Source organism: Sporomusaceae bacterium, from assembly GCA_031460455.1.
In the GTDB taxonomy this organism is placed as follows: Bacteria; Bacillota; Negativicutes; order Sporomusales; family UBA7701; genus Anaeroselena.
In genome coordinates, this window is sequence record JAVKTQ010000001.1 from 115,344 (window position 1) to 170,290 (window position 54,947).

The following is a 54,947-nucleotide window of genomic DNA, read 5'->3' on the forward strand; positions in this document are numbered from 1 at the left end:
GAGGATGTCCACGACATCGAGACGGTTGAGGTGGATTGCCCCAACTGTCATGAGACGGTGGCGTTCGAATCCGACCTTTTGAACGAGGATGATATGGTCGAGGTTACCTGCCCCAACTGCGGCGAGGTGGTTTACGACAACACGCTCGACTTTGCCGACTCCGGAGAAGAGGAGATCGTTTTCCGGCGCAGCATCCACCCTGGCGTGTAATAAGCGATGCCTGACAAAAAATCCCGGCTGGCCGGGATTTTTGCTTTTCTGGCATAAAGTCGTTTTACCGCCAATATCTATGTAAAGAGAAAGGCGGGACAAAGATATGTCCTACAGCGCGGTGCTAGGCAAAACGCTTTATCCGCTGCTGGCCGCGCCGCTGGCCGCCGCGCTCCGCGCCGCGCCGCCGGCTCTGCTGGCGCAGGCGGGCGAGGTCCGCGTCAGGGCCGGCCAACCGCTACTCATCGTTGCCGGCGATGGCGACGTATTCCTGGACGCCGCCGGTCGGCCGGCCGACCCGGCGAAAGCATACATCGTCAGCGGCGAGGATGTGGCCAAAACCCTGCAGATCGTCAGCCGCAATTCGCTCTATGCCTGCGAGGAGGAACTTCGTCAGGGGTTCCTGACGGTAGCCGGCGGCCACCGTATCGGTATCGCCGGGCAGGCGGTGCTGGCGGGCGGGGAGCTGAAAACCCTCAAACACATCAGCGCCCTCAACATCCGTCTGGCCAGGGAAATCCGCGGCGCCGCGGATGCGGTGATGCCATACGCGGTAGCCGGTCCCCGCCGCGTGCTGAGCTGCCTCGTGATCTCGCCGCCTCGCTGCGGGAAAACCACCGTGCTCAGGGATATGGCGCGGCAGCTGAGCGGCGGCGTCGCCAGCCTCGGATTCGCCGGCGTGCAGGTCGGCATAGTCGACGAACGCTCCGAACTGGCCGCCTGCCGTGACGGCGTGCCGACGGCCGACCTCGGGCCAAGGGTCGACGTGCTCGACGGCTGCCCTAAAGCGGTGGGGATGCTGATGCTCGTCCGGTCGATGGCGCCTCAGGCCATAATCACCGACGAACTTGGTCGCGAGGCCGACGCGGCCGCCGTCCGCGAGGCCAGCCATGCCGGCGTCGCCGTCGTGGCCAGCGCCCACGGGCGCGATGCCGCCGATATCGCCGCCCGCCCTTTCATCGGGGAACTGATCGCCGACCGGGTGTTCGAACGCTACATAATTCTCGGCGACAAACCGACAGCCGGCACTGTGCGCGAAATCGCCGCCGCCGACGGCTCGGTTATCTATCGCCGGCCCGGAGGGATAAAAGCATGTGGTTAAAAATGCTCGGCAGCGCCATGGTCATCGCCGCCGGCGCCGGCCTCGGTTTCGGCCTGGCGCAGCGTTACAGCGAGCGGCCGCGGCAGCTTGGCCAACTGATCGGCGGTCTGACAGCGCTCGGCTCCTACGTAAATTACGCCGCCCTGCCGCTTGCCGAAGCATTGTCCCGTGCCGCCGGCGGCCTGAACAGTCCGGTGGGGGATTTCCTGCGGAGAGCGGCAGCCAACCTCGCCGACCGCGGCTGGCTTTCGCCGCGCGAGGCGCTGGAGGAAGCGCTGGCCGCCGGCGGGCGGCAGCTCGCCTGGGAGCGGCCGGAACGGGAAACGCTGCTGCTGTTTGGCGCCAACCTAGGGGCGACCGGCCGCGAGGAGCAGCAGAAATACCTGGCGATGGTGCTGGAGGAGCTGCGGAGAATAGAACACGAAGCCCTGAGGCTGAGGGATCAGAACGTAAAAATGTATCGGTATCTGGGCGTATGCGGCGGACTCGCGACGGCGATACTGCTCGTCTGAGAAAGGAGCTTTGGCGATGAATCTCGACCTATTGTTCAAGATAGCGGGGGTGGGCATCCTGATCTCGGTCTTCCACACCGCCCTTAAGCAGGCGGGCAAGGAAGACATGGCCCATCTCTGCACCCTGGCCGGCTTCACCATCGTACTCTTCTGGGTGGTCCAGCTCCTCGGACAGCTGTTCACCACCGTGCAGACCGTCTTCAAGCTCTACTGAGGGCGGCCGGCATGGAAATTATCCAGATCGTCGGCCTGGGCTTCATCGTCACCCTCCTCATCCTGATAATCCGCAGCCAGCGGCCGGAAATAGCCGTCCAGATCAGCATCACCATGGCGACGGTGATCTTCCTCCTGGTGCTGGCAAAAATCGAGGTTGTCCTCAACCTGTTCCGCGACCTGGCGGACAAGGCCAGCGTCAGCCAGATGTACCTTAACACAATCCTGAAAATCATCGGCATCGCCTATATCACCGAATTCGGGGCCCAGGTCTGCCGCGACGCCGGCGAAGGGGCGATCGCCGGCAAGATAGAGTTCGCCGGCAAAGTGCTCGTTATGGTCCTGGCCATCCCGATCATTGCCCTGGTACTGGAAACGATCGTCCGACTCATTCCCTGAAGGTGGCCGCAATGAGAATCGTGCTGACAGTGGCGCTCCTATGCCTTTTCCTCCTGGCCCCGGTCCAAGCCGCCCCCGGCGAAGCAGCCGGGGAGCTGGCGGACGCGATATCCCTCGACGAAGTCAACAGCTTCATCGGAAAAATAAACCGCGAACTTAATGAGGATATCCCGCTTTTAAGCGGCGAGACAATCCGCGGCATCGCCGCCCGCGGCTTCTCCCTCGACTGGGAGAGCGTCAAACAGAATACGGTTGCCCGGCTGTTCAAGGAACTGGCCGCCAACGCTCACCTCATGGGCAAGCTGCTCTTCCTCGCCGTGCTCTGCGCTCTGCTGCAGAACCTGCAGAATTCGTTCGAGCATTCGGCCATTTCCTTGCTGGCCTACAGCATCTGCTATATCTTCCTGGCCGTCATCGCCCTGACCGCTTTCTACAACGCCATGGCCCTCGCCCGTGACACGGTCGGCAACATGGTCGGTTTCATGGAAGCGCTCCTGCCGCTGCTCATATCGCTGCTGGCCGGGGTCGGCGCCGTTACCACCGCAGCTCTGTTCACACCCCTGATGCTGTTCGTCGTCAGCACGGTCAGCATCGTCGTCAAGGACGTGGTCCTGCCGCTTTTTTTCCTGGCCGCTGTGCTGCAATGCGTCAATTTTCTGTCCGACAGATACCAGGTCAGCAACCTGTGCGGCCTCTTCCGCCAGGGCGGTATGGTGGTGCTGGGGCTGACCATGGTGGTTTTCGTCGGCGTCATCACCGTCCAGGGAGTAGCCGGCGGCGTCGCCGACGGGGTGGCGCTGCGCACCGCCAAATATGCGACCGCCACCTTCATCCCCGTCGTCGGCAAGATGTTCGCCGACACGGTGGAAATGGTGATGGGGGCGTCGCTGCTGCTCAAAAACGCCATCGGCCTGTTCGGCATCGCCACTGTACTTACCCTCTGCGCCCTGCCGCTCATAAAATTAGCGTCGCTCATATTTGTGATCAAGCTCGCCGGGGCGCTGGTCCAGCCGATGGGCGACGAGAAGATGGCCAAATGCCTCGACGGCATGGGCGATAACCTGCTGCTCGTTTTCGGTGGCGTGCTGGCGGTGGCGGTCATGTTTTTCCTGACAATCACGATGATCATCGGTGTCGGCAGCATGACGATGATGCTTAGATAGGGGAGGGGGAGAGCCTTGCTGGCGGCCGTAACCGACTGGGTGAGAAATATCGTCATGGTCGTCCTGTTCGCCTCCTTCCTCGAACTGCTTCTGCCGTCGAGCGGTATGCAGCGGTTCGTGCGGGTGATAATGGGGCTGCTGATCCTGCTCGCCATCCTCGGCCCTGTCGTCGATATCCTTCAAAGCCGCGACGTTCCGGAAGTGCCGGCGCTCGCCGGTCAGAGCGGACCGGCCGCGGACAGGGTGCGGAGCGGCGCGGAAGCCGTCGTCCGCGAACGCGACCGGCTGGCGGTGGAGCATTATCGCAAAGACCTCGCCCGGCAGATACGGGCGGTGGCGGTCTCCGTCGACGGCGTCGCCGACGCGCGGGTCGCGGTCGAACTGGCGAATGATGCCGGCGGACGGACCGGCGTCCTCGGTAAAGTCACTGTCTATGTCCTGCCGGGGCTGACCGCCAACGACAGGAAAGTAGCGAGAATTTCCCTAGGCAAGGGCGGCGAGGCGCGGACGGCCGAACTGCGGCCGGCGCTCCGCGACAAGATTGTCCGCACCGTGTGCGAGCTTTACCAACTGTCGGCGGCCCAGGTAGAAGTGGCGAAAATGAATTGAGGAGGGGGGAATGGCGATGAGCGTTTTGGGAGAACTGATGACAACGACGAAAAAGGTGTGGCCGCCGAGGCTTATGAAAGAGGGGGTCTTAAGTCCGCGGCTCCTGTTCCTCGGCCTTGTCGGCGTTATGCTCCTCGTTTTCGGCAGCATGTACGAAACCCAGCCGGCTAGGCCGCAGCAACTCGCGCCGGCCGAGCCGTCCAGGAGCGTGACGGCGCCCCGCAGCTACGAGGAAGCGCTGGAAGTCAAGCTCGCCAACCTGCTCTCCCAGGTAAAAGGCGCCGGCTCGGTCGCTGTCAGCATAACCCTCGAAAGCGGCCTCACCCAGGAATACGCCCGGAACACCGTCCGCGAAAGCCGAACCATCCAGGAGCGCGATACCTCGGGCGGCGTGCGGACGACCACCGAAAACAAGGAAAGCGATCAGGTGTTGCTTGGCCGCGAAAACGGCATCGATCGCCCGGTTATGGTGCGGGAAACAAAGCCGGCGGTTAAAGGCGTGCTGGTGATCGCCGAAGGAGCCGCCGACTCCGCGGTGAAAGCCAGCCTTACCAGAGCGGTCGAAGCCGGCCTCGGCCTCCCGCCCTATAAGATTACCGTACTACCGCAGCGAAAGTGAGGTGAGACCGCGATGAGAGTGCTGCTGCTGAGGAAAGCGGGGCGCCTGTTGACAACCGTCGTCGGCATCGTCGCCGTGCTGACCGTTGTGTTTGCCGTGTATGCCTACGGGCGCGAATACCGCAGCGCCAGGGTCGACCGTTCCAACGCCCTGCAGGTTATCAGGCCGGTCGCCGAACAGGCCGCACCCGCCGTCAGCGACTTCTACACCGAATACCGCCTGGAGCGCGACAGGGTGCGGAGCGAACGCTCCGACCTGCTGCGCGAGGCTCTGAAAACCGCCAAGACCGACGACTCGCGGCAAAAAGCCCAGGACGCCGTGCTCAAACTGGTAATGGAGAAGCAACGGGAATCGGAAATGGAGAACCTCATCAAGGCACGGGGCTTTGCCGACGCGCTGGTGTTCGTACGCGATAACAACGTCAGCGCCGTGGTCAAGACGCAGACCTTAAGCCGGGAAGAGGTCATGCAGGTTGCCGACGTCATCGGCCGGGTGAGCGGAGCTAAGCCCGAGGACATAACGATCAGCGCGAAGCCTTAATAGAAAAGCTGTCCGCATCGGACAGCTTTTTCAGTTGACGATAAAGTCTTACACACCGCCAGACCTTTCCGCGCACTTATATTTGCTAAGAAGCGGAAAAGTCTGGTATAATAATTCAGAGTTATAATGTGTCGCAAAAGCCAATATATTTGTTCTAACCAGGACGAAAGGGAGAGCGGCGATGGATAAGAAACTCGAGAGGACTGAACATAACGATGTCGGCTCGATTCGGATCGCCGACGAGGTCGTGGGTATAATCGCCGGCATGGCGGCCACGGAAGTTCCAGGGGTGGCCGGTATGAGCGGCGGCCTGGTGGGCGGCATCGCCGAAATGCTCGGCAAACGCAACCTGTCGAAAGGCGTGAAGGTGGAAGTCGGCGAACGCGAAGCCGCCGTCGATCTGTTCATCATCGCCGAGTATGGGGTGCGTATCCCCGATGTGGCTCTCCAGGTCCAGGAGAACGTGAAGCGGGCTATAGAATCGATGACCGGCCTCGATGTCGTAGAGGTCAACATCCACGTCCAGGGGGTCGGATTCGCCCCCGAAGCCAAGGACGAAGACGTTCGCGTCCGCTAGAAAGGAGCAATTATGGGGATCTTCGACCGGATCATCCTTTCAATCTACACCTTCCTGCTCGCCTTCCTGTCGCTGGGCGTAATCCTCATCTCGCTCCGCCTCGTTTCTTTGGAGCAGGTGCGGACAAGCATCTCGCTTATTTACGGGCAATGGGAGGCCGGCATGGTTGCCGCCGTCTTCCTGCTGGTCAGTATCAGGCTGCTGCTGGCAGGGCTGCGTTCGCGGGGCAGCGGCAATACCATTATCCACCACAACGAGATGGGCGACATCCACATCTCGCTCAAAGCGGTGGAAAACCTCGTCGAAAAGGCCGCCCGTCACGTGCGCGGCGTCAGAGGCGTCAAGGTAGTGGCAAGCCATACCTCGGCCGGTCTGGGTCTTCGGATCAAGGCCGTCATCAGTCCCGAAGGCAACATCCCGACCGTCACCGCCGAAATCCAGCAGCGGGTGAGCGACTATGTAAAGAGCACCGTGGGCGTTGACCTGGCTGATATGCATATCTTCGTCGAAAACATTTCCAATGACTTCAAATCCAAGCATCGGGTGGAATAGGAGGGTGGCTTCGTGGACCGCAAGCTGATTGAGGAAATCTGGCAGCATCACAGCGGCAAGATCGTCGGCGTGACGATCGGCTTCACCCTCGGGGTACTTATCATCATTTTCGGCTTTTTCCAGACCATCTTCGTCCTGCTGTGCGTGATCACCGGCTACATAGTCGGCAAACGCATCGACGAAAAAGAAGATATCATGGACATTTTGGACAAGCTATTACCGCCGGGATACCACAGGTAAAAGAAGCGGAGGACGAAGCATGAGCCGCAGGAAGGCCAGGGAAATGGCCCTGCAGACGCTATATCAACTTGATTTCAACGCCACCGAACCCGAACAGGCGCTCACAGCCGCCGTCGAAGAGGCCGGCGAACCGGACGTCAAAACCAAGGCTTACGCCTGGGAACTGGTCAGCGGGGCGACGGCCAACCGCGCCGCCATCGACGAGATAATTGTCGGCGCGTCGGCCGAATGGAAGCTCGACCGCATGGCCAGCGTCGACCGCAATATCGCCCGCATCGCCATCTACGAGATGCGGTTCGGCAGCGAGCCGCTTACCCCCAACGTAATCATCAACGAGGCGGTGGAACTCGCCAAGACTTTCGGCACGGAGGAATCCAGCCGGTTCGTCAACGGCATCCTCGGCTCGCTGGTCAAGAACAAGGGTGCGACATGAAACTCGTGCTCGGCATAGACACCAGCTGCTACACCACCTCGGTGGCCCTGATGGGCGTAGACGGCAGTCTGGTGGCCGACGAACGCCGCCCGCTGGCCGTCAAACCTGGGGGCAGGGGACTGGCGCAGTCGGAAATGGTTTATCAGCATACTCGGCACCTGCCGGAGCTTTTCGCCGCCGCCGCTGCCAACGCCGGCGGTCCGCTCGCTTTCGCGGCCGTCGCCGCATCCACCCAGCCCCGGTCGCTTCCGGAATCTTATATGCCGGCTTTCCTCGTAGGGGCAGGCTATGCCCGGGTCATCGCCGTGGCACAGGCCGTGCCTTTTGTTTCTCTGAGCCATCAGGAAGGACACATCCTCGCCGGCGCATGGTCGGCCGGCGGTCCCGCCGCTGCGCGGTTCCTCGCCGTCCACGCCTCGGGCGGCACCACCGAAATCGCTCTCGTTACGCGCGAAGCAGCCGGACTTAAGGTGGAAGCCCTCGGCGGCACGAGCGACATCGCCGCCGGGCAGCTTATCGACCGTATCGGCGTGGCTCTCGGCCTGCCATTTCCCGCCGGCCCCAGTCTGGAGGAACTCGCCCTCGCCGCCCAGGACATACCGGCCACCCTGCCGGTAGCAGTCAGAGGTCTGAAGCTTAGCTTCGCCGGTCCCGAGACCCAGGCGTTGCGCCTTCTTGCCAAAGGGGATACTCCCGCAGCCGTCGCAGCCGGGGTGCAAAACTGTGTCGCCGACTCGCTGCTCGGGCTTTGCGAGGCGGCGATTGCAGCCACCGGCGCCGGCGCCATCCTGTTTGTCGGCGGCGTACTGGCCAACACCTACATACGTGCCCGCATCACCGCGACCCTTGGCGCCTCAGGCGTCAGCCTTCACTTTCCCGCAGCCCGCTACAGCGGCGACAACGCCGTCGGCGCGGCCTGCCGCGCTCTTGTCCGCTAGCACCACTTTTCCCGCCCCCGCATATGATAAACTAACATACGCGGAGGTGGCGGCGATGCTGGTATACATTCTCGGTGGCGCGGTAATCGGGGCGGTCATCGGTCACTTGGTCCCGCCGGGCTCCATATTCTGGTTCGCGGTCGGCGCCGTCAGCGGCGCGCTGGTGCAGCGGTTCTGGGGCCGCAGATTCTGACCGGCCCGCCCCAGGCTGTTTTTTTTGCGCGGCTATTGTATTATTACAGTATATAACACGGCATGACGACTGGCAGGGTGAGATTATTGAACATACTCAGCGTAGGGGCGGTCACCCGCTACATAAAGGCGCTCTTCGAACAGGACGGGGCCCTCGCGGACGTTATGGTGCGCGGCGAGATTTCCAACTTCAAGCGCCACTACTCCGGTCATTGTTACTTCACCCTCAAGGACAGCGACGCGACGCTGCGGGCGGTGATGTTCCGCGGCCGGGCCCAACTGCTCAGATTCGAGCCCAAGGACGGCCTCAAGGTTATCGCCGGCGGCCAGATTTCCATTTTCGAGCGGGATGGCCAATACCAGCTCTACGTCGATCAGCTTATCCCCGAGGGCGTCGGCGAGCTCAGCCTCGCTTTTGCCCAGCTAAAGGACAAGCTCACCGCCGAAGGGCTGTTCGACGACAGCCGCAAGCGGCCGCTGCCGATCCTGCCGCAGGCCGTCGGCATCATCACTTCGCCTACCGGGGCGGCGGTGCGGGACGTCATCACCGTGGCCAAGCGCCGTCATCCCGGCATCAGCCTTGTTCTCGTGCCGGTGCAGGTCCAGGGACCGGAGGCCCCTGCCCAGATCGTCCGGGCGCTAGAGATACTCAATCGCCTGCGCCAGACCGAGGTCATCATCGTCGGCCGCGGCGGCGGTAGTATCGAAGAACTTTGGGCCTTCAACGACGAGAGCGTGGTACGGGCGATCGCCGCCTCCAAACTGCCTGTTGTGTCGGCGGTTGGCCACCAGACCGATTACACCCTCGCCGATTTCGCCGCCGACCGGCGGGCGGCCACGCCTTCTCAGGCGGCCGAACTTGTCGTGCCCGATGTCCGCGAGTTGGACAAGTATGTGAGGACGCTGCGGGCCATGCTCGAGACTCACACCCGCGCCCTCCTTACCGGACGGCGCCGTCGCCTCGACATGTGCCTGGCCAGTAGGCTGTTCGAACGGCCGGAGCGTCTTTTCGCCGACCGGCGGCAGACGGTTGACCTCTTGCTCCAGCGTCTCCAGCAGGCGCTTAAGACGATAGTAACCGCCAAGCAGCACGGCCTCAAGGTGGCGGCGGAGAAGCTAGCGATGCTCGACCCGCTGGCAGTGTTGGCCCGCGGCTACAGCATCACCCGCACCCCCGAAGGACAGGTGGTGCGCCGGGCGGCTTCTGTCTCGCCCGGGCAGTTCCTGGAAGTGGTGCTCGGCCAAGGCCGGCTTGATGTACAAGTAATCTGGGCTGAGGAGGAATACGACAGTGCGCAAAAAGGCCCGCGAACAGGACGTATGTTTTGAGGATGCGTTAGACAAATTAGAATCAATCGTGAAAGAATTGGAAAAAGGCGAACTACCGCTGGAGGACGCCCTGGGCAGGTTCGCCGAGGGGGTCGGCCTGTCGCAGATCTGCCTGGCCAAGCTCGGCGCCGCCGAACAGGCTGTCGACAAGATCATCCGCGAGGAAAAAGGGCAGCTCAACGAATACCCGCTCAAGATACAGGAGAACGAAAAATGCTGAAAGAGTACTGCCGCAGTCAGGTCGCGCTGATCGACCGGGCCCTGGACGAAATGCTCCCGCCGGCTTATCCGCCGGTAATATACGAGGCCATGCGCTACAGCCTGTTCGCCGGCGGCAAGCGGCTGCGCCCTATCCTGCTGATGGCGGCGGCCGACGCGGCCGGGGGCGACGGCCGGCAATACCTCCACGTGGCCGGCGGGCTTGAGATGATTCATACCTACTCGCTCATCCACGACGATCTGCCGGCGATGGACGACGACGACTACCGGCGGGGCAAACTCACCAACCATAAGGTGTTCGGCGACGGCATGGCCATCCTTGCCGGCGACGGCCTCCTGACGGCCGCCTTCGAAGTTATGCTCGCCCAGCCTGGCGTCACCCCGGCCACCCTTGTAGCCGTAGTGCGCGAAGTGGCTGCCGCCGCAGGTGCCGCCGGCATGGTCGGCGGGCAGGCGGTCGACCTGCAGTCGGCCGGCAAGGCAATCGACTTCGACACCCTCAGGTACATGCACCGGGCCAAGACCGGGGCGCTTTTCAAGGCCGCCATCCGCTCCGGCGCCATCCTGGCCGGCGCGTCCGCCGAAAAGCTGGCCGCGCTGACCGAATACGCCGAACAATTCGGTCTCGCTTTCCAGATAACCGACGACATCCTCGACGTCACCGGCGACGAGGCCAAGATCGGCAAACCGGTCGGCAGCGACGAAAAAAACTGCAAATCCACCTACGTCTCGCTCCATTCGCTGGCCGGCGCACGGGAGATGGCCGCAGCCGCCGTGTCATCGGCGCTCGCCGCCCTCGACGGCTTCGGCGACGAGGCCGCGGTGCTGCGGGAATTCGTCAACTATCTTCTCACCAGGGACAGTTAAGGTGGTGCTATGGCTGAACTGATCGCCGCGCTGGGGAAAAACATCGTTCTGATGTCGGCCCTTACCGCCTGGTTTTTAGCCCAGGTGCTCAAAACACTGACCTCCTACTGGAAGCACCGCGAATTCAGAGCCGAGCGGTTGGTCGGCGCCGGCGGAATGCCGAGCTCCCATACCTCCCTCGTCGTCGGGCTTGCATCGGCGGTGGCGCTGCACGACGGCCTCTCGTCGCCATTGTTCGCCGTCAGTGCCGTGTTGGCCGGCATCGTGATGTACGATGCCGCCGGGGTGCGCCGGGCAGCCGGCAAGCAGGCCAAGGTAATCAACAAGCTCGTCCGCGAGATGCGTGTCGAGCACACCATCAAAGACACCCGCCTGAAGGAACTATTGGGCCACACGCCGCTCGAAGTGATGGCCGGCGCGCTGCTCGGCTTTCTGGTAGCCTTCCTGTTCCACAGATTTTTCTGATGCCAACCTGCCATTTTATGTTATAATAATAAAGTGGCATGATTAATTATGCGCTTTTATTCGGAAAGTGAGGTACTGCGGTTGGACGGGATACTTGACATGATTAGCGGGCCCGCAGATCTTAAAAGGCTTACGCTGCCGCAAATGGAAAAGCTCGCTGGAGAAATCCGCGGGCTTCTTATACATACAGTCGCTCAGACCGGCGGACATTTGGCGCCCAACCTCGGCGTCGTCGAACTCACCCTCGCCATCCATCAGGTCTTCGACAGTCCGCGGGACAGGATCATCTGGGATGTCGGCCATCAGGCCTATGTCCACAAAATCCTCACCGGCCGGCGGCAGCGCTTCGACACCCTTCGCCAGATGGGCGGCATCAGCGGCTTCCCCAAAAGAGACGAGAGCGAACACGACGTCTTCGGCACCGGCCATTCGTCCACCTCGATTTCCGCCGCTCTCGGCGTGGCGCTCGCCAGGGACATCAACAAGGAAAACTACCAGGTGGTTGCGGTCATCGGCGACGGCTCGCTCACCGGCGGCCAGGCTTACGAGGCTCTCAACTACGCCGGCCATCTGGAACGGGATCTCACCGTAATCCTCAACGACAACGAAATGTCCATCGCCCGCAACGTCGGCGCGATGTCCGGCTATCTGTCCAAACTGCGCACCGACCCGACCTATTATCGCATGAAGCACGACGCCGAATATCTTCTCAAGCGCATCCCCGCCATCGGCGAACGGGTCGCCAAAACAGTGGAGAGGCTTAAAGACGGCCTCAAATACCTGGTCGTGCCCGGAATGCTCTTCGAGGAACTCGGTTTCACCTACATCGAACCCATCGACGGTCACGACCTCGCCTCCCTGACCGACGTGCTGCAGAAGAGCAAGCCCATGAAGGGTCCGGTGCTTATCCATGTCATAACCTGCAAGGGCAAAGGCTACGCCCCCGCCGAGTGCAACGCCGACAAGTTCCACGGCGTCGGCCCCTTCTGCGTCGAATCGGGGGAAATCATCAAGAACGGCTGTAACCCCTCTTACACCGCCGTCTTCGGCGACGCCCTGGCGTCGATCGCCGAAGACGACCCGGCCGTCGTCGCCATCACCGCCGCCATGCCCGAAGGCACAGGCTTGAAAAAATTCGCCGCCCGCTTCCCCGGCCGCTTCTTCGATGTCGGCATCGCCGAGCCTCACGCCGTCACCATGGCCGCCGGCCTGGCCGCCGAAGGCAAAAAGCCGGTCGTGGCCATCTACTCCACCTTTGTGCAGCGCGCTTACGACCAGATGATCCATGACGTCTGTCTGCAGAAACTGCCGGTCGTGCTGGCTATCGACCGCGCCGGCATCGTCGGCGAAGACGGCCCGACCCATCAGGGCGTTTTCGACTACTCCTACCTTCGCCACATCCCCAACCTCACCGTCATGGCCCCCAAGGATGAAAACGAACTGCGCCACATGCTCTACACCGCCATTGAGATGTCCGGACCGGTCGCTATCCGCTACCCGCGCGGCAGCGGCCTCGGCGTCGAAACCACCGAACCGTTCCGCAAACTCGAACTCGGCCGGGCCGAAGAACTCCGCCCCGGCAAAGACGTCGCCCTGCTTGCGGCCGGCGTTATGGCCGCGCCGTGCCTGGCGGCCAGCGACCTGCTTGCCCGCCACGGCATCAGGGCCGGCGTCGTCAACGCCCGCTTCGTCAAGCCCCTCGACGAGCAGCTTATCCGCCGCCTCGCGCGCGATGTCGGCGTCATCGTGACCGTCGAAGACAACCTTCTCGCCGGCGGCTTCGGCTCCGCCGTCCTCGAATACATCAACGCGGAAAACCTCAACTGGGTCAAAGTCTTCCGCATCGGTCTGCCGGACAAATTCATCGAGCACGGCTCGCGCCCCCAGCTCCTCGCCAAATACGGCCTTACCGGCGAAGGCATCGCCGCGGTCGTCGCCCAGTACATGCAGCGGTTCGGGGTGCGGTGATGGCCAAGGAACGCCTCGACACCCTTGTCGTGCAGAAAGGGTTGGCGGCCAGCCGGGAACGGGCCAAGGCCATGATAATGGCCGGGCAGGTCTATGTCGACGGCCAGAAAAGCGACAAAGCGGGCACGCTCGTGCCGGAAACGGCGGCCGTGACCGTCAGCGGCCGCGACCTCGGCTACGTAAGCCGCGGCGGGCTGAAGCTGGCCAAAGCGCTCGAGGTATTCGGCATCGACCTCGCCGGCAAAATCGTGGCCGACATCGGGGCCTCCACCGGCGGCTTCACCGACTGCTCCCTCCAGAACGGGGCGGTCAAAGTATACGCCATCGACGTCGGCTACGGCCAGCTCGCCTGGTCGCTCAGGACCGACCCGCGGGTCGTCAACATGGAACGCACCAACATCCGCGATGTGACACCCGCCGATATCGGCGAGCCAATATCGTTCGCCACCGTCGACGTCGCCTTCATCTCGCTCGACAAAGTGCTGCCGGTCGTCAGGACGCTGCTCGCGCCGGGGGGCGAGGCGGTAACGCTCGTCAAGCCGCAGTTCGAGGCCGGGCGGGAAAAGGTCGGCAAACGCGGCGTCGTAAAGGATGCCGCCGTCCATCGCGAAGTGCTCCTGCGCATCGTCGCCGTCGCCCGCGAACTTGGCTTTATCCCCGTCGGGATTGCCTACTCCCCGGTTAAGGGCCCGGAAGGCAACATCGAATACCTCTTGTACTTGAAAACTGCCGCCGAAAGCGCGGGGATAAGCGATGACGCCGTCGACACGACGGTGGCTGAGGCCCACGCCGCCTTACGCGGATGAATAGGGGAGGGGAGGCCGTGCTAACTGTCGGCATATTCCCGAACACCAACAAAGAAAGCGTCAGCACCGTTCTCGGCTGGCTTATCCAGCACTTCAAGGAGAGCAACATCCGCATCCTTCTGCCCACAGACGCGGCCCAGGAAATGAACTACCCCGACCTTGGCTGCCGGCGGGAGGAGCTTAAGGAACAGATCAACCTCGCCATCGCCCTGGGAGGCGACGGCACGCTCATCAGCGCCGCCCGCGAGGTTGCCCCTGCCGGCGTCCCGGTCTGCGGCGTCAACATGGGCCAGTTGGGTTTCCTCACCGAAGTCGAACTGCCGGACCTCGGCCCGGCAATCGACCGCCTCATCCGCGGCGACTACTTCGTCGAAGAGCGCCTGATGCTCGATGCCATCGTTCGGCGCGGCGGCCAGGATCTCTTCATCTCGTCGGCCATCAACGACATCGTCGTCACCAAAGGGGGCTTCTCGCGCCTCATCAGGCTGAAGCTCTACATCGACGGCGCCCTCATCGCCCGTTACCCGGCCGACGGCCTTATCGTAGCCACCTCCACAGGGTCGACCGGCTATTCCCTGTCGGCCGGCGGGCCGGTGGTCAACCCCAACCTCAAAGTCATCCTCCTTACGCCTATTTGCCCTCATTCTCTGCATGCCCGCTCCCTGGTGGTATCGGAAAAGGAAGAAATCAAGATAACAATGCAGGCGACTCACGACGACATCGTCATGACCGCCGACGGCCAGACAGTCTTCGGTCTCAGGCCCGACGACATCGTCATCGTCAGGCGCGCCCCCTACCGGGCCAAATTCATCCGCCTCAGCGGCCAGAGCTACTCGCAGACGCTGCGCACCAAACTCTGGCGGGATGACGACAATGACAATTGCTAATGCGCTCACCATGGCCAGGCATCTGCTGCAAGACAGGCTGGCCACCGCCAGGACGGTGGTGGACGCCACCGCCGGCAACGGGCATGACACCCTTTTCCTGGCCGCCAATAGTCCTGCCGATGCGCTCGTCTGGGCCTTCGACCTCCAGCCGGAAGCGCTGGAAGCCACCGGCCGGCGCCTGGCCGAGCACGGCCTGGCCGGCAAATGCCGCCTGCTATGCGCTTGCCACAGCCGCGTCGCCGAACATGTGGACGGGCCGATAGACGTTGCCATGTTCAACCTCGGCTATCGCCCTGGCGGCGACCACTGCTTCACCACCGGCGTCGAAACCACCGTCGCCGCCCTCGGGGCGATAACGCGCCTCCTGGCCCCTGGCGGCATCGTCACCATCGTCGCTTATCCCGGCCACGACGCCGGCGAAAAAGAAAATACCGCCGTCGCCGAATTCCTCGCCACGCTTCCCCAGGCAGACTTCACGGCCGCCGCCTGGAGGATGCTCAACCAGAGGAACAGGCCGCCCATCCTATATATAATCGGGAAGACAGGAAGTGAAACGGCATGAAGGCTTCGCGTCACGCGCGCATAAAAGAGATCATCGAGAACCAGACGGTGGAAACACAGGAAGACCTGGCGGAAGCGCTGCGGAAGAAGGGCATCGAAGTGACCCAGGCCACCGTATCCCGCGACATCAAGGAACTGATGCTCATCAAGATTCCCACCGGCGACGGCCGCTACAGCTACGCCTTCCCTCCCGAGCAAAACCTTATCTTCTCCCAATCCCGGCTCGAGCGCGCCTTTCAGGACTCGGTCGTCGGCATGGACCACAGCCTGAACATCATCGTCATCAAAACGGTGCCAGGCCTCGCCCAGGCAGTCGCCTACGCGGTCGACAGCACCCGCTGGCCGGAAATCATCGGCACGGTAGGCGGCGACGACACCGTATTCCTCGTCGTGAAGCCCCCGGAAGCGACCGCCGGCGTTCTGGCAAGGTTCCGGGCCCTGCTCTAAAGACGCATGGGGGAGGAGACTCTCGATGCTGAAAACCTTAACCGTTACCAACTTTGCCCTTATCGAACAGGCCAGCGTCGAATTCGCGGGCGGGCTCAATATCCTCACCGGCGAAACCGGGGCCGGCAAATCCATCCTTGTCGACGCGCTCAGCACCCTGCTCGGCAGCAGGGCCGAACGCGACGCCATCCGCAGCGGCTGCGATTCCTTCCGGGTTGAGGCCGTTTTCGACGTGGCCGCCAACGCCAACGTCCGCGCCATCCTCGACGACCAGGGAATACCTGTCGATGACGGCGTCACCCTGATAATAAGCCGCTACCTGTCGCGGCAGGGCAAGACCGCCATCCTCGCCAACGGCTGCCATGTCACCGTCGGCATGCTGCGTCAGCTCGGCGGCGAACTCGTCGACCTGCACGGCCAGCATGAGCACCAGGCGCTTCTCCGCCCCGAGGCCCACCTGGCGATGGTCGACTCCTTCCTGCCGGGCGGCCGGGAAAAACTCGACCGCTACCGCGGCCTCTATGCCGCCTGGAGCGAACTCGGCGCCGCCCTCGCCCGTTCCGAGACCGATTCGCGCGAGCGTGCCCAGCGCCTAGACATGCTGACCTGGCAGACAAAAGAAATCGCCGCCGCCGCTCTCAAAGCCGGCGAGGAAGAAGACCTTGACCGGGAGATCAGACTGCTGGGCAACGCCGAGAAGATAATCGGCGCCGTCGGCCGCGCTTACGGGCTGCTTTCCGAAGGCGGCAAGGGCTCGGGAGGCGCACTGTCCGACCTTGCCGAGAGCCGCAAGGAACTCGAATACGCCGCCCGCTTCGACGCCGCCCTCGCCGCGAAGCTGGATACCATCAGCGACGCGCTCTACCAGCTAGAGGATGTCGCCGCGGAACTGCGCGACTACCGGGAAAACGTCGACTTCGACCCTGGGCGGCTGGCCAAACAGCAGGAACGGATGGATACCATCCATACCCTCAAACGTAAATACGGCGCCACTATCGCCGACATCTTGGAATACTACCGCAAGGCAACGGACGAACTGGCCGACATCACCAACTACGAGGAACGCCTTGCCACGCTCGGCGCTCAACTGGCCGCCGCCGAAAAAGAACTGGCCCTGGCGGCCGACGAACTAGACCGGCTGCGGCGCGCCGCTGCCACTGAGCTCGCCGGCAAGGTCCGCGGGCATCTCGTCGATCTCGGTATGCCACAGGCCGCTCTCGTCATCGACGTCAGGACGGTGCAACGCTATACGCCCACCGGCGCCAACGAAGTCGCCGTGCTGTTTTCCGCCAATCCCGGCGAAGAGGCCAAACCTCTGGCAAAAGTCGCCTCGGGCGGCGAACTCTCCCGTATCGCCCTGGCCTTCAAAACGGTAGCCGCCAGCGCGGGCGGCGTCGGCACGATGATTTTCGACGAAGTCGACACAGGCATCGGCGGCCAAACCGCCCGGATGGTCGCCGAGAAGATCGCGCTCGTCGCCGGCGACAAGCAAGTGCTGTGCGTAACCCATCTCCCGCAGGTCGCCGCGATGGCCGACCGCCACCTGGCGGTCGAAAAAAAGGTCAACGGCGACCGCACGATCACCGTCGTCAAAATACTCGACGACGATGCCCATCTTCAGGAGGTAACCCGGATGATCTCCGGCGATAACTTGACCAGGGCAGCCCTGGATAATGCCGCGGAAATGATAACATCAGCGCAGTCACGCAAAGAAATATGGAAAAATAAAGCGCAAGCATGAGCTTGCGCTATTTATTTACGATAATAGAGTAATTTCGAGCCGTCAAGTCAATATATGCTACATATTCCGGAATAATCCCCGAAGAAATCGGGAAACTTTACTGTGCGGGTAAAGTTGCTCCCGAAAAAAAACAGTATTCGGGGTGATGACGGAAGATGTCAGGCATTAGTCGCCGTTCTGCGTTCGGCCTGCTGCTCGCCGTATTGATCGTCGCCTTCTGCTTTTCGCCGCAGTTCCGCGATATCTACCAGCTTCCCCCGCATATGCGCATCATCGCAGGCGAGACCGCCAGTCTCAACGTCGCCTTCCCCTGGACAATGACGGTCAATCAGGACCAGGCCGTGAAGATCAATTCCCCGCGCGGCTTTTCCCGTCCGGTATCGCTGGAACCGGTCAGCCTGGGCAAGGCTACTCTCGAATTCAGGCTGCTGGGCCTGATACCGGTCCGCACAGTGCAGGTAGACGTCCTGCCGCCGCTCAAACTCGTGCCTGGCGGCCACTCAATCGGCGTCGTTCTGCATTCCCAAGGGGTTATCATCGTCGGACATTCCCCCGTAACCGGGGCGGACGGCCAAAGCCGCTCCCCCGCGAAAGATGCGGGAATAGCGATTGGCGACGTCATCCTAAGTATCAACGGCGTACCCGTGCAAAGCGACAGCCAGGTGGCGGAGGTAATCGACGCCAGCGGCCGCGAGAACAGGCCGGTCGTCCTTTTCGTCAAGCGTGGCGCGGCTAATCTCGAGCTGTCGCTCCGGCCGATGTTCTGCCAGGATACCAAACGTTACCGCATCGGGCTGTTTGTCCGCGACAGCGCGGCCGGCGTCGGCACCCTCACTTTCTATGAACCGGAAACCAATACCTACGGCGCCCTCGGCCACATCATCACCGACAGCGACACCAACCAACCCATAGACTGCCATCAGGGGAGAATCGTTTTGGCGACAGTTTCCGGCATCCAGCACGGCCGGCGGGGCCAGCCGGGAGAAAAAATCGGCGTCTTCATTGAAGAGGATCAGGTGCTCGGCAACATCGAAAAAAACACTCCTTTCGGCATCTATGGACAGTTATCGGCTTACCCGCCGCAGCAAATCTTCGGAGACGGCATTCCGGTGGCATCGATGAGCCAGGTTCAGCTCGGTGCGGCGGAACTGCTCACCGTCGTGGACGGCCAGAAAATCGAGAAATTCGCCATCGAAGTTCAGAAGATCAACCTCCAGGAAACCCCCGAAGGCAAAGGTCTCGTAATAAAAGTTACCGATCCACGCCTGCTAGAGCGGACAGGAGGCATCGTCCAGGGGATGAGCGGCAGCCCGATTATCCAGAACGGAAAAATCATCGGCGCCGTAACCCACGTCTTCGTCCACGATCCGACCCGCGGTTACGGCTGCTTCGTAGACTGGATGTTGATGGAGAGCGGCCTCGTTCCGCGTCGGGAAAAGCAGACGGCCAGAAAGCTATTCACGCTTTCTGGCCGTTTTTCGCAATCCTGTCTGTCATTAATAAAATTTCTTCCGATATCCGCATAAAAAATCTCAAAAAATTGGATTTTTTTTCCAGACGAGGAAGGATATGTTGCGGATATGTCGAATTGTATTTTCCAGAAAACTGGGCAGGGAGGATTATGTTTATGATACGAGAGGCAATAAAGGTGGCCATCGCTGATGACAATCGCGATTTCGCCGATATCATGCAGGAATGCCTGAATCAGCAGCAGGACATCAACCTTGTTGGGGTCGCGTACAACGGGGAGGAAGTCCTGGCCCTCATCGACGAAAAGAAACCTGATGTCGTTATTTTGGATATCATCATGCCACACCTCGACGGTATCGGCGTGCTGGAGCGCATCAGCACAATGAGCGGCAAACGTCCCAAGGTGATCATGCTGACGGCTCTCGGCCAGGAAAACATCACCCAGCGGGTCGTCGAGCTGGGGGCCGATTATTACATACTGAAGCCGTTCAATATGGACGTGCTGATAAACCGTGTCCGCCAACTGGCAAACGCCATCACATCCCAGCGCCCCGCGGCCACCCAGTCGATCAAGGCGCGGCCCCTCGACGTCGAGGTGACCAACATAATCCGCGAAATCGGCATCCCCGCCCACATCAAAGGCTATCAATACCTCCGCGACGCAATAATGATGATAATCAACGAAATAGAACTTCTCGGCGCGGTCACCAAAGTCCTCTACCCGATGATCGCCGAGAAATACGCCACCACCCCCAGCAGGGTGGAACGGGCCATCCGCCACGCCATCGAGGTAGCCTGGAGCCGTGGCAACATGGACATGATCAACCGCCTGTTCGGATATACCGTCAAACTCGAAAAAGGCAAACCGACCAACTCTGAATTCATGGCGATGATCGCCGACAAACTCAGGATGGAAATGCGCGCCTGACGCGCATAATGTGAGCCCCGTGCTTCCGAAAGCGAAGCGCGGGGTTCTGTCGTTTACAGGCAGGATTTTTGTTTTGCGAACGGAATAAACTATTTGAACAACCGCCCGTTGACATTTCCGCGGGCAGAACGGAGCTAAAAATGCAGACAAACACCGACCTTTTAGCGCAAGGACCAAGGATCAAAGTATTCGTCGGCGAATTCGGCAGCGGCAAAACCGAACTCGCTGTCAATTACGCCCTCCAGCTCAGGCAGCTGGGGCACCAGACGGCCGTCGTCGATATCGATCTGGTCAAGCCCTACTTCCGCACCCGCGAAAACCGCGCCCTCCTGGAGGAGCGCGGCGTGGTTGTCGTCGCTCCCAACCGCAAATTTGCCCACGCCGACCTGCCGATAATGCCCGAGGACCTGACGAGGGTCCTCTATCAGCATGAATACCAGGTCGTGATGGATGTCGGCGGCGGCGAATCGGCTATCGTCCTCGGACAGCTCAACAGCAAATTCAACGAGAATCCCTATCAAGCCTGGCTGGTCGTCAATACCCGCCGGCCGTTCACAAATACCGCGGCCGCCGTCGTTCAGGTCTGTCGCCGTATCGAGCAGGTCTCGCGGCTGACCGTGTCGGGCATCGTCAGCAACACCAATCTGGCCGGCGAAACCACCCTCGCCCATATCGCCGACGGGCTGGCCGTCGCCGAAGAAGCCGCCGGCCTCCTTGACGTGCCGATAAAATGGGTGGTCGCCCCCGAGTGGCTCGCGGACGAAGTCGATGTGAAGTATCCGCTATTCGTCTTAAAACCCTATACTCACTATCCCTGGATGGAATAACCCTTACTGCAGACTCTTGCGGATATATTCCGCCAGAGGGCGGCGCGATGCGCCGAGCCGCGCCAGGAAGCGGCGGAAATCTCCGGCCTTGCCGGAGAAATATAAACCGTTCGCGGTGATAATGATATGCATGGACATCCCTCCCCTGGGCTTAATATATTCCTGGGGAGGGAAAATAATGCTTGGAGGAACGCTCATGTCCAAACTCACGGAACACCGGCTCGCGTCCGAAACCGTCTATACCGGCAAAATCATAACCGTCCGCCACGACACTGTCCGGCTGCCCGACGGCCGCGAGGCCACCCGCGATGTTGTCGAACACCCAGGTGCGGTGGCCGTCATACCCGTTACCGCCGCCGGCGAGGTCGTGCTCGTCCGCCAGTACCGCTATCCCGTCGCCAGGCCGCTGCTCGAAGTGCCGGCCGGCAAGCTCGACAAAGGAGAAAAGCCCGAGGATTGCGCCCACCGCGAACTGGAGGAGGAAACCGGCTACCGCGCCGGCAGCCTTGAGCACCTGGCCACGTTCTACACCGCGCCCGGCTTCACCGACGAGATCATGCACCTCTACCTGGCGCGCGACCTTAAGCAAACCGCGCAGAATACCGACGGCGACGAATTCATCGACATCGAATATTACACTGGCTCCCAGGTGAAAAAGCTGCTGGCTGACAAAGAGATCATCGACGCCAAAACCATTATCGGCTTGCTCATGGCCGGGTATTGACAATGAAAAATTTCTTCGCCGATTTCCATGTCCATGTCGGTCTCAGCGAACGCGGCCAATGGGTCAAAATCCCCACATCTAATCGCCTGACCCTCCGCAACATCCTCGCTGAAGCGGCCGACCGGAAGGGGTTGCAGATTGTTGGCGTTGTCGACGCCCTCTCGCCGTTCGTCCGCGAGGATTTCGCCCTGCTCGCCGCCGAGGGACTGCTCACCCTCGACAGCCAGGGCGGCTACCGCTACGACGACCGGCTTACCCTCCTGCTCGGGGCGGAAATCGAGACAAGCGAGCCTGACGGCGGCTCCGCCCACACCCTTATTTTCCTGCCGGATATAGGACTGATGGCGGCCTTCTCCGCTACGATGAGCCGGCATATCCGCAACATCCACATGAGCTCTCAGAACGCCCACATGCCCCTGGCCGAGCTTGTGCGCATCGCCGCTCCTTTCGGCGCGCTTATCGTCGTCGCCCACGCCTTCACCCCCCACAAAGGCCTGTACGGCAGCTGCACCACCCGCATGGCCAATATCCTCGGCGAACGGGAAATGGCGGCGATCGCCGCGGTCGAGCTCGGCCTCAGCGCCGACAGTTCCCTCGCCGACCGCATCGGCGAACTTGAGTCCTTCACCTTCATTACCAATTCCGACGCCCACTCGCTTGACAAGATCGCCCGCGAATACAACCTCCTCGCGCTCGAAGCCGCCGCCTTCCAGGAGTGCGCCTGGGCGTTCGCCCGTCAGCAGGGCAGGGCGGTCATCGCCAATTTCGGCCTCGACCCGCGCCTCGGCAAATACCACCGGACCTTCTGCGGCGAATGCGATTACTTCGATCCGGCCGGCGAGCCGTTCACCGTCTCATGCCCGCGCTGCGGCAGCAGCAAAATCGTCCGCGGCGTATTCGACCGCATCGACGACATCGCCGACTGGCCCGAGCCCCGCCACCCCGCCCACCGGCCGCCATACCGCCATCAGGTGCCCCTAAGCTTCATCCCCGGCGTCGGCGGCAAGGCCCTCGGCAAACTGCTGGCCGCTTTCGGCACCGAGATGAACGTGCTCCACAGCGCCGGCGACGCCGAGCTCAGAAAAGTGGTCGGCGACAAAGCCGCCGCCGCCATTCTCGCCGCCCGCGCCGGCGAGGCGGCCATCACCGCCGGCGGCGGCGGCACGTACGGCAAACTGGCGAAAAATTAGTGGGACAGAGGGTATAATGAGCCCCCGCCCGGCATACATTTTAGCAGGTGTAGTCGGGAGGAAGGCGCATGCTGGGAAATTTTCGCCAGAATATGAACGAATACTTCCGCGCCAACATCGTCGCCTACTTTTTCATGACCCTGATCTTCGTTATCGGCGTCGCCGTTGGTGCCCTGGCCGTCAAGACGCTGCCGGAAGACCAGAAACTCGAACTAATCGGCTACCTCAAAATCTTCTTCCAGGGTCTGGTCCAGGGGCCGGGCGCCGTCGACACGCCCGCCCTGTTCAGCACCGTCGCCCTCAGCGGCGTCAAGACAATAGGCCTCATCTGGCTGCTCGGCTTCACGGTCGTCGGCATCCCGTTCGTCCTGTTCATCGTTTTCACCCGCGGCTTTGTCATCGGTTTCACCGTTGGCTTTCTCGTCAACGAATACATAATGAAAGGCCTGGCCTTCGCACTGGCGTCTGTCTTGCCCCACAACTTTTTCGCCGTTCCCGCCCTGCTGGTCGCGGGCGTTGCGGCAACCTCCTTTTCCTTGCTGCTGGTGCGGCGCAGACAACGGGCCAAGGTCAACCTCCTGTACGAATCGGTGGGCTACACAGTGCTCTGCCTGCTGATGCTGGCGCTGATGCTGGCAGCCGCCGTCATCGAAGTCTACATCTCGCCGGTATTCATGAAGCTAGTCGCCGGCCTGCTGTTGAAACAGTAGGCAGGGCGCCGCCTTATACGATAGTCGTCGTGCCGCCGTGGGCTTGCCCGGCGGTTTTGTTTTTTACGGCGGTATTTAATTTACATTGCCGGGAATATCCAAAACCAAATGTGAATAAGTATGATATTAAGTTAAGCCGCGGAAAGAGGTGGGGGAGATGATCGTCGGCATCTCGTGGCGCTGCGTCTCCCGGCGTCTCAAGATGGCTTTCCAGGCGATGGCTTTGGCAATTATGATTCTTTATGTGCTGCCGAAGCTGTTGGGGTTTTTCTGGCAGTTTAACCAACCGATCCCCAAGATACGGGAGAACCAAATAATGGAAAAGCCGCTGCGGGTAATATCCGAATTTGTGGAGATAATTTAGTTTACGAAAAAAATAAGAAAATCTGTTATTTTCGACAGGAAAAGAAAGGAAAACCGACACCTTATGTTGAATAATAGCACCCACTACTAGATTGCGCGTCGGGACCGGAAATTTTGCCAAGAGAAAAAGGTGATTGGAATGGAAGGTTACGTAAACGAGTTTATTCAATATCTTGCGGTGGAACGGGGGCTGGCCCAAAACACGCTGGAGTCTTATGGCCGTGACCTCCGGCAGTTTCAGGCATATCTCCACAACGGACAACTTGACTTCATAAAGGACTCGAGCCGCAGCACCATTCTTGCCTACCTGAACAACCTGCAGACCAAGGGCAGGGCTGTTTCGACAATTTCCCGCAATCTCGCCGCCATCAAATCGTTCTATCAGTATCTCGTGAGGGAACGCTATCTCGAGAAGGACCCCGCCGCCCATCTCGAGTCGCCCAAGCTGGAGAAAAAGCTCCCGAAGATCCTCACCATCTCAGAGGTGGAAGAACTGCTCAAGCAGCCCAACACCTTCCTGCCCACCGGCCTGAGGGACAAAGCGATGCTGGAGCTTCTCTACGCTACCGGCATCAGGGTTTCCGAGCTCATCTCCCTTAACATTTCCGACATAAACCTGGACATGGGGTACATCAAGTGCTACGGCAAGGGCGCCAAGGAGCGGATCGTGCCGCTCGGCTCCATCGCCGCCAAGTGCGTTCAGGAGTACATAGGCAAAGGTCGCCCGAAACTCGTCCGTACATACGAAGAAGCCGCCCTGTTCGTCAACCACCACGGCAACAGACTGACCAGGCAGGGCTTCTGGAAGATAATCAAGAAATACGCCCAGGAAGCCACCATCAACAAGGAGATCACCCCGCACACCCTGCGGCACTCCTTCGCCACCCACCTGCTGGAAAACGGCGCCGACCTGCGTTCGGTGCAGGAGATGCTGGGCCACGCCGACATTTCCACCACCCAGATTTATACCCACGTCACCAAGAACCGCCTCAAAGAAGTGTATGACAAGGCCCACCCCCGCGCATGATAGCATCAAAGCCTGAGGTGGAGAGATAGCATTGTTTACACGCATCATCATCGTTGTGATGGACAGCGTCGGCGCGGGCGCGTTGCCTGACGCCGCAGAATACGGTGACCTCGGGGCCGATACCCTGGGTAACATAGCCCGCTGCCACGGCGGGCTTTTTTTGCCTACCCTGACGGAGCTGGGACTTGGCTGCATAAGGCCCCTGGAGAGCGTGCCCGCCGCCGACCGGCCGCTGGCCAGCTACGGCAGGATGGCGGAAATATCAAGAGGCAAGGACACCACCAGCGGTCACTGGGAAATGGCCGGCTGCCCGCTTTTCCAGGCGTTCCCCGTCTACCCGCACGGCTTTCCGGACGAGGTCATCGCCCAAATAGAGGGCATCGCCGGCCGCAAAGTCATCGGCAACAAAGCCGCCTCCGGCACCGAGATCATCGCCGAACTCGGCGAAGAGCACCTCAGGACAGGTGCTTTGATAGTATACACCTCGGCCGATAGCGTCCTCCAGATCGCCGCCCACGAAGACGTCGTGCCGGTGGACAAGCTGGGGGCGATCGCCCGCCGGGTGAGGGAAGAGGTCTGTCGCGGCGAGCACGCCGTCGGCCGGATCATCATCCGCCCCTTCGTCGGCGTCTCCGGCCACTTCGTGCGCACTGCCAACCGCCATGACTACAGCATCGAGCCGCCCGCGCCGACGGTGCTAGACCGTCTTAAAGCATCCGGCCTCATGGCAGTCGGCGTAGGCAAGATTAGCGACATCTTCGCCGGCCGCGGCCTCACCGCCTCACATCCCACCAAATCCAACGACCACGGCATGGCCACCCTCGAAGCCCTGGTGCGTCAAGAGCGCCGCGCTGGCGTCATCTTCGCCAACCTGGTCGAATTCGACAGCGTCTACGGCCACCGCAACGACTGCCGCGGCTACGCCCGCGCTCTTGAAAGGCTCGACGGGCAGCTCGCCCTTCTCCTGCCGCAGCTGACCGGCAGCGACCTGCTGGTCATCACCGCCGACCACGGCTGCGACCCGACGGTCGCCGGCACCGACCACACCCGCGAATACGTTCCGCTTCTCGCCTACGCCCCCGGCCATCCCGGCCGCGACCTTGGCGTGCGTGCCACCTTCGCCGATCTCGCGGCGACGGTGGCGGAAAACTTCGCCCTTGAGCCTCTGCCCTATGGCACGAGTTTCCTTGGCGAGATAACGGGGTGACGAGAATAATGCGCATCGTCGACATCATCATCGATAAACGCGACGGCCGCGAACTGGCCGCCGCCGAAATAGACGAACTCATCGGCTTATACACCGCCGATGGGATACCGGACTACCAGATGGCCGCCTTCCTGATGGCCGTCTTCTTCCGCGGCATGACCGCCGCCGAAACCGCCGCCCTCACGCTCGCCATGGCTAAATCAGGGGCCACGGTCGACCTCGGCGCCGTCCCCGGCGTCAAGGTCGACAAGCACAGCACCGGCGGGGTGGCCGATACAACCACCCTCGTGCTCGCGCCCCTCGTGGCGGCCGCCGGCGTGCCGGTGGCGAAAATGTCCGGCCGCGGTCTCGGTTTCTCCGGCGGCACCATCGACAAGCTCGAAGCCATCCCCGGTTTCCGCACCGCCCTTAGCGGCGAGGAATTTCTCGCCAACCTCGGCCGCATCGGCGTGGCCATCACCGGCCAGACTGAGGGCATCGCCCCCGCCGACGGCAAGCTTTACGCCCTCCGCGACGTCACCGGCACCATCGAAAGCATCCCCCTCATCGCCTCGTCGATCATGAGCAAAAAAATCGCCGCCGGCGCCGATAAAATCCTCCTCGACGTCAAAACCGGCTCCGGCGCCTTCATGAAGACCACTGAGCAGGCCTTCCGGCTCGCGGAGACGATGGTCGGCATCGGGACGCTCGTCGGCCGCGAAACCATGGCCGTCATCTCGACAATGCACGAGCCCCTCGGCCTGGCGGTAGGCAACAGCCTCGAGGTCGCCGAGGCCATCGACATCCTGGCCGGCACCGGCGGCGCCCCCGAACTGCGCGAGGTGTGCCTGACCCTCGGGGCCCACATGCTCGTGATGGCCGGGAAGGCAGCCGGTTTTACCGCCGGCTACGGCGAACTCGCCGCGCTGCTCGACAGCAAGGCGGGCCTGGCGAAATTCGCCGCCCTCGTGGCCGCCCAGGGCGGCAACCCCGACATCATCGCCAACCGCGCCCTCCTGCCGCTGGCCGCCAGCCGCCACACCGTCGCTTCTCCGGCGGACGGCGCCGTACAGTCCATCGACGCCGCCCGCATCGGCTACGCCGCCATGATCCTCGGCGCCGGCCGGGAGTACAAGGGCCAGCAGATCGACCTGGGCGCCGGACTCGTCATGCACTGCCGCATCGGCGATACGCTGGCGAAAGGCCAGCCGCTCGCCACCCTCTACACCGCCGATCCCGCCATGCTCCCGGCTGCCGCGGCCACCGTCGCCGCCGCCGTCGCCGTCGGGGCGGAAAAAGCCGCCCGGCCGCAGCTCATCCTCGGCACCGTTACCGCCGCAGGCATAACCTTGGCGTAATCGCACACGACAAAAACATACCAAAGCCGTCGCCAAATAGCGGCGGCTTTCTTGCTGCCTGTCGTCCCAACTGAAAACGTCCGACGATAATCCGCCGTCTTCAGGTTATGCTAAAAAGAAACGTGACGTGAAATAACTGTCGGAGGCGGGAGCGTCATGCCACACAGGCGGTCGGGCCAGGTTATCCTAAAAGGCACACTCGTACTCACGGCGGCCGGCATAATAGTGAAAATCATCGGGTCGCTCAACTGGATCATCCTTTCGCGCGTCCTCGGCGGCGAGGGAATGGGCCTGTACCAGATGGCCTACCCGATATACCTGCTGGCGCTGAGCGCCTCCTCCGCCGGCATCCCCGTGGCCGTGTCGATCATTACCGCCGAACGGGTTGCGGGTCAGGACTGCCGGGGAGCGCGGCGCGTCTTCCGGGTTGCGGCCTGGCTGCTAGCGGTGACCGGCGCCATCTTCAGCCTGCTGATGTATTTCGGCGCCGGCTGGCTGGTAGAGGAACGGTACATCCGCGACGCCAGGGCTTACTACTCGCTCGTCGCCCTCGCGCCCGCGATCTTCCTCGTTACCCTGCTCGCCGCCTTTCGCGGCTACCTCCAGGGCTGGCAGATAATGACCCCGACCGCCTTGTCCCAGGTCGGCGAACAACTACTCAGAGTCGTCACCATGCTGGCGTTCGCCACCCTCCTAGCGCCCAGGGGCGTGGAATACGCCGCCGCCGGCGCGACCTTCGGCGCAGCGCCAGGAGCACTCGCCGGCCTTCTCGTCATGCTCTTCTTCTACTGGCGGCACCGCGCGCGGCTGTCGCGGGATGCGGCCCCAGGCCCTGCGCCGGTCGCTCCGGCCGCCGGAATAATACGCCGCATCCTCAGCCTGTCTCTGCCGATATCCGCCGCCAGCATCATGCTGCCCGTAGTCGCCAACCTCGATCTGCTCATCGTGCCCCGGCGGCTGGAGGAGGCCGGCTACTCCGTGGCGGCCGCCACGGAACAGTTCGGCTATCTTACCGGCATGGCCGTGCCGCTCGCCGGCCTCGCCACCGTTTTGACCGGCGCCCTTGCCACCAGCATCGTGCCGGCGATCTCCGAAGCCTGCGCCCGCGGCGACCGCGAGCGGCTGTACAGGCGCGCCGCTGCAGGCTTCCGCCTCGCCAATCTCGTCACATTGCCGGCCTCCGCAGGCATCTATATCCTCGCCGTGCCGCTGACTACGATGCTCTATCACGCCCCCGGGGCTGCGCCGGCGGTCGAAACGCTAGCCTTCAGCATCTTTTTCCTCGGCATCCACCAGGTATCCACCGCGATCCTCCAGGGGCTGGGGCGCACCCTCGTCCCTGCAGTGAACATGCTCCTCGCGGCCGCCGTCAAGGTCGGCCTGAGCTGGACGCTAACCGCCGTTCCCAGCCTGGGTATCACCGGCGCCGCCTGGGCAACCGTTGCCGACACCGTCCTGGCGGCGCTGCTCAACATGTACTTTATCAGGCGGCACACCGGTTTCAGCCTCGATCTCGGTTCGCTGCTCAGAAGCGCTTTCTCCGCCGCGCTCATGGGCGTGGCCGTATACGGCGGCCACCGTTTCATAACCGCGGCGGCCCACAGCAATACCCTGGCAACGGCGGCCGCTATCGGCATCGGCATCGGCGTTTACGGCCTCTCGATGCTGTCCGTCGGGGGGATAAGGGCAAGGGATATAAAAATGGTGCCGCTGGCCGGCGAATTTCTGTTGAGAATTCTCGTCGCCTTCCGCCTGCTGAAGCACAACAGCGCCGACTGACGGCGATTGATGCTTTCAATTACCAAGTGTAAGCGCTTTTTCTCCTGGACACGCTAGAAACAAAAGCGGAAAAGGGGTGTTCATTCAATGAGGCGACTGCGCCCTGCGGCCCTTTTGATCCTCCTGCTGTTCAGCGTTGCCATCATCCTCGCTCCCTGTCTGGCGGCCGCCGCCCCCGCGCCCAAGGCTCCGGCCCGAGCCCCGCTGGAAACCACGGCGGTATCGGCCATCCTTATGGACGGCAACGGCAACATTCTCTACGAGAAAGACCCTCACAAACAGCTGCCGCCGGCAAGCGTAACCAAAGTCATGACCTTATTGTTAGCTATCGAAGCCGTCGAGCAAGGGCGTCTTAAACTAACCGACCAGATTAACACAAGCGAAAACGCCTGGCGGCAAGGCGGCTCGCAGATCTGGCTCGAACCCGGTGAAGCAATGGCGGCCAAAGAAATCCTCACCGCCGTGGCGGTCGTGAGCGCCAACGACGCGGCCGTTGCCCTGATGGAACACATCTACGGCAGCGAATCGGCCGCCGTCGACGCCATGAACCGCCGGGCCGAGGAACTCAGCCTTCAGAACACCCATTTCATCAACGTCAACGGTCTGCCGGCCGCCGGCCATTACATGAGCGCGCACGACACCGCCGTCATCGCCGCCCAAGCCGTCAAACACCCGCTCTACATGGAACTCTGCAGCATCAAGGAATACTGGCTGCGCGACGGCAAGAACTGGCTGGTAAACACCAATAAGCTGCTGTGGTGGTATAAAGGCGGCGACGGCCTCAAGACCGGCTGGACGGAAGACGCAAAATACTGCTTTGTCGGCACCGCCAAACGCGACAGCCTCCGCCTGATCGCCGTCGTATTCGCCACCCCTGAGCCACGTTCCCATCTGCGCGAAAGCATGAAAATCATGGACTGGGGCTTCGCAAATTATACCGCCGTGCCGGTCGTCGACAAGGGAGCGGTCGTCGAGCGGCTGAGGGTCAGCAAAGGAACGGAGCGCGAGGTGCCCCTGGTGGCCAAAGACGACCTCAACCTCACGCTGCCCAAAGGACAGCAGAAAAATCTCCAGAAGAAAGTCCTCAGCGACGGCAGCCTCAAGGCGCCGGTGGAGGCTGGGCAGAAATGCGGCGAACTGGTCGTACTGAAAGACGGCAAAGAGATTGGCAAGGTAGACCTTGTCGCCGAAAAGGCGGTTGCCAAAGCAGGTTTCTTCCGGATAATGCAGGATATGATCGGCACCCTGTTCAGTTTGGCTAAATAATCCCCGATGCGGGCTAAGAGCCCGCTTCTTTTTTTTGTAACCTCCCGCTGCGGCAAAAGTCGCAGCCTTAGCAGGAAAAATTTTCCTTATAGCGAAATATAGATATAAATGTGGGCATGCGGGAGGTAGTAAATTGAATATCAGCACTCAAGTCAAACAAGGCATCCTCGTAGTCAGGGTTGAAGGTGAACTCGATATGCACGTGGCCGGAGAATTCCGGCAGAAGATCGACGAAGCACTCGAGACCGGCGGCGTCCGCCACGTTATCCTCAGCCTCAAAGGCGTCACCTTTGTCGACAGCTCGGGTCTGGGCGCCATCCTCGGCCGCTATAAAAAGATCAACGCCAACGGCGGGCTGCTGTTGGCGGCCAACATCAGGCCCCAGGTAGCCAGAGTATTCGAACTGTCGGGGCTGCTGAAGATAATCAGGACGTTCGGCACCGAGGCCGAAGCCCTGAATAGTCTGTGAGGAGGACAACCATGGCGAGCAAGAACCAGATTAAAATGACGTTCCCCAGCAGCAGCGAAAACGTCGGCATAGCCCGGGTAACCGCCGCTGCTTTTGCCGCGCAGCTCGACCTCACCCTAAACGATATCGAGGAAATAAAAGTTGCCGTGTCGGAAGCGATAACCAACGCCGTCATCCACGGCTATGGGGACAAAGAAGGCGAGATCGAATTCACCCTTGCGCTCGACGGCGACCGGCTGGAGTTCGTCGTTACCGACCACGGCAAAGGCATCGCCGACATCGAGCAAGCCAGGCAGCCGTCCTTCTCCACCGACCCCGAGCGGATGGGCCTGGGCTTTGTTTTCATGGAATCGTTCATGGACGAACTGATCGTTGAATCCGCCGTCGACAAAGGCACGACCGTCAGGATGGTAAAAAGAGTAGCCGCCCCGCCGGCTCATTAGGCAGGCGCCTATGTTTGGCGACGAGGAAATCGGCGTGCTGCTGGCTAAGGCCCGGCAAGGCAGCAGCGACGCCAAAGAACAGCTCATCGAACGAAACCTCAACCTTGTGCGCAGCATCGTCCATCGCTTCACCGGCCGCGGGTACGAATGGGACGATCTCTTCCAGATAGGCTGTATCGGACTGATCAAAGCGATCGAGCGCTTCGACCCGGTCTTCAGCGTCAAATTTTCCACCTACGCCGTGCCGATGATTATCGGCGAAATCCGCCGCTTCATCCGTGACGACAGCCCGGTCAAGGTCAGCCGGCCGCTCAAAGAACTCGCCTACCGGGTCCACCGGGCCCAGGAGAAACTGCAGGGCAGTCTTGGCCGCGAACCGACGATCGGCGAGGTTGCCGAAGAACTTACCCTTTCTCCCCAGGAAATCGCCGAAGCCCTCGAAGCCGCTCAACCAATAGCATCGCTTTATGACCAGACATACTTCGAAGACGGCGACCCACTCCACCGCATGGATCAGATTGGCTGCGACCCCGGCCACGACGTCGCTGCCATCGACAACATTGCGCTGCGGGAAATACTGTCCCGGTTGCCGCCGCGCGAACGTCTGGTCATCCAGTTGAGATTCTTCGAAGACAAAACCCAGACGGAAATAGCCCGCCTCATCGGTCTCTCCCAGGTGCAGGTGTCGCGGATAGAAAAACAGGCCTTACGGTTAATCAAGGAATACCTCCAGACCTCCTAAATTTCGGGGTCTTATTTTTTTGCCGGCTGCGGCATACTAACGGCAGAGGTGAAGAACATGATTAGCGCCAAGCGCTGGTGGGTCGCCCTGCTGACGGTGTCGCTGCTCACGGCCGGGGGCGTGGCCGCCTGGGTATACTACATCCATTCTTCCCCCAGGACACCGGCACGGGCCCGTCAGGTCATGGCGGCAGAACCTGACGCTTTTTACGCTCGCGTGTCCCTAAACCAACAAACATTGTGGCATAAAACGGCGAAATCGGCGCAGACTATGGATCGTAGCACACAATCAATATGCAAGGAGGCAGAATAATGGGTGTCGTAAAAGTCATTGAGCTCGTCGGCACTTCCCGCCAGAACTGGACGGACGCCGTCGACAACGCCGTCAGTGAGGCGTCGAAAACCATCGACGACATACTGGGCGTCGAAGTGACAAATTTCACCGCCAATATCGACAACGGCCGCATCGCCGAATACAAAGCCGACGTCAAGATCGCTTTCCACGTCCACTAATCGCATACCTGAAGGGTGCCGCAAGGCACCCTTTCGTTTTTTACGGCGCGCATTAATTGGCCGGTTGTCGGCAAGAATAAAGGCGGAGGTGGGCGAAGTGTCCGTCAGCGACGGCAGACAGGGACAACAGGAGTTTCAAAAATGGTACCAGGCCCGATACAATCAGGTCAAGCCCAAGCCGCCCATTCTGAAAAACGCCTTCTGGGCCTTTATAGTAGGCGGCCTTATTTGTACCCTCGGACAGGTCATCCAGACCTACTTCGTCGGCTTCGGCCTATCGCAAAAAGAAGCTGCGGGGCCTACATCGGCGGTGTTGATCTTCCTGTCGGCCCTTTTCACCGGGCTCGGTATCTACGATGAACTCGGCCGCAGGGCCGGCGCCGGTTCGATTGTTCCCATCACCGGCTTCGCCAACTCCATCGTCGCCCCCGCCATGGAGTACAAGCGCGAAGGCTATGTGTTCGGCGTCGGGGCAAAAATGTTCCTCATCGCCGGTCCGGTCATCGTCTACGGCCTCATTACGGCCGTGGGCGTCGGCCTGATATACTGGGCATTCAGCTAGGGAGGACAGCCATTGAACAAAAAAAGCGGCAAGCAGACGATAGCCTACGCAGCCCCGCCTGTACTGGCAGCCGCGGCCACCATCGCCGGGCCGATGGAAGGGGAGGGACTGCTGAACGGACAATTTGACAAGGTTCTCGAAGACAACCTCGCCGGCCAGAAAAGCTGGGAAAAAAGCGAGTCGTTCATGCTCGAATGGGCCTTGAGAACGGCGGTCAGCAGGACAGGCGGCGCGCTCGACGACATCGATTTCATCCTCGCCGGCGACCTCCTCAATCAGCTCATGTCCGCCCATTTCGCCGCCCGCAGCCTCGGCCGCCCGTTCCTCGGCCTGTACGGCGCCTGCTCGACCATGGCTGAGAGTATGCTGCTCGGCGCGGCGCTCATCGACGGTGGCTTCGCCGCCAGAATAGCGGCGGCCGTATCCAGCCATCACGACGCCGCCGAGCGCCAGTATCGGTATCCCACCGAACTGGGCGTGCAGCGCCCGCCGCTGGCGCAGTGGACGGTCACCGGCGCCGGGGCGGTCGTATTGGCTAGTGAAGGTGAAGGACCGAAGCTGACGGCAGCTACTATTGGCAAAGTAGTGGACGCCGGACTAAAAGATCCCAACGCCATGGGGCCGGCCATGACCCCGGCTGCCGCCGACACGCTCTGGCAGCATCTTCAGGACACCGGCAGGCAGCCGAATTACTACGACATCATCCTGACCGGCGATCTCGGCCAGGTGGGCAAAACGCTGCTCATCCAACTCATGCAGGAAAAGGGTGTCGATATCGCCGCCAACTATGAGGATTGCGGACTGATGATATACCGCGAGGATCAGGACCCGCACGCCGGCGCCAGCGGCTGCGCCAGTTCAGCGCTCGTCCTGTGCGGACACGCCTTCCCGCTGCTCGTAACCGGCCGGCTCAAACGCATCCTGCTCATCGGCACAGGCAGCCTCCACAGCCCCACCTCATACCAGCAGAAGGAATCGCTCCCCGCCATCGCCCATGCCGTCGCCATCGAAGCGTAGAGGAGGAAAGACTTTGCAGGCATATATAATGGCCTTCGTCATCGGCGGCCTGATCTGCGTAATCGGCCAGCTCCTGATGGATCTGACCCCGCTGACGCCCGCCCATGTCCTTGTCCTGTTCGTCGTGCTCGGCGGCATAATGAGCGGCCTGGGCTTATATCAACCTCTCGTCGAGATGGGGGGGGCGGGAGCGACGGTGCCGCTGCCGGGCTTCGGACACGCGCTGGTCAGCGGCACCATCGAAGAAATAAACAAATCGGGCTTAGCGGGCGTTTTCAGCGGCGCCCTCAAAGCATCCGCCTTCGGGATAACGGCCGCCGTAGTCTTCGGACTGCTGGCCGCCGTGACATTTAATCCCAGGGGATAGGAGGGAAGCTGATGCTCGCCGTCGATCTTGTAGGTTTAATACTCACCGTCTGCCTCACCGGGCTGCGCTACCCTCACTGCGTCCTCGGCGCGGCCGTCATCCACGACCTGGGGTCCATCCTCACGGCCCTCTTTTTTCAGGGGCGTGTAGATGCCATCATCGCCGCCGGCGCCTTCGGCACTACAGCCGTCAGCGGCGTAAAGGCCGGTGCGCCGGCAGTGGCGGTGGCGCTCGGCGGGCCGCTGGCCAACTACCTTGTCGGCGCTAGCCTCGGCGGGGCGGCATGGGAAAAAACGTCCCGCCTGCTTAACCCCGGGGCGGCGCTCAAACAGCCCTTCGCCGTCGTGAACCTGCGGCTGGCCATCCTGTCGGCCGCCGCCGCCCTCTGGCAGCTTATCTGAATACGGGGAGATGCACTGATGAGAAATACGGCACGGAGGTCCGGTGGCCAGTACGGACGCCGCCGGGATGAAGAGTACGGGCGCGATGAAGGCGACCAGAAACAGAGCGAAAGCCGCGATCCAAACACCGACAGCCTCATAGCCGACATGGCCAAAGGCTTCGTCGAAGCACAGGCCAAGATAGCCGGCGCGCCTGACGGCGGCCCTAATCAGGAAATGTTAGCCATGCTCGAAAGAATCAGCCTTCAACTGTCGCAGCTGCAGAACGCGCCGGCGGGCGGACAGCAAACCGGCGGGCAGCAGCAGGGGGGGCAACAGACACAAGGAGGCGGGCAGGGGAAAGAAGGCCGTCAGGAGGAACTCAGCGCGCTTTTCAGCCGGCTGCTGGCCGAAAACAAACCGGACGGGCCGCAAAGCGGCGGGGCACGGCAGGGCGCCGGCACTCAGCAGCGAGCCGGTGGCGCACAGCCGGACGGCGGCAATCAGCAGCAACCAGGGCAAAAACGCGGCAATCAGACAAACGGTCAGTCGGCCGGCGGCGAGAAAGCCTCTTCGGCGCAGACGGCCGCCCAGGCGCTCGCCCAGGCCCAGTACGAGCTTGCCAACGAACTAGAAGCAAGCCTGACAAAACTCAAACAAGTTATCAGCGAGAGCGAAAAACTGGCCGACAAAATAAGCAACCTGCTCGGTCAGGAAAGCAGCTCTCGCCAGACATGAGGTGGAATTTTGACAGATAAAGTCAGGGTAATAATCGTAACCGACGGCGACCGCTGCGCCCAGCACGCCGTGGAAAGCATCGCCGCCGAACTGGGACTGCGGTGCATATCCGCCTCAGGCGGCAACCCGACGCCGATCAGCGGCCGCGAGATCGTGGACTTGGTCAAAACCGTTCCCCACGACCCGGTGCTGGTCATGTTCGACGACCGTGGCCGACGCGACAAAGGCAAAGGCGAAACAGCTATGGAGTATGTCGCCTCCCACCCGGACATAGAAGTGCTCGGGGCGGTGGCGGTTGCCTCCAACACCACCGGCATCCAGGGTGTTGCCGCCGACGCCTGTATCAGCGGCGACGGACAGGTGGTGGACAACGCCGTCGACAAATACGGCCAGGAGAAAGTGACCGGCCGCGACCGGACGATCGTCAACGGCGACACCGTCGACGTGCTCAACGAGGTTGAAATACCGGTCATTATCGGCGTCGGCGACATCGGCAAGATGGACAAGGCTGACGACATCCGCCGCGGGGCGCCGGTCACCCGTAAAGCCATCGAGGAGATATTGAAACGGAGTGGCGTCAGCTATGCAAGAAGCACGTAAAATAGACAGCGACATCGACAAAAACATCAACTACCTCAAAGATCTCCTCGGCGTCGGCGAAACATACGATATCGTCTTCCGCGAGTTCAAGATCGGGCGGCGGCGGGCGGCCACCTTCTCCATCAACGGCATGACCAACGACGTCGTCCTCACCAACGTCTACCAGGCTGTCATGACCTGCCACCCCGAAGAACTGAGCATCAACACCCTCAACAAAGTTTTCTACCAGCGACTGCCCCATTCCCAGGTCAAACTCCTCGACAACATGAACGACAGCCTTGTCAGCATGCTGTCGGGAGAGATGCTGCTGTTCATCGAAGGCGAGGAACAGGTCATCGTCGTCGACGCCCGCGCCTACCCCGTGCGCTCGCCGTCGGAATCCAACATCGAAAAAGTTACCAGGGGCTCCCGCGACTCGTTCGTCGAAACCATCCCCTTCAACACCGCCCTCATCCGCCGCCGTCTCCGCGACGCCAACCTCCGCTTCGAAATCGTCAAAATAGGCGCCCGCTCCAAAACCGACGTCGCCATCTGCTATATCAAGGACATCACCAACCCCGGATTGGTGGAAACCGTCAAGAAAAGGCTCAACGACATTGCCATCGACGGCGTGCCGATGGCGGAAAAAGCGGTCGAGGAATTCATCACCCTCGGCAGCAAATGGAACCCCCTGCCCAAGGTCCGCTACACCGAACGCCCCGACGTCGCCGCCGTGCACCTCCTCGAAGGCCATATCTGCCTCGTCGTGGACACCTCGCCCAGCATCCTCATACTGCCCACCACCTTCTGGCACCATGTCCAGCATGTCGAGGAATTCCGCCAGAACATGACCGCCGGTACCTTCCTTCGCCTGGTCCGCCTGGGAGCGGTGCTGCTGTCGCTGTTGCTCCCTCCCCTGTGGCTCGCCTTCGCCCTCCAGCCGCGGCTGCTGCCGGAAACGCTCGCCTTCCTCGGGCCGCGCGATCCAGGCATAATCCCCCTCGGGTTCCAGTTCCTCCTGGCCGAATTCGGCGTCGAAATGGTGCGGATGGCCACCGTCCACGTCCCCTCTGCCCAGTCCACCGCCCTCGGTTTTATTGGCGCCTTCATGCTCGGCGAATACGCCAGCCGCGTCGGCCTGTTCGGCAACGAAGCAATATTCTACATTGCCGTCGCCACCGTCGGTACCTTCGCCACCCCCAGCTTCGAACTGGCCATGGCCGTCAGGCTGTTCCGCATCCTCCTCCTGGCGCTCGTCATCGTCTTCAAGCTGCCCGGCCTGCTCGCCGGCCTCGCCTTCGTCCTGCTGGTCACAGCTATGACCAAATCCTTCGGCGTACCCTACCTGTGGCCGGCCATGCCCTTCAACTACAAGGCCATGAAAGACGTCATCTTCCGGCTGCCGCTCCCCAGCAAGCTGCTCAGGCCGGCAGTGCTCAAACCCCAGGACCCCGACCGCCTTGAAGACAACCGGCAAGGGAAACAGGGCGGCCCGAAAAAAAACAACGAGGATAAAAAATGAAAAAACCCGCCGCCGGCGGGTTTTTTCATTTGCCGCGATAATACTCACGAATCTTGCCCAAACTTTCGTTCAGACTTGTCACCTGTTCCTCGGCCGCTCCCTGGCTCTCGGCGTTGACGGCATCCTTAAGCTGCTTCACGTGAGCGTGGGTAACCGTCACCGGCCCGAGCACTCCCAGTTGCTCCATCGTCGGTTTGGCGTTGTTCCAGGTATCCTCAAGTCCCTTGACCTTCGACGCCGCTTTGCTCCAGTTCTTGTCCGCCACATAAAAGCTCACGCTGCGGACGGCGTTGCCGACGGCGACCAGATCGGCGACGGGGGACAGCTTATACGACTTGCCGATGTCGCTCACGCCGCCCATGAACTTGTTCAGATTCTCGTAAGACGCCGTTACCTTCTTGTCCATCACGCTTGTCGCCAGCTTGCCGACCGCTTCGTCGGCTTCCTTAACGCCCTTCTTGTCGCCCACCGCCTCCTTGGTCTGCTGCCAGACGGACTGGAGATTATAAAGGCCCGCCTCGGCCTGCTGCCAGTTCTCTTTGTTGATTCCCTCGAATACCGTACCGGCAATCGCCTCAAGATCGTAAAGCAGGGCGGGGGCTGAGACGAACCGCTCCATCACGGGTGGATTGGGTTTGACGTCCCCCGGTTTTCCGGCCGGCCCGATCTCCGGTTTCTTCGCAGGGCCCATGAGGCCGCAACCGGCCAGAATGGCGGCGGCGAAAACCACGGCAGCGACCCCCGCTGCGAACATCTTATAATGCCGCAAAAGCAACCCTCCTTTTCCCCATAGCATGTACGCCGGTCGGAGACTTTATTCTTCGCAGGGGGATATTGACACCGCCCGGCGTATATACTAAAATGAAACCAATTAAATACCCGTGTTGTATAGAGGTGCGGGCGATTATCAGTACCTGGGGCGAGCTTGCCGAAGCGATGAGCCGCAGGGAAAGGAATACCCGCCGAAGCCGGTGTTTTCGGGCAGAAAACTCGGCTGGGCTTGTGGCTGAACAAGCACAAGACTGTCATCCGGCGTATCCGCGCCGGGTGGAGCGCTATCTCACCGGCAAGAAAGTCTTTCTTTGAAGACGCGCGGTTGTGAGGTAGCTTGCAACCGCTTTTGTATTTTGTATCCGCCAATTCCGTCAACACCGAAAGGAGAATCCCCATGAACCTTCACGGCACAATGCGCATCAACGAGGCCGGCCATCTTGAAATCGGCGGCTGCGACACGGTGGACCTGGCCCGCCAGTTCGGCACCCCCCTCTACGTCATGGACGAAGCCCTGCTGCGCGATAATTGCCGCGCCTACGTCGAATCCTTCCAAAAACACTACCCGAACTCGGAAGTCATATACGCCAGCAAAGTCTTCTCCACCATGGCCATGTGCCGGCTGGTGGCCGAAGAGGACATGGGGCTCGACGTCGTCTCCGGCGGCGAACTCTACACCGCGCTGGCCAGCGGTTTCTCGCCCGGCCGCATCTACTTCCACGGCAACAACAAATCGCCCGAGGAACTGGAAATGGCCCTCGAGGCCCGCGTTGGCCGCTACGTCGTCGACAACTTCTGTGAAATGGATATCCTCAACGAACTTGCCCGCCAGCGCAAAACAAAAGCCAAAATCCTCATCAGGGTATCGCCCGGCATCGACGCCCACACCCACCATTACATCAAAACCGGCATGATCGACTCCAAATTCGGCCTCGCCATCGCCAACGGCCAGGCGCTGATGGGCGTCGAAAAGGCGCTCGGCATGAAAAACCTCGAATTCAAAGGCATCCATTGCCACATCGGCTCGCAGATCTTCGACCTCAACTCCTACAAAGAAGCGGCCGCCACCATGATGGCCTTCGTCAAAGAGATCAAAACCAAAACCGGCTACGCCTGTGAGGAACTCAACCTCGGCGGCGGTCTGGGCATCTACTACACCGAAGGCGACGCTCCCCAGCCGATTAGCGAACTCGTCGCCCTCATGACCCAAACGGTGCGCGAGATGGCAGCCGCCCACAACCTGCCCCTGCCGAAGATCATCGTCGAACCCGGCCGGTCGATCGTCGGCGAAGCCGGCGTCACCCTCTACACCGTCGGCTCGGTCAAAGACATTCCGGGGATCCGCAAATACGTGGCCGTCGACGGCGGCATGACCGACAACCCGCGTCCCGCCCTCTACCAGGCTAAATACGAAGCCGCCCTCGCCAACAAGATGAACGTCCCCGGCGAAGAAACCGTTTCCATCGCCGGCAAATGCTGCGAATCGGGCGACATGCTCATCTGGGACATCGAGCTGCCGCCGACCGTCCCTGGCGACATCCTCGCCGTATCCTCCACCGGCGCCTACAACTACTCCATGGCCAGCAACTACAACCGCAACCGTCGCCCGGCCGTTGTCTTCGCCAGCGGCGGCAAGGCCGAACTGGTCGTAAAACGGGAAAGCTACGAAGACCTCGTCCGCAACGATATTGTACCGGAACGGATGCAGAACAAAGTCGCCTGCCTGGCTTAAAAAATCACCCGCCATTCGGGACCCGGCCTGCGCCGGGTCCTCATATTTTGCATCGACGCGATTTTCTAGTATAATTTAGAAGTGAAGTCTGAAAGCGGGGGAGACCGCCATGAACAACGACCCTGCTTCGCTGCTCGCCGGCCATCCCCAGGCGCAGCTTCTGGCCGACATCGGCAGGCACGCCGCCGCAGCCGGTTTCCCGGTCGCGGCCGTGGGCGGGTTTGTCCGCGACCTGCTGCTGGGCATAATAAGTCAGGATATCGACATCGTCGTCGAAGGCGATGCCATTGCCTGTGCCCGTCTTCTGGCCGGCCGCCTGGGCGGCGCCGTGACCAAAACCTCACGCTTCGGCACCGCCGTCCTCATGGCGGGCGACACCCGCATCGACCTGGCGATGGCCCGGACGGAGCGCTACCCCCACCCCGGCGCGCTGCCGGAAGTCAGCCCCGGCAAACTCGCCGACGACCTGTGGCGGCGCGATTTCACCGTCAACGCCATCGCCCTCGGCATCGGCCCGGACTGCTTCGGCGTTCTGATCGACGACGTGGGGGGGAGGGAGGACCTCCGCGAAGGCTTCATCCGCATCCTCCACCCCGCGAGCTTCAGCGACGATCCCACCCGGATGCTGCGCGCCGTCCGCCTGGCGCACCGGCTGCGTTTTTCCCTTGCCGCCGCCACCGCCGAGTGCCTGCGGGAAGCCGTCCGCGGCCGTTATTGGCTGACTGTAGGCTCCCACCGCCTTGGCCGGGAAATCCGGCTGCTCTTCCGGGAAAACGACTGGCCGGGGCTTTGCCGCAGCCTCGATAACTGGGGACTGTTCAGCCCCCTCTTCGCTACAGGGCTGACGGCGGCGAAACTCACCGCCCTGGAGAGCATCGATGTCGCCGCCGGCTGCCTGGGGCGCTGCGGCCTGGCCTTCGAACGCACGGCGGTCGCTGCCCTGATAATCGGCGGCCGCGCCGGCTACTGGCTGCAGAGCGAAAGCGAATGCGCCCTGCCGGGCAGGCTGTCCGCCATCCGCAAGCTGCTCGCCGCGCCGGGCGCAGATGCCTGCCTGCACGGCGAGCTTGCAGATATTCCCCCGGCGATGCTTGCCTATCTATGGATAATATGCCAAAATGAAGAGGAACGGTTACGACTGCAAACAGCGCTGGCCGGAATGCACTTGCCCCGCGAGCGGGGCGGCAATTCCAGACCAGGACACGGCTGAGCCGTATAAGGAGGATAATTAGTGTTTGGCTTTGACCCTGACATGGTATTTCGCATCCCCGCCCTGCTCATAGCCCTCACCGTGCACGAATACGCCCACGCCCGCGCCGCCGTATCCCTTGGCGACCCTACGCCGCGCTACGCCGGCCGGTTGACGCTCAACCCCATCCCCCACCTCGACCCCATCGGCCTCATCATGCTGTGGCTGTTCAGCTTCGGCTGGGCCAAGCCCGTCCCCATCAACCCCTTCAACCTCAGAAACGGCCGCTGGGGCATCCTGAGCGTCTCGCTGGCCGGACCGGGGGCCAACCTCGTCATGGCATTTATCAGCGCCCTTGTCTTCAGCGTCGTTGCCAAGCTGCACCTCGGCACCCCTGAAATATTCAAGGTAATCCAGTGGACGTTCACCTACAACCTCATCCTGGCCGTCTTCAACCTCATCCCCGTGCCGCCGCTCGACGGCTCGCAGATAATCTCCAGCTTTCTGCCGCCGCGCCAGGCCGACGCCTTCGAACGCATCGCCCCCTACGGGCCCTTCATCCTCATGGCGCTCGTCTACCTCAAAATCATCGGCGCGGTCATCTACCCCGTCCAAGCCTTTCTCAGCAGCATCATCACCGCCATCGTAGCGTTTATCGTTTAGGAGGAACAAAGCAACCATGAGCAAAGGACGTATCTTCAGCGGCATGCAGCCGTCCGGCAAATTCCACCTCGGCAACTACCTCGGGGCCTTGGAAAACTGGGTAAAGCTCCAGTACGACTACGACTGCGTCTTCAGCATCGTCGACTGGCACGCCCTCACCTCGATGTACGAGGACACCAGCAAAATCCCCGAATACATACACGAAATGGCCCTCGACTGGCTGAGCGGCGGCCTCGACCCCGAGCGCAACATCATCTTCGTCCAGTCCCATGTCAAAGAACACGCCGAACTCCACCTGCTGCTCTCCATGATGACTCCGCTCTCCTGGCTGGAGAGGGTGCCCAGCTACAAGGACAAGCTCCAGCAGCTCGGCGCGATGGGCAAAGAGATTAACACCTACGGCTTCCTCGGCTACCCGGAACTTATGACCGCCGACATAATCCTCTACAAAGCCGACACCGTGCCGGTCGGCGAAGACCAGATCCCCCACGTCGAACTCTCGCGGGAAATCGTTCGCCGCTTCAACGGTATGTACGGTCCCGTCTTTCCCGAGCCCATGCATAAACTCAGCCAAGCGTCCGTGCTGCCCGGCATCGACGGCCGTAAGATGAGCAAATCATATGGCAACGAAATACCCTATGCCGCACCCCCGGAAGAACTCAAAGCCAGGGTGAGGATGATGATCACCGATCCGCAGCGCGTCAAGAAAACCGACGCCGGCGACCCCGCCGTCTGTACCGTTTACACCTTCCACAAACTCTTCAACAAAGAAGAGCTCGAAGACATCGGCGGCAAATGCCGCACCGCCTGCATCGGCTGCGTCGACTGTAAAAAACTCCTCGCCGAGCGGATGTCCGCCAGCCTGGCCGATATCCATGCCCGGCGGTCCGCCCTTGAAGCCAACCCCGGACGGGTCAGGGAAATCCTCGTCCACGGCGCCGAACGGGCCCGCAAGATCGCCGCCGCCACCATGGAGGAAGTCCGCGCCGCCATGCGGCTGTAAGCCATGAGCACCGCCGAATACAAGGTCAAGCTCGAAGCCTTCGAAGGCCCGCTGGCCCTTCTCATGCACCTCATCGACAAAAACCAGGTAGACATCTACGACATCCCCATCGCTGTCGTCACCGAGCAATACCTCGACTACATCCGGGCCATGGAACAATTCAACATCGACGTCGCCAGCGAATTCCTCGTCATGGCCGCCACGCTGCTGCAGATAAAATCGCGCATGCTGCTGCCCAAGCCGCCGGCCGCCGAGCAACTGGCCGAAGAAGTAGACCCGCGCCAGGAACTCGTGCAGCGGCTCCTGGAATATCGCCGCTTCAAACAGGCCGCCGCCGACCTCGAAGAAATGCTGCGCAAGCGCGAACAGTTCATCGCCCGGCCGCCCGGCTATTTCGCCACCAAAATCGTCCTGCCCGAGGGACTCAAGCTCGACGACCTCATCGAAGCCTTCGCCGCCGTTTGGGAAAGCGCTGTCGACGAATTCGCCTTCATCGCCCGCGAAGAAATAAGCGTCCAGGATAAAATGCAGGACATCCTCCTGCTCCTCCGCAAACAGGGCGGCCGGCTGGAATTCGCCCAAACCCTTATCCGCAGCGGTTCACGCACCGAAATGGTGACAGCCTTCCTGGCGCTCTTGGAACTAATCCGCCTCAAACGTATCCATATAGAGCAGGAACGGAGCTTCGGCCCCATCTACCTTAGCTTGGGAGAGGTCGTGCACTGATGTTTTACGGACACCTTAAGGGCCACGTCGAAGCCCTGCTGTTCGCGAGCGGCAACCCCGTCCCCGCCAACAAGCTTGCCCAGATCCTTGAAATAGACGCCGAAAACGTCGCCGCGCTCGTCGCCGAACTCAAACAAGACATGGTCGCCGCCGACCGCGGGCTGACCATCCTCGACGTCGCCGGCGGTTACCAGCTGTGCAGCAAACCGGAGCTTGCGCCGATCATCGACAAGCTCATCGAAGTGCAGGAAGCCCGCATGTCGCTGGCTGCCATGGAAACGCTGGCCATCATTGCCTTCAAACAGCCGGTCACCAAACTGGAAATCGAACACATCCGCGGCGTAAAGGTCGACGGCGTTGTCACCACCCTCGCCGAGCGGGGCCTCATCAAAGAAGTCGGCCGCAAGGAAGCCATCGGCCGGCCGATACTCTACGGCACCACCGACGACTTCCTCAAATGCTTCGGCCTCGCCACCCTCGACGATCTGCCAGACCTGGCCGAACTGCTCAATGTAGAGCCCCCCGACGAACTCCCGGAGGCCGATGAATAAACTTGACCAGCCCGCGCATGCGGGCGGTTTTTTTTGCCATAATATTACTATCCGCGCGGGGAGGGGGGAGAGCATGGAGACTTGGCTGGCGGTATGGCTGGCGACGACGCTGCTTGTCCTTGCCCTGGCCCGGCTGAAGCTGTTCATCAGCCTGTCCTATCGGCGGCAGGGCGAAGACGACCGTCTCGACATCGACGTCTACGCCCTCAAAAAACTCATCAGCTACCACCTCGAAGTACCCCTCGTGCGGCTCGCGCGCCGCGGCGGCCTGCCATGGCCGGAATCGGTCGTCGACACGCCCGGCGGCCAGACCGAAACGCGCGCCGGCGCCGAACAGCGCTTTACCCGCAACACCTGGAAAATATTCCGTCACCATCCCCGCCATTGGCGCTATCTGATGAAACAGCTCCGTTACTACACCCGTATCTACAAGCGGCTGATCACGAGCATACTCGTCGCGGTTGCCTGCGAAAAGCTCTCCTGGCGGACCTGCTTCGGCACAGGCGACGCCGCCCTCACCGGCATCTCGGCTGGCCTGCTGTGGCAGTTGAAAACCCAGACCTACGCCTACATGCAGCGCCGGCTGAAAAGCGTCGTCAGGCCGGCCTTCCGGGTTTCGCCGCACTATGCCAGGGAAGGCGTCGAAATCGAACTCGAGTGTATATTCAGCATCACGCTGGGCAATGTTATTAACGCGATAGCGACAGCCATCCGGCACCTGGGAAGGGGGAACGACAGGCAGTGGAAGAACACCCAATCCAAAGTCTGATGAAAACGGCCATGGAAAGCATCAAAGGGATGGTTGACGTAAACACCATCGTCGGCGACGCCGTGGAAACAGCCGACGGCACCGTCATCATCCCGATTTCGCGCGTCACTTTCGGCTTCGCCGCAGGCGGCGGCGACTTCGAAACCGAAGAGACCGTCCAGCACGACGGTCATCCCTTCGGCGGCGGCAGTGGCGCCGGCGTCAGCGTCAAACCGGTAGGTTTTCTGGTGTGCTCGCCGGTAAACGGCATAAGATTCATGCCGGTGGAAGGCAATCAGATCTACGACCGGCTTATCGACATGGTCCCGCAGGCCCTCACGAAGATACAGGAAATCATGCGCAGCCGCGACGCGCAGGATGAGTTCGACGAGCTTGCCGAGACGGCCGAAACCCAAGGCGCAAACCATCAGCCAAGTATGTAGGCGAACCGTTGATGGCCTCATCTGCTGTGTTGCCCCTGCGGGCGTTTGCTAGCGTACATCCGAGTACGCGGCCGGGCGCTGCGCCATCCATGGCGCGCCCGGCACTAGGCCCATCCGGGGCCGTCGTCGCTGCACGTCCTCAGGGCGCCTTGCATCTGAAGGCCCTGAACGGTTCGCGCACAATCCCCATTTAGAACGACCGGTTATTCATCCCTAACCCATACAAAAACCCGCACATACCAGTGCGGGTTTTTCGCATATACATCTACTGCCTCAGTGCAAGCCGGCCAGTTTATCCTTGATCTGGGTGGCGTGCAACGCTTCCGCTTCGGCAAAATGCCGGTACAGCTTCGCGACTTCGGGGTTGTCGATCTGCTCGGCAAAAGTCTGATAGTCACGCACCAATTCCTGTTTCTGGGTCAAAGTCGTGCGCAAGGCCGTCTTGACGTCAAGCACTTCCATGCTTTCACCTCCTTAAACTGGTTATATTATGTCCTCGGTGCGGCGCAAAAATGTATGACGACTTTGACGTACGGGGAAAACATAGTTATAATAGTTATTGGTCTGTGATAATTAACTGGAGAGGTTTACATGAAAAAAACGGCGTTTGCCACGCTGATTCTATTTATACTCATCATGCCCCGTACGGCTTGGGGCGCTCCGGCTGAACCAACCCTGACAGCCAAATCGGCCATTGTCATCGAAGCCTCCACCGGCAAGATCATCTTCGCCAAAGGGGCCTCCGACCGCCGGCCGCCCGCCAGCACGACGAAAATGATGACCCTCATCGTCGCCCTCGAACACGGCAACCTCAACGACCTCGTCACCACCAGCCCAGGCGCGGCGGCCACCGAAGGCTCGTCGATGTGGCTCGCCCCCGGCGAGCAGCTCAAACTGGGCGACCTGCTCTACGGCATGATGCTCGTTTCCGGCAACGACGCCACCGTCGCCGTCGCCGAACACATATCGGGCTCGATAGACAAATTCGCCCGCCTCATGACCGAAAAAGCCCGCGCCATCGGCGCTCTGAACACCAACTTCACCAACTCCAGCGGCCTGCCCGGGCCGCAGCATTACTCGACCGCCAGCGACCTCGCCCGCATCGCCGCCTATGGCTACAAAAACCCGCTCTTTTCCAAGATCGTCGGCACCAGACACGCCGTCGTTCCCTGGCCGGGCAAAGACCACGACCGCGATCTCTACAACGAAAACAAACTCCTCTGGCAGTATGAGGGCGGCAACGGCGTCAAAACCGGCTTCACCGAGGAGGCCGGCCGCTGCCTGGTATCGGGCGCGAAGCGCAACGGCATCCAGCTCGTGGCCGTCGTTCTCGACGGCGATCGGATGTGGGAAGACTCCATTAAAATGCTTGACTACGGTTTCAGCCGCCTGCAGCCGGTAAAAATGTTCGGCCAGGGCGACATCATGAAAACGGTGAGAGTGGTCGACGGCAAAAGTGAGCAAGTCAGGCTCATCGCCGCCAGCACCCTTTCCGTGCCCGTCGCTCAGGGCGACCGGGATGGTTTTTCGACAGTGATCGAAGCCCCCGATCGCGTCGACGCCCCGGTAAACGCCGGGCAGAAGCTCGGCACGGTCAAGACCTTTTACCGCAACACCGAAATAGCGTCCGTCGATCTGCTGGCCGCCGAGCAAGCCGAGCGCAAGTCGTTCTTCAGCCTTATATGGGGGTCGCTATGGAGTTTCTTCACCTTCATCGTGAAGAACCTGGCCTGACCTATCCGCACACAAGCCGCCGCGAGGCGGCTTTTCATTTCCCGTTCTAGCCGGCCGGATTCGCTCATACCTTCCACATAAGGAGGGGAGGCATATGATAAACCTCATCTGGCTGCTGCTCCTGGCCGGCGGGATAATTTACGCCGGGCTGACGGGCAGAATCGAACTGATCACCCCCAGCGCCATAACCGCCGCGGAGAACGCGGTGACCCTGGCATTTAAACTCACCGGCGTAATGTGTCTGTGGCTGGGGATGATGAAAATAGCCGAAAGGGCGGGGCTGGTGCGGCTTATGTCCTTCATCATCGGTCCCTTTATCCGCAGGATTTTCCCCGGCGTGCCGCCGAGCCACCCGGCCATGGGAGCGATCGTCATGACGGTGAGCGCCAACATGCTGGGGTTGGGCAACGCCGCCACGCCGCTGGGCATAAAGGCTATGCAGGAACTGCAGAAGCTCAGCCGCGACCGCGAGACCGCCACGCCGGCGATGTGCACATTGCTGGCGCTGTGCACCACCGGCGTCACCCTCGTCCCGGCCACCGTCATCGCCCTCAGGGCCGCCGCCGGCTCCGCCGATCCGGCGGAAATCGTCGGCGCCACGCTGGCGGTGAGCTTCACCGCCGCCGCGGCCGCTCTCGCCGTGGACCGGATCTGCCGGGCGGCGTATAGCGGCCGGGGGCGGTAGCGCCGTGTTCGCCCTCATCTGCGAGCTGCTTTCCGCCTGGGCAATCCCGCTCGTGCTCCTCCTCATCCCTCTGGCAGGCTACCTTCGACGGGTCAGGGTATACGAAGCCTTCGTCGAAGGGGCGTCCGAAGGCTTCCAGACCGCCGTGCGGATAATGCCCTTTCTAGTGGCGATGCTCGTGGCCGTCGGCGTCTTCCGCTCCTCAGGCGCGCTCGACGACTGCGTCGCCGCCCTTAAGCCGCTCCTGTCGCTTGTCGGCGTCCCGCCCGAGCTCGTGCCGCTCGCAGTCATGCGCCCCCTGTCGGGCACCGGCGCCCTCGGCATGACAACCGAACTCCTCGCCAGCGAGGGGCCCGACTCGCTCGTCGGCCGGATGGCCTCCACCATCCTCGGCAGCACCGACACCACCTTCTACATCCTTACCGTCTACTTCGGCGCCGCCGGCATCCGCAATCCCCGCTACGCGGTCATCGTCGGCCTGGCCGGCGACATTACGGGCTTTTTCATGTCGATATACATCTGCCGAATGCTGTTTATCCCATAATTGTCTCGGTTGCCGATAAAACCCGTATCGGCAACCTTCCTTTTTGCCCCCCCGCAGTGGCACATCCGCCGTCCGGGAATACACTGTAATGTGAAAACGAAGAAAATGGGGGGACTGCGATGGTCAGAGTAGTGGTCGCCGGCGGCGGCTGGGCCGGGTGCGCAGCGGCCCTGGCTGCGGCCAAGGCTGGCGCCCAGGTGCTGCTTCTGGAGCGGACCGATATGCTCCTGGGAACAGGCCTGGTAGGGGGCATCTACCGCAACAACGGACGCTACACCGCCGCCGAGGAAGCGACGGCCATGGGGGGCGGCGATCTTTTTGTCGCCATGGATGCCAACGCCAGGCACCGGGGCATAAGCTTTCCCGGGCACAGTCATGCCTCGCTCTATGATGTCAGCGCCATGGAGCCGCTGGTGAAAAAAGTGCTGATAAACTATGGAATAACCGTACGGACAACAGCCAGGGTAGTGGACGTGCTAAAATACGGCCGCACGCTTCAGGCGCTAGTGATCGACGACGGCGAAGTCGTCAAAGGCGACGTCTTCGTGGACACCACCGGCACCGCCGGCCCGATGGGCAACTGCCTTAAATACGGCAACGGCTGCGCCATGTGTATCCTGCGCTGTCCGTCCTTCGGTCCCAGAGTAAGCGTCACCGCCCGCTCGCAGGTCAAAGAAATAATGGGCCTCAAAGCTGACGGAACGTATGGCGCCATGAGCGGCTCCTGCAAGCTCAACAAAGATTCGCTCAGCGCAGAAATCCGCGACCAACTGGAGCGAGAGGGGGCGGTTGTCTTGCCGGTGCCGGAGCACCTCGTCAAAAGCACCTCTCTCGGCCGCAAAGCCTGCTCGCAGTACGCGATCGCCGAATACGCCGCCAACCTTGTCCTGCTTGATACCGGCCACGCCAAACTCATGACATCCTACTTCCCGCTCGAAGACCTGCGCACCATCCCCGGACTGGAAAACGCCCGCTACGAAGACCCGTACGCCGGCGGCCAGGGCAACTCGGTCCGCTACCTCGGCATCGCACCCTGCGGCAACAACCTTAAAGTGGATAACGTCGACAACCTGTTCTGCGGCGGCGAAAAAGCGGGCATCTTCGTCGGCCACACCGAAGCGATCGTCACCGGCCTGCTCGCCGGCCACAACGCCGTCCGCCACTGTCTCGACATGTCCTACCTGGAGCTGCCGCGCACGGTCGCCTCGGGCGATATCATCGCCTTCGTCCACGACCAAATGGCTACAAAAGACGGGCTGCGCCTGCGTTACACATTTTCCGGCTCAGCCTACTTCGACCGGATGAAAGCCAGCGGACTCTACTCTGCCGACCGGGGCGAAATAGGCGACCGGGTGGCCAAAGCCGGCCTCACCGACGTATACGGCCAGTGCCTGGTGTGAGAGGGGGAGAGCGAATGAAGCGGAATCTGACGACCACCTGCATCGACATCAACTCGCCCTACTGCCCGTGCCTGCTGGCCGAAACCAACCACTGCGTGTTCTGCAGCCACCTCAAAGGGGAGCCGGTCTGCGACTGCAACTGGAGCGGGGTCTGCATACTATACGAACGCCGGTGGCAGCCTAAAAACGGCGTTTCGCGGGGCGACAACCCTCCCCGGCGGATCGAGGCGGACAGCGCAATTACCCGCAAAGAACTGATTGCCGAAAATACGTACCTGCTGGAATTCTGCGTCGGCAGCGACCTTGCGGCCGAACTCGGCAAAGCGGGAGCGTTCGTCTTCCTGCGCCTGCCTGACGACCCGCAATACTTCCACTTCCCTGTCGGCGTCATGAAAGTGAACGGCGCCTCAGTGCAAGTCGTCATAGAGGCGGTCGGCCCGAAATCCAGCCGCCTGCTCGACAACCCCGCCAATATGGTGACCGTCCGCGGCCCCTATTACAACGGAGTGCTCGGCCAGCCATGGATTGACAATATCACCTGTGGTACAATATTGTTGGTAGCAGGGGGGATGGGCCAGCCGCCTGCCCTGCCGATCGCCGCCCGCCTGGCGGCCAACAACAATCGCGTCATCGCCCTGCTGGCCCCCGGCAAGATCGGCCGGATATTCATCGACAAAGACCTGGAGGAACTGGGCGTCACCGTGCATACCGTCGACTCTTTCCGGCGGACCGGCAACGGCCTGCTGAGCAGGTGGCTCACCGACGGAGAAAAGCGCCCCGATCTGGTGGTCAGCGCCGGCCCGGACGAACAGCACTACGGCGTAATCGCCGCGATGCAGGCGGCGGGCGTCAACCTCCCCATGGCCGCCACCAACAACGCCACCCTCTGCTGCGGAGAAGGCATCTGCGGCAGCTGCGAGCGCGAAACCAGCGACGATCGCCGTATCCGCCTCTGCAAGGTACAAACCGACTTCAGCCAACTGACTCCCTGATAGGGACACAAGGAGGGGCCATGCCCGAAAGACTACAGAAAATCATCAGCCAGGCGGGGATAGCCTCCCGCCGCCACGCCGAAGAACTCATCACCGCCGGGCGGGTCACAGTAAACGGCCGGGTGGTCGCCGAGCTTGGCGCCAAAGTGGAGCCAGGCAGGGATGTCGTCGCCGTCGACGGCCACCCCCTGGCCGGCGAGGAAAAATACTACCTCCTGCTCAACAAACCCCGGGGTGTCGTCACCACCCTCAGCGACCCGCGGGGCCGGAAGACAGTCGCCGAACTTGTCGCCGCCGTGCCCGCGCGGCTATACCCTGTGGGCAGGCTCGACTACAACACCGAAGGGCTGTTGCTGCTCACCAACGACGGCCAGCTCACCCATGCCCTGACACACCCCAGCCATGAGATCGGCAAGACATACGTGGCCACCGTAGCCGGCCGTCCGGCCGAAGAAAAGCTCGACCGGCTGCGGATGGGCATCACCCTCGAAGACGGCGTCACCGCTCCGGCGCGAGTGAGGCTCACCGGCTACGACCCTGAAGCCAATGCCGCCACCCTCGCCATCGTCATCCACGAGGGACGCAACCGCCAGATCAGGCGGATGTGCGAAGCCATTGGCCATCCGGTTAGCAAACTCAAACGCACCGAATTCGCCTTCCTCACCCTGGAGGGCGTCCACCGCGGCCGCTACCGCCACCTGGAGCCGGAAGAAGTCGCCGAACTCAAGAAACTGGCTGGTCTGCCCGCGCGGTAACCGCGTCGTTCACTAAGCTCGGCGGCTGCGCCCGCATCCGCTGGGCTATTTTCATACCGCGGCAGACTGGAATATAGTGGATAAGAAACGGAGAACGACTGCGATGAAGAAAATCCTCGTCATAGGCGGCGGCGCCGCCGGACTAATGGCGGCAGCCAGCGCCGCCGAACACGGCGCGGACGTGACCCTGCTCGAAAAGATGCCCGCCGTCGGACGGAAACTTCTCATAACCGGCAAAGGACGCTGCAACGTCACAAACATCGCCGACATCAAAACCATCATCGACAACATGCCAGGCAACGGCCCCTTCCTCCACAGCGCCCTCGCCGCCTTTTCCAACAACGACCTGATGGCCTGGCTCGAAAAACGCGGCGTGCCGCTCAAGACCGAGCGGGGCGGGCGCGTCTTTCCGGTCAGCGACCAGGCCAGGGACGTCGTCGACGCCTTCGCCCGCGCCCTCGCCGACCGCGGTGTTTCCGTCGTGACCGGGCAGGCGGTGCGGGAAATCCGCCTTGCCGATGGACGGGCCTGCGGCGCCGCCACCGCCGATGGCCGCGAGTGGCAGGCCGACGCCGTAATTCTCGCCGCCGGCGGCGCCTCCTATCCGGGCACCGGCTCAAGCGGCGACGGCTATCGCATCGCCGCCGCCCTGGGTCATGCCGTCACCCCGCTCCGTCCCTCGCTCGTCCCGCTCGAAGTCGCCGAAGACTGGATCACCGACCTCCAGGGACTGGCCCTCAAAAACGTTGCCGTCGCCGCCATAGCCGGCGGCCGTCAGCTCGCCGCCGAATTCGGCGAACTGCTCTTCACCCACTTCGGCCTCTCCGGGCCGGTCATCCTCTCGCTCTCGAACCCCGTCGCGGCCGCCCTCCGCACCCGGCCGGGCGACGAGGTACTCATCGCCATCGACCTCAAACCGGCCCTCAGCGCCGAAACGCTGGACAAGCGCCTGCAGCGCGACTTTGTCAAATTCGCCCGCAAGCAATTCAAAAACTCGCTTGGCGAGCTGCTGCCCTCGCGCCTGACGGCGGTCATCGTCGATCTCAGCCACATCGACCCGGACAAGCCGGTGCATCAGATAACCAAAGAAGAACGCGCCCGTCTCGCCGGCCTGCTCAAACAGCTCACCTTCACAGTCACCGGCACCAGGCCGCTCGCCGAGGCCATCGTAACCGCCGGCGGCATAAGTACAAAAGAGATAAATCCCTCAACTATGGCGTCGCGCCTCGTTCCCGGCCTGTATTTCGCCGGCGAAGTCATCGACATCGACGGCTACACAGGCGGCTTCAACCTTCAGGCGGCCTTCTCCACCGGCTACGTCGCCGGGCGGGCGGCGGCCGCGGATAATGTGGAAAACAATTACAGATAATATAGCCATCCCTACCGTGGGAGGCTGCTTAATGAGGCGTCGCAATAAATACAATCCATTCGTCAACTGGGAACCGTTCCTCATTCGCCTGGCGGCAATGTGCGTCATTACACTCATTGCTGTCCAGGTGCTCATATACCACGACACGCCCCGCCGCTACCTATCGCGGGTCGACAGACTTGAAGGCGACCCGGTGACCTGGCAGACGCCGCTGGTGGCCGATGCGCCCCTCGTCATCAGCGAAGGATCGCCGGTCGCCAGCCGCATCCAAATGCTGCGGGAAAACAGGCTTGTCGTCATCCGCATCGTCCAGCCGGCCGCTGCGGTCGACGTATACCCCATAGTCAACGGTGAGCGGGTCGGCGACTTCAAGAGCGGCGAAGTCGCCGTCACCGTTTATGACGGCGACTACCTCGAAATCGACGCCAGCCGGTTGCCGGCAGCCGGCCGCTTCGTCGTCGCCGTACCCGGCGGCGGGCTCATCTCGCCGCTCGACGGCTTGGTCGTTGAAGGGCGGGGGGCGGCGGTGCCGATCGGCAAAGTCAAATTCAAACATTAGCGCAATATTGGAGGAAATTGGCGGCGGCGCGCGAAAATAATAATGTTAACCGCAAAGCGCCACCTAGGCCGGAGGATTGCCAATGATCATCGTCATGAACGCCCCCACCCCGGAACAGACAAACCGCGTCCTTGACAAAATCAGGCAGAGCGGTCTCGAACCGCACTGTCTCGTCGGCCGCGACAAAACCATAATCACCGCAGTCGGCGACACCGACCCCGGACGCTGTGAACAGTTCGAACGTCTTGCCGGCGTGGAACGTGTCGTCACAGTGCACACCCCCTTCAAACTGGTCAGCCGCGAATTCCGCGCCGAAAACAGCGTCGTTGCCGTCGGCGGCGTCCGCTTCGGCGCCGCCGACGTACCCGTCATTGCCGGGCCGTGCGCCGTCGAAGGCTACGAACAGTTCCGCGAAGCGGCGCTAGGAGCCAAAGCCGCGGGGGCGGCGATGCTGCGGGGCGGCGCCTACAAACCGAGGACCTCGCCCTACAGCTTCCAGGGGCTCGAAAACGAAGGCCTCAACATTCTCCATACCGTCGGCCGGGAAGTCGGTTTGCCGGTAGTCACCGAAGTCACCGATCCCCGCGCGGTCGGGCTGGTCGCCGAACATGCGGACATGCTCCAAATCGGCGCCCGCAACATGCAAAACTTCGTCCTCCTCAAGGAAGTGGCGCGCGCCGGCCGCCCGGTGCTGCTCAAGCGCGGCGTCGCCGCCACCGTCGAAGAATGGCTCATGGCCGCTGAATACCTGATGTCCGGCGGCGCCGCCGACGTCGTCCTCTGCGAACGCGGCATCCGCACCTTCGAAAACTATACCCGCAACACCCTCGACCTCTCAGCCGTACCGCTCGTCAAACACCTCAGCCACCTGCCGGTCGTCGTCGACCCCAGCCACGGCACCGGCAACTGGCGGCTCGTCGGCCCGATGGCCAAAGCGGCTGTCGCCGCCGGCGCCGACGGCCTGATAATCGAAGTCCACCCCTGGCCGGAAGAAGCGATGTCCGACGGACCACAATCCCTCACATTGGCCAATTTTCGCCAACTGACAAGCGAACTCGCCAAAGTGGCGGCCGCGGTAGGCCGGTCGATAAATAACGGAAAGGGTGGGGCGAAGCGATGAAAGAATCGATAAAACCCGTCAGGAGACTGACGGGGGAGATTGCCATCCCCGGCGACAAATCCATATCCCACCGCAGCGTCATGCTGGCTGGCCTGGCCGACGGCCCGGTGAGAATCCGCAACTTTCTCGCTGCCGCCGACTGCCTGTCCACCGTCGCCTGCATGCGCGCCCTCGGCGTCAAAATCGAAAGACCGGGCGAAAACGAACTTATCGTA

General features: G+C 61.6%; 70 protein-coding genes and 1 riboswitch (2 of these 71 cut by a window edge). Of the genes, 67 read left to right on the forward strand and 3 right to left on the reverse strand.

The features are described from left to right. The 28 genes from RIN56_00615 to RIN56_00750 form a co-directional block, all read left to right on the forward strand. Positions 1-210, forward strand: partial view of an AraC family transcriptional regulator gene (locus RIN56_00615; GenBank protein ID MDR7865282.1) — the final stretch only. 219 nt of this gene lie to the left of the window's left edge; only the last 210 of its 429 coding nucleotides appear in the window; the start codon falls outside the window, past its left edge; its stop codon occupies positions 208-210. A gap of 106 nt (positions 211-316) precedes the next feature. Beyond that, positions 317-1,312, forward strand: coding sequence for a stage III sporulation protein AA (gene spoIIIAA / locus RIN56_00620; GenBank protein MDR7865283.1), 996 nt, complete (start codon positions 317-319; stop codon positions 1,310-1,312). Continuing rightward, positions 1,303-1,824, forward strand: coding sequence for a stage III sporulation protein AB (locus RIN56_00625; protein MDR7865284.1), 522 nt, complete (start codon positions 1,303-1,305; stop codon positions 1,822-1,824). Before spoIIIAA ends, RIN56_00625 begins: the two co-directional genes overlap by 10 nt. Positions 1,825-1,840: 16 nt before the next feature. Beyond that, the gene (spoIIIAC, locus tag RIN56_00630; protein MDR7865285.1) at positions 1,841-2,038 is read left to right on the forward strand and encodes a stage III sporulation protein AC; all 198 of its coding nucleotides are present in this window, start codon (positions 1,841-1,843) and stop codon (positions 2,036-2,038) included. A gap of 11 nt (positions 2,039-2,049) precedes the next feature. Next, positions 2,050-2,436, forward strand: coding sequence for a stage III sporulation protein AD (spoIIIAD, locus tag RIN56_00635; protein MDR7865286.1), 387 nt, complete (start codon positions 2,050-2,052; stop codon positions 2,434-2,436). Between the two features lie 11 nt (positions 2,437-2,447). Continuing rightward, positions 2,448-3,599 carry a stage III sporulation protein AE gene (spoIIIAE, locus tag RIN56_00640; protein MDR7865287.1) on the forward strand — a complete coding sequence of 384 codons (1,152 nt, stop codon included), beginning with the start codon at positions 2,448-2,450 and terminating at the stop codon, positions 3,597-3,599. A 15-nt stretch (positions 3,600-3,614) separates the two neighbouring features. Then, complete coding sequence (gene spoIIIAF / locus RIN56_00645; GenBank protein MDR7865288.1) at positions 3,615-4,208, forward strand: stage III sporulation protein AF; 594 nt, start codon at positions 3,615-3,617, stop codon at positions 4,206-4,208. A gap of 10 nt (positions 4,209-4,218) precedes the next feature. Next, the gene (locus RIN56_00650; protein MDR7865289.1) at positions 4,219-4,827 is read left to right on the forward strand and encodes a hypothetical protein; all 609 of its coding nucleotides are present in this window, start codon (positions 4,219-4,221) and stop codon (positions 4,825-4,827) included. Between the two features lie 12 nt (positions 4,828-4,839). Next, on the forward strand, positions 4,840-5,367 hold the full coding sequence (locus RIN56_00655; GenBank protein ID MDR7865290.1) for a SpoIIIAH-like family protein: 528 nt from the start codon (positions 4,840-4,842) through the stop codon (positions 5,365-5,367). A gap of 181 nt (positions 5,368-5,548) precedes the next feature. After that, positions 5,549-5,944: an Asp23/Gls24 family envelope stress response protein gene (locus RIN56_00660; protein MDR7865291.1), complete on the forward strand. Its 396-nt coding sequence runs from the start codon at positions 5,549-5,551 to the stop codon at positions 5,942-5,944. Between the two features lie 12 nt (positions 5,945-5,956). Continuing rightward, positions 5,957-6,496: an alkaline shock response membrane anchor protein AmaP gene (gene amaP / locus RIN56_00665; GenBank protein ID MDR7865292.1), complete on the forward strand. Its 540-nt coding sequence runs from the start codon at positions 5,957-5,959 to the stop codon at positions 6,494-6,496. Between the two features lie 12 nt (positions 6,497-6,508). Next, on the forward strand, positions 6,509-6,736 hold the full coding sequence (locus RIN56_00670; GenBank protein ID MDR7865293.1) for a DUF2273 domain-containing protein: 228 nt from the start codon (positions 6,509-6,511) through the stop codon (positions 6,734-6,736). Positions 6,737-6,755: 19 nt separating this feature from the next. Continuing rightward, positions 6,756-7,169, forward strand: coding sequence for a transcription antitermination factor NusB (gene nusB, locus RIN56_00675; protein MDR7865294.1), 414 nt, complete (start codon positions 6,756-6,758; stop codon positions 7,167-7,169). Beyond that, positions 7,166-8,107 carry an O-sialoglycoprotein endopeptidase gene (locus RIN56_00680; GenBank protein MDR7865295.1) on the forward strand — a complete coding sequence of 314 codons (942 nt, stop codon included), beginning with the start codon at positions 7,166-7,168 and terminating at the stop codon, positions 8,105-8,107. The genes nusB and RIN56_00680 overlap by 4 nt, the downstream gene beginning before the upstream one ends. A 55-nt stretch (positions 8,108-8,162) precedes the next feature. Then, the gene (locus RIN56_00685) at positions 8,163-8,300 is read left to right on the forward strand and encodes a hypothetical protein (protein MDR7865296.1); all 138 of its coding nucleotides are present in this window, start codon (positions 8,163-8,165) and stop codon (positions 8,298-8,300) included. Positions 8,301-8,386: 86 nt separating this feature from the next. Continuing rightward, on the forward strand, positions 8,387-9,628 hold the full coding sequence (xseA, locus tag RIN56_00690; GenBank protein ID MDR7865297.1) for an exodeoxyribonuclease VII large subunit: 1,242 nt from the start codon (positions 8,387-8,389) through the stop codon (positions 9,626-9,628). Between the two features lie 28 nt (positions 9,629-9,656). Then, positions 9,657-9,848, forward strand: a complete 192-nt coding sequence (xseB, locus tag RIN56_00695; GenBank protein MDR7865298.1) for an exodeoxyribonuclease VII small subunit — start codon at positions 9,657-9,659, stop codon at positions 9,846-9,848. Beyond that, positions 9,842-10,714, forward strand: coding sequence for a polyprenyl synthetase family protein (locus RIN56_00700; protein ID MDR7865299.1), 873 nt, complete (start codon positions 9,842-9,844; stop codon positions 10,712-10,714). The genes xseB and RIN56_00700 overlap by 7 nt, the downstream gene beginning before the upstream one ends. A gap of 9 nt (positions 10,715-10,723) precedes the next feature. Next, complete coding sequence (locus tag RIN56_00705) at positions 10,724-11,179, forward strand: divergent PAP2 family protein (GenBank protein MDR7865300.1); 456 nt, start codon at positions 10,724-10,726, stop codon at positions 11,177-11,179. A gap of 81 nt (positions 11,180-11,260) precedes the next feature. Next, entirely contained in the window at positions 11,261-13,147 is a 1,887-nt protein-coding gene (dxs, locus tag RIN56_00710) for a 1-deoxy-D-xylulose-5-phosphate synthase (GenBank protein ID MDR7865301.1), read from the forward strand. Next, on the forward strand, positions 13,147-13,953 hold the full coding sequence (locus RIN56_00715; GenBank protein MDR7865302.1) for a TlyA family RNA methyltransferase: 807 nt from the start codon (positions 13,147-13,149) through the stop codon (positions 13,951-13,953). Before dxs ends, RIN56_00715 begins: the two co-directional genes overlap by 1 nt. A 17-nt stretch (positions 13,954-13,970) precedes the next feature. Beyond that, positions 13,971-14,840 (forward strand): NAD(+)/NADH kinase, encoded by an 870-nt coding sequence (locus tag RIN56_00720; protein ID MDR7865303.1) that lies wholly within the window; start codon positions 13,971-13,973, stop codon positions 14,838-14,840. Further along, the gene (locus RIN56_00725) at positions 14,827-15,402 is read left to right on the forward strand and encodes a class I SAM-dependent methyltransferase (GenBank protein ID MDR7865304.1); all 576 of its coding nucleotides are present in this window, start codon (positions 14,827-14,829) and stop codon (positions 15,400-15,402) included. Before RIN56_00720 ends, RIN56_00725 begins: the two co-directional genes overlap by 14 nt. Continuing rightward, complete coding sequence (gene argR, locus RIN56_00730) at positions 15,399-15,848, forward strand: arginine repressor (GenBank protein ID MDR7865305.1); 450 nt, start codon at positions 15,399-15,401, stop codon at positions 15,846-15,848. Before RIN56_00725 ends, argR begins: the two co-directional genes overlap by 4 nt. 25 nt (positions 15,849-15,873) lie before the next feature. Further along, entirely contained in the window at positions 15,874-17,589 is a 1,716-nt protein-coding gene (recN, locus tag RIN56_00735; GenBank protein ID MDR7865306.1) for a DNA repair protein RecN, read from the forward strand. Positions 17,590-17,744: 155 nt separating this feature from the next. Continuing rightward, positions 17,745-19,115, forward strand: coding sequence for a SpoIVB peptidase (gene spoIVB / locus RIN56_00740; protein ID MDR7865307.1), 1,371 nt, complete (start codon positions 17,745-17,747; stop codon positions 19,113-19,115). A gap of 101 nt (positions 19,116-19,216) precedes the next feature. Then, on the forward strand, positions 19,217-19,987 hold the full coding sequence (gene spo0A, locus RIN56_00745) for a sporulation transcription factor Spo0A (protein ID MDR7865308.1): 771 nt from the start codon (positions 19,217-19,219) through the stop codon (positions 19,985-19,987). A 140-nt stretch (positions 19,988-20,127) separates the two neighbouring features. After that, positions 20,128-20,814, forward strand: coding sequence for a hypothetical protein (locus tag RIN56_00750; GenBank protein MDR7865309.1), 687 nt, complete (start codon positions 20,128-20,130; stop codon positions 20,812-20,814). Between the two features lie 3 nt (positions 20,815-20,817). Here the strand turns inward: RIN56_00750 and RIN56_00755 are convergent, their stop codons facing one another. After that, the gene (locus RIN56_00755) at positions 20,818-20,946 is read right to left on the reverse strand and encodes a hypothetical protein (protein MDR7865310.1); all 129 of its coding nucleotides are present in this window, start codon (positions 20,944-20,946) and stop codon (positions 20,818-20,820) included. 64 nt (positions 20,947-21,010) lie between these two features. Between RIN56_00755 and RIN56_00760 the strand changes: the two genes are divergently transcribed. From RIN56_00760 to RIN56_00860, 21 genes are all read left to right on the forward strand, one after another. Then, entirely contained in the window at positions 21,011-21,538 is a 528-nt protein-coding gene (locus RIN56_00760; protein MDR7865311.1) for an NUDIX hydrolase, read from the forward strand. 2 nt (positions 21,539-21,540) lie between these two features. Beyond that, the gene (locus RIN56_00765; GenBank protein ID MDR7865312.1) at positions 21,541-22,728 is read left to right on the forward strand and encodes an endonuclease Q family protein; all 1,188 of its coding nucleotides are present in this window, start codon (positions 21,541-21,543) and stop codon (positions 22,726-22,728) included. A 68-nt stretch (positions 22,729-22,796) separates the two neighbouring features. Continuing rightward, positions 22,797-23,438, forward strand: a complete 642-nt coding sequence (gene spoIIM, locus RIN56_00770) for a stage II sporulation protein M (protein ID MDR7865313.1) — start codon at positions 22,797-22,799, stop codon at positions 23,436-23,438. 157 nt (positions 23,439-23,595) lie between these two features. Beyond that, the gene (locus RIN56_00775; GenBank protein ID MDR7865314.1) at positions 23,596-23,802 is read left to right on the forward strand and encodes a hypothetical protein; all 207 of its coding nucleotides are present in this window, start codon (positions 23,596-23,598) and stop codon (positions 23,800-23,802) included. A 138-nt stretch (positions 23,803-23,940) separates the two neighbouring features. Further along, complete coding sequence (gene xerD, locus RIN56_00780; GenBank protein ID MDR7865315.1) at positions 23,941-24,828, forward strand: site-specific tyrosine recombinase XerD; 888 nt, start codon at positions 23,941-23,943, stop codon at positions 24,826-24,828. 31 nt (positions 24,829-24,859) lie between these two features. Next, a complete protein-coding gene (locus RIN56_00785; GenBank protein MDR7865316.1) occupies positions 24,860-26,035 on the forward strand; it encodes a phosphopentomutase in 1,176 nt (391 codons plus the stop codon). Beyond that, entirely contained in the window at positions 26,032-27,372 is a 1,341-nt protein-coding gene (locus RIN56_00790; protein ID MDR7865317.1) for a thymidine phosphorylase, read from the forward strand. The genes RIN56_00785 and RIN56_00790 overlap by 4 nt, the downstream gene beginning before the upstream one ends. A 156-nt stretch (positions 27,373-27,528) precedes the next feature. After that, positions 27,529-29,151: a polysaccharide biosynthesis protein gene (locus RIN56_00795; GenBank protein MDR7865318.1), complete on the forward strand. Its 1,623-nt coding sequence runs from the start codon at positions 27,529-27,531 to the stop codon at positions 29,149-29,151. An 87-nt stretch (positions 29,152-29,238) separates the two neighbouring features. Continuing rightward, positions 29,239-30,417 carry a D-alanyl-D-alanine carboxypeptidase family protein gene (locus tag RIN56_00800; GenBank protein ID MDR7865319.1) on the forward strand — a complete coding sequence of 393 codons (1,179 nt, stop codon included), beginning with the start codon at positions 29,239-29,241 and terminating at the stop codon, positions 30,415-30,417. A 133-nt stretch (positions 30,418-30,550) separates the two neighbouring features. Beyond that, complete coding sequence (gene spoIIAA, locus RIN56_00805) at positions 30,551-30,886, forward strand: anti-sigma F factor antagonist (protein ID MDR7865320.1); 336 nt, start codon at positions 30,551-30,553, stop codon at positions 30,884-30,886. Positions 30,887-30,897: 11 nt separating this feature from the next. Next, on the forward strand, positions 30,898-31,329 hold the full coding sequence (spoIIAB, locus tag RIN56_00810) for an anti-sigma F factor (protein ID MDR7865321.1): 432 nt from the start codon (positions 30,898-30,900) through the stop codon (positions 31,327-31,329). Between the two features lie 10 nt (positions 31,330-31,339). Continuing rightward, complete coding sequence (locus tag RIN56_00815; GenBank protein MDR7865322.1) at positions 31,340-32,071, forward strand: SigF/SigG family RNA polymerase sporulation sigma factor; 732 nt, start codon at positions 31,340-31,342, stop codon at positions 32,069-32,071. Positions 32,072-32,119: 48 nt separating this feature from the next. Next, positions 32,120-32,383, forward strand: coding sequence for a hypothetical protein (locus tag RIN56_00820; protein MDR7865323.1), 264 nt, complete (start codon positions 32,120-32,122; stop codon positions 32,381-32,383). Next, positions 32,383-32,583, forward strand: coding sequence for a dodecin family protein (locus RIN56_00825; protein MDR7865324.1), 201 nt, complete (start codon positions 32,383-32,385; stop codon positions 32,581-32,583). The genes RIN56_00820 and RIN56_00825 overlap by 1 nt, the downstream gene beginning before the upstream one ends. A gap of 88 nt (positions 32,584-32,671) precedes the next feature. Further along, complete coding sequence (gene spoVAC / locus RIN56_00830) at positions 32,672-33,145, forward strand: stage V sporulation protein AC (protein MDR7865325.1); 474 nt, start codon at positions 32,672-32,674, stop codon at positions 33,143-33,145. A 12-nt stretch (positions 33,146-33,157) separates the two neighbouring features. After that, entirely contained in the window at positions 33,158-34,162 is a 1,005-nt protein-coding gene (spoVAD, locus tag RIN56_00835; protein MDR7865326.1) for a stage V sporulation protein AD, read from the forward strand. 28 nt (positions 34,163-34,190) lie between these two features. Continuing rightward, entirely contained in the window at positions 34,191-34,529 is a 339-nt protein-coding gene (gene spoVAE / locus RIN56_00840) for a stage V sporulation protein AE (GenBank protein ID MDR7865327.1), read from the forward strand. An 11-nt stretch (positions 34,530-34,540) separates the two neighbouring features. Beyond that, positions 34,541-34,930 carry a hypothetical protein gene (locus RIN56_00845; protein MDR7865328.1) on the forward strand — a complete coding sequence of 130 codons (390 nt, stop codon included), beginning with the start codon at positions 34,541-34,543 and terminating at the stop codon, positions 34,928-34,930. Positions 34,931-34,948: 18 nt separating this feature from the next. Next, positions 34,949-35,647 (forward strand): hypothetical protein, encoded by a 699-nt coding sequence (locus tag RIN56_00850; protein MDR7865329.1) that lies wholly within the window; start codon positions 34,949-34,951, stop codon positions 35,645-35,647. Between the two features lie 9 nt (positions 35,648-35,656). Then, positions 35,657-36,247 (forward strand): stage V sporulation protein AE, encoded by a 591-nt coding sequence (locus RIN56_00855; GenBank protein ID MDR7865330.1) that lies wholly within the window; start codon positions 35,657-35,659, stop codon positions 36,245-36,247. Beyond that, positions 36,231-37,748: a spore germination protein gene (locus tag RIN56_00860; GenBank protein MDR7865331.1), complete on the forward strand. Its 1,518-nt coding sequence runs from the start codon at positions 36,231-36,233 to the stop codon at positions 37,746-37,748. The genes RIN56_00855 and RIN56_00860 overlap by 17 nt, the downstream gene beginning before the upstream one ends. A gap of 25 nt (positions 37,749-37,773) precedes the next feature. Here RIN56_00860 and RIN56_00865 read toward each other — a convergent pair whose 3' ends face one another. Next, complete coding sequence (locus RIN56_00865) at positions 37,774-38,517, reverse strand: hypothetical protein (GenBank protein ID MDR7865332.1); 744 nt, start codon at positions 38,515-38,517, stop codon at positions 37,774-37,776. Between the two features lie 112 nt (positions 38,518-38,629). Then, positions 38,630-38,814: riboswitch (Lysine riboswitch) on the forward strand. Positions 38,815-38,916: 102 nt separating this feature from the next. On the opposite strand from RIN56_00865, the gene lysA reads away from it, so the two are divergent. The 8 genes from lysA (at position 38,917) to ytfJ (ending at position 45,574) form a co-directional block, all read left to right on the forward strand. Continuing rightward, positions 38,917-40,251, forward strand: a complete 1,335-nt coding sequence (gene lysA, locus RIN56_00870) for a diaminopimelate decarboxylase (protein MDR7865333.1) — start codon at positions 38,917-38,919, stop codon at positions 40,249-40,251. 109 nt (positions 40,252-40,360) lie between these two features. Beyond that, the gene (locus RIN56_00875; GenBank protein ID MDR7865334.1) at positions 40,361-41,461 is read left to right on the forward strand and encodes a hypothetical protein; all 1,101 of its coding nucleotides are present in this window, start codon (positions 40,361-40,363) and stop codon (positions 41,459-41,461) included. Positions 41,462-41,482: 21 nt separating this feature from the next. Beyond that, entirely contained in the window at positions 41,483-42,103 is a 621-nt protein-coding gene (locus RIN56_00880; protein MDR7865335.1) for a site-2 protease family protein, read from the forward strand. Positions 42,104-42,119: 16 nt separating this feature from the next. After that, entirely contained in the window at positions 42,120-43,106 is a 987-nt protein-coding gene (trpS, locus tag RIN56_00885; GenBank protein MDR7865336.1) for a tryptophan--tRNA ligase, read from the forward strand. Between the two features lie 3 nt (positions 43,107-43,109). Then, positions 43,110-43,832, forward strand: coding sequence for a segregation/condensation protein A (locus RIN56_00890; protein ID MDR7865337.1), 723 nt, complete (start codon positions 43,110-43,112; stop codon positions 43,830-43,832). Further along, positions 43,832-44,383 (forward strand): SMC-Scp complex subunit ScpB, encoded by a 552-nt coding sequence (scpB, locus tag RIN56_00895; GenBank protein ID MDR7865338.1) that lies wholly within the window; start codon positions 43,832-43,834, stop codon positions 44,381-44,383. The genes RIN56_00890 and scpB overlap by 1 nt, the downstream gene beginning before the upstream one ends. Before the next feature lie 73 nt (positions 44,384-44,456). Continuing rightward, positions 44,457-45,152, forward strand: coding sequence for a DUF2953 domain-containing protein (locus tag RIN56_00900; GenBank protein MDR7865339.1), 696 nt, complete (start codon positions 44,457-44,459; stop codon positions 45,150-45,152). After that, positions 45,125-45,574, forward strand: coding sequence for a GerW family sporulation protein (gene ytfJ, locus RIN56_00905; GenBank protein ID MDR7865340.1), 450 nt, complete (start codon positions 45,125-45,127; stop codon positions 45,572-45,574). Before RIN56_00900 ends, ytfJ begins: the two co-directional genes overlap by 28 nt. 273 nt (positions 45,575-45,847) lie before the next feature. Here the strand turns inward: ytfJ and RIN56_00910 are convergent, their stop codons facing one another. Further along, positions 45,848-46,036 carry a ferritin family protein gene (locus tag RIN56_00910; GenBank protein ID MDR7865341.1) on the reverse strand — a complete coding sequence of 63 codons (189 nt, stop codon included), beginning with the start codon at positions 46,034-46,036 and terminating at the stop codon, positions 45,848-45,850. Between the two features lie 129 nt (positions 46,037-46,165). On the opposite strand from RIN56_00910, the gene RIN56_00915 reads away from it, so the two are divergent. The 10 genes from RIN56_00915 to aroA form a co-directional block, all read left to right on the forward strand. Then, positions 46,166-47,308, forward strand: coding sequence for a D-alanyl-D-alanine carboxypeptidase family protein (locus RIN56_00915; protein MDR7865342.1), 1,143 nt, complete (start codon positions 46,166-46,168; stop codon positions 47,306-47,308). A gap of 94 nt (positions 47,309-47,402) precedes the next feature. Next, a complete protein-coding gene (locus tag RIN56_00920) occupies positions 47,403-47,993 on the forward strand; it encodes a nucleoside recognition domain-containing protein (protein ID MDR7865343.1) in 591 nt (196 codons plus the stop codon). A 4-nt stretch (positions 47,994-47,997) separates the two neighbouring features. Next, complete coding sequence (locus RIN56_00925; protein MDR7865344.1) at positions 47,998-48,537, forward strand: spore maturation protein; 540 nt, start codon at positions 47,998-48,000, stop codon at positions 48,535-48,537. A gap of 119 nt (positions 48,538-48,656) precedes the next feature. Then, positions 48,657-49,937, forward strand: coding sequence for an FAD-dependent oxidoreductase (locus RIN56_00930; GenBank protein ID MDR7865345.1), 1,281 nt, complete (start codon positions 48,657-48,659; stop codon positions 49,935-49,937). A gap of 14 nt (positions 49,938-49,951) precedes the next feature. Then, complete coding sequence (locus RIN56_00935) at positions 49,952-50,929, forward strand: hypothetical protein (GenBank protein ID MDR7865346.1); 978 nt, start codon at positions 49,952-49,954, stop codon at positions 50,927-50,929. Positions 50,930-50,949: 20 nt separating this feature from the next. Beyond that, positions 50,950-51,684 (forward strand): pseudouridine synthase, encoded by a 735-nt coding sequence (locus RIN56_00940; GenBank protein MDR7865347.1) that lies wholly within the window; start codon positions 50,950-50,952, stop codon positions 51,682-51,684. A 103-nt stretch (positions 51,685-51,787) separates the two neighbouring features. Continuing rightward, positions 51,788-53,053 carry an NAD(P)/FAD-dependent oxidoreductase gene (locus RIN56_00945; protein MDR7865348.1) on the forward strand — a complete coding sequence of 422 codons (1,266 nt, stop codon included), beginning with the start codon at positions 51,788-51,790 and terminating at the stop codon, positions 53,051-53,053. Positions 53,054-53,084: 31 nt separating this feature from the next. Continuing rightward, entirely contained in the window at positions 53,085-53,612 is a 528-nt protein-coding gene (locus RIN56_00950; protein ID MDR7865349.1) for a hypothetical protein, read from the forward strand. An 82-nt stretch (positions 53,613-53,694) separates the two neighbouring features. Continuing rightward, the gene (gene aroF / locus RIN56_00955) at positions 53,695-54,732 is read left to right on the forward strand and encodes a 3-deoxy-7-phosphoheptulonate synthase (protein MDR7865350.1); all 1,038 of its coding nucleotides are present in this window, start codon (positions 53,695-53,697) and stop codon (positions 54,730-54,732) included. After that, positions 54,729-54,947, forward strand: the 5' portion of a protein-coding gene (gene aroA / locus RIN56_00960; GenBank protein MDR7865351.1) for a 3-phosphoshikimate 1-carboxyvinyltransferase. The gene runs 1,089 nt beyond the window's last position; only the first 219 of its 1,308 coding nucleotides appear in the window; its start codon is at positions 54,729-54,731; its stop codon lies beyond the right edge, outside the window. The genes aroF and aroA overlap by 4 nt, the downstream gene beginning before the upstream one ends.

What these genes read in the sequence shown, in the direction of transcription:
- spoIVB (MDR7865307.1), top strand. Translation starts at nt 17,745, where the DNA reads ATGTCAGGCATTAGTCGCCGTTCTGCGTTCGGCCTGCTGCTCGCCGTA.
- RIN56_00940 (MDR7865347.1), top strand. Translation starts at nt 50,950, where the DNA reads ATGCCCGAAAGACTACAGAAAATCATCAGCCAGGCGGGGATAGCCTCC.
- spoIIIAD (MDR7865286.1), top strand. Translation starts at nt 2,050, where the DNA reads ATGGAAATTATCCAGATCGTCGGCCTGGGCTTCATCGTCACCCTCCTC.
- spoVAE (MDR7865327.1), top strand. Translation starts at nt 34,191, where the DNA reads ATGGCCTTCGTCATCGGCGGCCTGATCTGCGTAATCGGCCAGCTCCTG.
- RIN56_00700 (MDR7865299.1), top strand. Translation starts at nt 9,842, where the DNA reads ATGCTGAAAGAGTACTGCCGCAGTCAGGTCGCGCTGATCGACCGGGCC.
- RIN56_00875 (MDR7865334.1), top strand. Translation starts at nt 40,361, where the DNA reads ATGAACAACGACCCTGCTTCGCTGCTCGCCGGCCATCCCCAGGCGCAG.
- spoIIIAC (MDR7865285.1), top strand. Translation starts at nt 1,841, where the DNA reads ATGAATCTCGACCTATTGTTCAAGATAGCGGGGGTGGGCATCCTGATC.
- lysA (MDR7865333.1), top strand. Translation starts at nt 38,917, where the DNA reads ATGAACCTTCACGGCACAATGCGCATCAACGAGGCCGGCCATCTTGAA.
- argR (MDR7865305.1), top strand. Translation starts at nt 15,399, where the DNA reads ATGAAGGCTTCGCGTCACGCGCGCATAAAAGAGATCATCGAGAACCAG.
- RIN56_00795 (MDR7865318.1), top strand. Translation starts at nt 27,529, where the DNA reads ATGCCACACAGGCGGTCGGGCCAGGTTATCCTAAAAGGCACACTCGTA.
- RIN56_00725 (MDR7865304.1), top strand. Translation starts at nt 14,827, where the DNA reads ATGACAATTGCTAATGCGCTCACCATGGCCAGGCATCTGCTGCAAGAC.
- RIN56_00655 (MDR7865290.1), top strand. Translation starts at nt 4,840, where the DNA reads ATGAGAGTGCTGCTGCTGAGGAAAGCGGGGCGCCTGTTGACAACCGTC.
- RIN56_00815 (MDR7865322.1), top strand. Translation starts at nt 31,340, where the DNA reads ATGTTTGGCGACGAGGAAATCGGCGTGCTGCTGGCTAAGGCCCGGCAA.
- spo0A (MDR7865308.1), top strand. Translation starts at nt 19,217, where the DNA reads ATGATACGAGAGGCAATAAAGGTGGCCATCGCTGATGACAATCGCGAT.
- RIN56_00845 (MDR7865328.1), top strand. Translation starts at nt 34,541, where the DNA reads ATGCTCGCCGTCGATCTTGTAGGTTTAATACTCACCGTCTGCCTCACC.
- RIN56_00760 (MDR7865311.1), top strand. Translation starts at nt 21,011, where the DNA reads ATGTCCAAACTCACGGAACACCGGCTCGCGTCCGAAACCGTCTATACC.
- spoIIIAA (MDR7865283.1), top strand. Translation starts at nt 317, where the DNA reads ATGTCCTACAGCGCGGTGCTAGGCAAAACGCTTTATCCGCTGCTGGCC.
- spoIIAB (MDR7865321.1), top strand. Translation starts at nt 30,898, where the DNA reads ATGGCGAGCAAGAACCAGATTAAAATGACGTTCCCCAGCAGCAGCGAA.
- RIN56_00950 (MDR7865349.1), top strand. Translation starts at nt 53,085, where the DNA reads ATGAGGCGTCGCAATAAATACAATCCATTCGTCAACTGGGAACCGTTC.
- spoIIIAE (MDR7865287.1), top strand. Translation starts at nt 2,448, where the DNA reads ATGAGAATCGTGCTGACAGTGGCGCTCCTATGCCTTTTCCTCCTGGCC.
- RIN56_00765 (MDR7865312.1), top strand. Translation starts at nt 21,541, where the DNA reads ATGAAAAATTTCTTCGCCGATTTCCATGTCCATGTCGGTCTCAGCGAA.
- RIN56_00715 (MDR7865302.1), top strand. Translation starts at nt 13,147, where the DNA reads ATGGCCAAGGAACGCCTCGACACCCTTGTCGTGCAGAAAGGGTTGGCG.
- scpB (MDR7865338.1), top strand. Translation starts at nt 43,832, where the DNA reads ATGTTTTACGGACACCTTAAGGGCCACGTCGAAGCCCTGCTGTTCGCG.
- RIN56_00775 (MDR7865314.1), top strand. Translation starts at nt 23,596, where the DNA reads ATGATCGTCGGCATCTCGTGGCGCTGCGTCTCCCGGCGTCTCAAGATG.
- nusB (MDR7865294.1), top strand. Translation starts at nt 6,756, where the DNA reads ATGAGCCGCAGGAAGGCCAGGGAAATGGCCCTGCAGACGCTATATCAA.
- RIN56_00660 (MDR7865291.1), top strand. Translation starts at nt 5,549, where the DNA reads ATGGATAAGAAACTCGAGAGGACTGAACATAACGATGTCGGCTCGATT.
- RIN56_00685 (MDR7865296.1), top strand. Translation starts at nt 8,163, where the DNA reads ATGCTGGTATACATTCTCGGTGGCGCGGTAATCGGGGCGGTCATCGGT.
- RIN56_00625 (MDR7865284.1), top strand. Translation starts at nt 1,303, where the DNA reads ATGTGGTTAAAAATGCTCGGCAGCGCCATGGTCATCGCCGCCGGCGCC.
- RIN56_00920 (MDR7865343.1), top strand. Translation starts at nt 47,403, where the DNA reads ATGATAAACCTCATCTGGCTGCTGCTCCTGGCCGGCGGGATAATTTAC.
- RIN56_00915 (MDR7865342.1), top strand. Translation starts at nt 46,166, where the DNA reads ATGAAAAAAACGGCGTTTGCCACGCTGATTCTATTTATACTCATCATG.
- RIN56_00935 (MDR7865346.1), top strand. Translation starts at nt 49,952, where the DNA reads ATGAAGCGGAATCTGACGACCACCTGCATCGACATCAACTCGCCCTAC.
- RIN56_00860 (MDR7865331.1), top strand. Translation starts at nt 36,231, where the DNA reads ATGCAAGAAGCACGTAAAATAGACAGCGACATCGACAAAAACATCAAC.
- RIN56_00890 (MDR7865337.1), top strand. Translation starts at nt 43,110, where the DNA reads ATGAGCACCGCCGAATACAAGGTCAAGCTCGAAGCCTTCGAAGGCCCG.
- aroF (MDR7865350.1), top strand. Translation starts at nt 53,695, where the DNA reads ATGATCATCGTCATGAACGCCCCCACCCCGGAACAGACAAACCGCGTC.
- RIN56_00930 (MDR7865345.1), top strand. Translation starts at nt 48,657, where the DNA reads ATGGTCAGAGTAGTGGTCGCCGGCGGCGGCTGGGCCGGGTGCGCAGCG.
- RIN56_00705 (MDR7865300.1), top strand. Translation starts at nt 10,724, where the DNA reads ATGGCTGAACTGATCGCCGCGCTGGGGAAAAACATCGTTCTGATGTCG.
- recN (MDR7865306.1), top strand. Translation starts at nt 15,874, where the DNA reads ATGCTGAAAACCTTAACCGTTACCAACTTTGCCCTTATCGAACAGGCC.
- xerD (MDR7865315.1), top strand. Translation starts at nt 23,941, where the DNA reads ATGGAAGGTTACGTAAACGAGTTTATTCAATATCTTGCGGTGGAACGG.
- RIN56_00910 (MDR7865341.1), bottom strand. Translation starts at nt 46,036, where the DNA reads ATGGAAGTGCTTGACGTCAAGACGGCCTTGCGCACGACTTTGACCCAG.
- RIN56_00680 (MDR7865295.1), top strand. Translation starts at nt 7,166, where the DNA reads ATGAAACTCGTGCTCGGCATAGACACCAGCTGCTACACCACCTCGGTG.
- RIN56_00850 (MDR7865329.1), top strand. Translation starts at nt 34,949, where the DNA reads ATGAGAAATACGGCACGGAGGTCCGGTGGCCAGTACGGACGCCGCCGG.
- RIN56_00750 (MDR7865309.1), top strand. Translation starts at nt 20,128, where the DNA reads ATGCAGACAAACACCGACCTTTTAGCGCAAGGACCAAGGATCAAAGTA.
- spoIIM (MDR7865313.1), top strand. Translation starts at nt 22,797, where the DNA reads ATGCTGGGAAATTTTCGCCAGAATATGAACGAATACTTCCGCGCCAAC.
- RIN56_00900 (MDR7865339.1), top strand. Translation starts at nt 44,457, where the DNA reads ATGGAGACTTGGCTGGCGGTATGGCTGGCGACGACGCTGCTTGTCCTT.
- RIN56_00800 (MDR7865319.1), top strand. Translation starts at nt 29,239, where the DNA reads ATGAGGCGACTGCGCCCTGCGGCCCTTTTGATCCTCCTGCTGTTCAGC.
- amaP (MDR7865292.1), top strand. Translation starts at nt 5,957, where the DNA reads ATGGGGATCTTCGACCGGATCATCCTTTCAATCTACACCTTCCTGCTC.
- trpS (MDR7865336.1), top strand. Translation starts at nt 42,120, where the DNA reads ATGAGCAAAGGACGTATCTTCAGCGGCATGCAGCCGTCCGGCAAATTC.
- RIN56_00945 (MDR7865348.1), top strand. Translation starts at nt 51,788, where the DNA reads ATGAAGAAAATCCTCGTCATAGGCGGCGGCGCCGCCGGACTAATGGCG.
- RIN56_00755 (MDR7865310.1), bottom strand. Translation starts at nt 20,946, where the DNA reads ATGCATATCATTATCACCGCGAACGGTTTATATTTCTCCGGCAAGGCC.
- RIN56_00650 (MDR7865289.1), top strand. Translation starts at nt 4,219, where the DNA reads ATGGCGATGAGCGTTTTGGGAGAACTGATGACAACGACGAAAAAGGTG.
- RIN56_00825 (MDR7865324.1), top strand. Translation starts at nt 32,383, where the DNA reads ATGGGTGTCGTAAAAGTCATTGAGCTCGTCGGCACTTCCCGCCAGAAC.